At 58.8% G+C, this 57,671-nt stretch carries 51 protein-coding genes, 3 tRNA genes, 1 other RNA gene and 3 pseudogenes; 20 read left to right on the top strand and 38 right to left on the bottom strand.

What is annotated here, in order from left to right:
- Positions 1-668 precede the first annotated feature (668 nt).
- From ampE to PMI35_RS22020, 3 genes and pseudogenes are all read right to left on the bottom strand, one after another.
- Positions 669-1,505 carry a regulatory signaling modulator protein AmpE gene (ampE, locus tag PMI35_RS22010; protein WP_008057437.1) on the bottom strand — a complete coding sequence of 279 codons (837 nt, stop codon included), beginning with the start codon at positions 1,503-1,505 and terminating at the stop codon, positions 669-671.
- Positions 1,505-2,062, bottom strand: a complete 558-nt coding sequence (gene ampD, locus PMI35_RS22015; RefSeq protein WP_008057436.1) for a 1,6-anhydro-N-acetylmuramyl-L-alanine amidase AmpD — start codon at positions 2,060-2,062, stop codon at positions 1,505-1,507. The genes ampE and ampD overlap by 1 nt, the downstream gene beginning before the upstream one ends.
- Before the next feature lie 131 nt (positions 2,063-2,193).
- Positions 2,194-3,381 (bottom strand): annotated as a pseudogene (locus PMI35_RS22020) (DUF1631 family protein); the annotation flags it as partial.
- Positions 3,382-3,624: 243 nt separating this feature from the next.
- Here PMI35_RS22020 and nadC point away from each other — a divergent pair.
- Positions 3,625-4,473: a carboxylating nicotinate-nucleotide diphosphorylase gene (gene nadC, locus PMI35_RS22025; RefSeq protein WP_008057434.1), complete on the top strand. Its 849-nt coding sequence runs from the start codon at positions 3,625-3,627 to the stop codon at positions 4,471-4,473.
- A gap of 87 nt (positions 4,474-4,560) precedes the next feature.
- Here the strand turns inward: nadC and PMI35_RS22030 are convergent, their stop codons facing one another.
- From PMI35_RS22030 to rlmE, 17 genes are all read right to left on the bottom strand, one after another.
- Positions 4,561-4,866 (bottom strand): DUF6388 family protein, encoded by a 306-nt coding sequence (locus tag PMI35_RS22030; RefSeq protein ID WP_008057433.1) that lies wholly within the window; start codon positions 4,864-4,866, stop codon positions 4,561-4,563.
- Between the two features lie 134 nt (positions 4,867-5,000).
- Positions 5,001-5,076 (bottom strand) — tRNA-Thr (locus PMI35_RS0132440).
- A gap of 153 nt (positions 5,077-5,229) precedes the next feature.
- A complete protein-coding gene (gene pnp / locus PMI35_RS22035; RefSeq protein WP_008057432.1) occupies positions 5,230-7,335 on the bottom strand; it encodes a polyribonucleotide nucleotidyltransferase in 2,106 nt (701 codons plus the stop codon).
- Positions 7,336-7,543: 208 nt separating this feature from the next.
- Positions 7,544-7,813 (bottom strand): 30S ribosomal protein S15, encoded by a 270-nt coding sequence (gene rpsO, locus PMI35_RS0132435; RefSeq protein ID WP_011332409.1) that lies wholly within the window; start codon positions 7,811-7,813, stop codon positions 7,544-7,546.
- 115 nt (positions 7,814-7,928) lie between these two features.
- Positions 7,929-8,846, bottom strand: coding sequence for a tRNA pseudouridine(55) synthase TruB (gene truB, locus PMI35_RS22040; protein ID WP_008057431.1), 918 nt, complete (start codon positions 8,844-8,846; stop codon positions 7,929-7,931).
- Between the two features lie 3 nt (positions 8,847-8,849).
- Positions 8,850-9,251 (bottom strand): 30S ribosome-binding factor RbfA, encoded by a 402-nt coding sequence (rbfA, locus tag PMI35_RS22045; RefSeq protein ID WP_008057429.1) that lies wholly within the window; start codon positions 9,249-9,251, stop codon positions 8,850-8,852.
- A gap of 159 nt (positions 9,252-9,410) precedes the next feature.
- Positions 9,411-11,936, bottom strand: coding sequence for a translation initiation factor IF-2 (gene infB / locus PMI35_RS22050; RefSeq protein ID WP_008057427.1), 2,526 nt, complete (start codon positions 11,934-11,936; stop codon positions 9,411-9,413).
- Positions 11,937-11,963: 27 nt separating this feature from the next.
- On the bottom strand, positions 11,964-13,445 hold the full coding sequence (nusA, locus tag PMI35_RS22055; RefSeq protein WP_008057419.1) for a transcription termination factor NusA: 1,482 nt from the start codon (positions 13,443-13,445) through the stop codon (positions 11,964-11,966).
- Between the two features lie 59 nt (positions 13,446-13,504).
- A complete protein-coding gene (rimP, locus tag PMI35_RS22060; protein ID WP_007915250.1) occupies positions 13,505-13,963 on the bottom strand; it encodes a ribosome maturation factor RimP in 459 nt (152 codons plus the stop codon).
- 138 nt (positions 13,964-14,101) lie between these two features.
- A tRNA-Met gene (locus PMI35_RS22065) sits at positions 14,102-14,178 on the bottom strand.
- A gap of 97 nt (positions 14,179-14,275) precedes the next feature.
- Positions 14,276-14,361, bottom strand: a tRNA-Leu gene (locus PMI35_RS22070).
- Positions 14,362-14,383: 22 nt separating this feature from the next.
- Complete coding sequence (gene secG, locus PMI35_RS0132430) at positions 14,384-14,767, bottom strand: preprotein translocase subunit SecG (protein WP_017336473.1); 384 nt, start codon at positions 14,765-14,767, stop codon at positions 14,384-14,386.
- Between the two features lie 4 nt (positions 14,768-14,771).
- On the bottom strand, positions 14,772-15,527 hold the full coding sequence (gene tpiA, locus PMI35_RS22075; protein WP_008057415.1) for a triose-phosphate isomerase: 756 nt from the start codon (positions 15,525-15,527) through the stop codon (positions 14,772-14,774).
- A gap of 66 nt (positions 15,528-15,593) precedes the next feature.
- Positions 15,594-16,931 (bottom strand): phosphoglucosamine mutase, encoded by a 1,338-nt coding sequence (gene glmM, locus PMI35_RS22080; RefSeq protein WP_008057414.1) that lies wholly within the window; start codon positions 16,929-16,931, stop codon positions 15,594-15,596.
- Positions 16,932-16,946: 15 nt separating this feature from the next.
- Positions 16,947-17,798, bottom strand: coding sequence for a dihydropteroate synthase (folP, locus tag PMI35_RS22085; RefSeq protein ID WP_008057413.1), 852 nt, complete (start codon positions 17,796-17,798; stop codon positions 16,947-16,949).
- 8 nt (positions 17,799-17,806) lie between these two features.
- A complete protein-coding gene (gene ftsH / locus PMI35_RS22090) occupies positions 17,807-19,717 on the bottom strand; it encodes an ATP-dependent zinc metalloprotease FtsH (protein WP_032831476.1) in 1,911 nt (636 codons plus the stop codon).
- A 200-nt stretch (positions 19,718-19,917) separates the two neighbouring features.
- A complete protein-coding gene (gene rlmE / locus PMI35_RS22095) occupies positions 19,918-20,547 on the bottom strand; it encodes a 23S rRNA (uridine(2552)-2'-O)-methyltransferase RlmE (RefSeq protein ID WP_008057410.1) in 630 nt (209 codons plus the stop codon).
- A gap of 101 nt (positions 20,548-20,648) precedes the next feature.
- Between rlmE and PMI35_RS22100 the strand changes: the two genes are divergently transcribed.
- A complete protein-coding gene (locus tag PMI35_RS22100; protein WP_008057408.1) occupies positions 20,649-20,957 on the top strand; it encodes a YhbY family RNA-binding protein in 309 nt (102 codons plus the stop codon).
- A gap of 9 nt (positions 20,958-20,966) precedes the next feature.
- On the opposite strand, the gene PMI35_RS22105 is transcribed toward PMI35_RS22100, so the two are convergent.
- The 8 genes from PMI35_RS22105 to grpE all read right to left on the bottom strand — a co-directional run bounded on the left by PMI35_RS22105 (position 20,967) and on the right by grpE (position 31,454).
- The gene (locus PMI35_RS22105; RefSeq protein WP_008057405.1) at positions 20,967-21,371 is read right to left on the bottom strand and encodes a hypothetical protein; all 405 of its coding nucleotides are present in this window, start codon (positions 21,369-21,371) and stop codon (positions 20,967-20,969) included.
- A gap of 28 nt (positions 21,372-21,399) precedes the next feature.
- A complete protein-coding gene (gene greA, locus PMI35_RS22110) occupies positions 21,400-21,876 on the bottom strand; it encodes a transcription elongation factor GreA (protein WP_032831479.1) in 477 nt (158 codons plus the stop codon).
- A 2-nt stretch (positions 21,877-21,878) separates the two neighbouring features.
- A complete protein-coding gene (gene carB, locus PMI35_RS22115; protein WP_008057401.1) occupies positions 21,879-25,100 on the bottom strand; it encodes a carbamoyl-phosphate synthase large subunit in 3,222 nt (1,073 codons plus the stop codon).
- Between the two features lie 118 nt (positions 25,101-25,218).
- The gene (carA, locus tag PMI35_RS22120; RefSeq protein ID WP_008057400.1) at positions 25,219-26,355 is read right to left on the bottom strand and encodes a glutamine-hydrolyzing carbamoyl-phosphate synthase small subunit; all 1,137 of its coding nucleotides are present in this window, start codon (positions 26,353-26,355) and stop codon (positions 25,219-25,221) included.
- Between the two features lie 278 nt (positions 26,356-26,633).
- Complete coding sequence (dapB, locus tag PMI35_RS22125) at positions 26,634-27,437, bottom strand: 4-hydroxy-tetrahydrodipicolinate reductase (protein ID WP_008057399.1); 804 nt, start codon at positions 27,435-27,437, stop codon at positions 26,634-26,636.
- 10 nt (positions 27,438-27,447) lie between these two features.
- Complete coding sequence (gene dnaJ, locus PMI35_RS22130; protein ID WP_008057397.1) at positions 27,448-28,572, bottom strand: molecular chaperone DnaJ; 1,125 nt, start codon at positions 28,570-28,572, stop codon at positions 27,448-27,450.
- 296 nt (positions 28,573-28,868) lie between these two features.
- Positions 28,869-30,785, bottom strand: coding sequence for a molecular chaperone DnaK (dnaK, locus tag PMI35_RS22135; protein ID WP_008057394.1), 1,917 nt, complete (start codon positions 30,783-30,785; stop codon positions 28,869-28,871).
- Positions 30,786-30,887: 102 nt separating this feature from the next.
- Positions 30,888-31,454 (bottom strand): nucleotide exchange factor GrpE, encoded by a 567-nt coding sequence (grpE, locus tag PMI35_RS22140; protein WP_008057392.1) that lies wholly within the window; start codon positions 31,452-31,454, stop codon positions 30,888-30,890.
- 241 nt (positions 31,455-31,695) lie between these two features.
- On the opposite strand from grpE, the gene recN reads away from it, so the two are divergent.
- Positions 31,696-33,369: a DNA repair protein RecN gene (gene recN / locus PMI35_RS22145; protein WP_008057389.1), complete on the top strand. Its 1,674-nt coding sequence runs from the start codon at positions 31,696-31,698 to the stop codon at positions 33,367-33,369.
- A 75-nt stretch (positions 33,370-33,444) separates the two neighbouring features.
- On the opposite strand, the gene fur is transcribed toward recN, so the two are convergent.
- Positions 33,445-33,849, bottom strand: coding sequence for a ferric iron uptake transcriptional regulator (fur, locus tag PMI35_RS22150; RefSeq protein ID WP_003197684.1), 405 nt, complete (start codon positions 33,847-33,849; stop codon positions 33,445-33,447).
- Between the two features lie 97 nt (positions 33,850-33,946).
- Here fur and PMI35_RS22155 point away from each other — a divergent pair, with 97 nt between their 5' ends.
- Positions 33,947-34,474, top strand: a complete 528-nt coding sequence (locus PMI35_RS22155) for an outer membrane protein assembly factor BamE (RefSeq protein WP_008057387.1) — start codon at positions 33,947-33,949, stop codon at positions 34,472-34,474.
- A gap of 60 nt (positions 34,475-34,534) precedes the next feature.
- Here PMI35_RS22155 and PMI35_RS22160 read toward each other — a convergent pair whose 3' ends face one another.
- The 3 genes from PMI35_RS22160 to PMI35_RS22170 are packed head-to-tail and all read right to left on the bottom strand — an operon-like array spanning position 34,535 to position 36,687.
- Positions 34,535-34,849 carry an RnfH family protein gene (locus PMI35_RS22160; RefSeq protein ID WP_032831475.1) on the bottom strand — a complete coding sequence of 105 codons (315 nt, stop codon included), beginning with the start codon at positions 34,847-34,849 and terminating at the stop codon, positions 34,535-34,537.
- Complete coding sequence (locus tag PMI35_RS22165; protein ID WP_008057384.1) at positions 34,842-35,276, bottom strand: type II toxin-antitoxin system RatA family toxin; 435 nt, start codon at positions 35,274-35,276, stop codon at positions 34,842-34,844. Before PMI35_RS22165 ends, PMI35_RS22160 begins: the two co-directional genes overlap by 8 nt.
- A 7-nt stretch (positions 35,277-35,283) precedes the next feature.
- Positions 35,284-36,687 carry a sodium-dependent transporter gene (locus PMI35_RS22170; protein WP_008057383.1) on the bottom strand — a complete coding sequence of 468 codons (1,404 nt, stop codon included), beginning with the start codon at positions 36,685-36,687 and terminating at the stop codon, positions 35,284-35,286.
- Between the two features lie 118 nt (positions 36,688-36,805).
- On the opposite strand from PMI35_RS22170, the gene smpB reads away from it, so the two are divergent.
- Entirely contained in the window at positions 36,806-37,288 is a 483-nt protein-coding gene (gene smpB / locus PMI35_RS22175; RefSeq protein WP_008057382.1) for an SsrA-binding protein SmpB, read from the top strand.
- Positions 37,289-37,339: 51 nt separating this feature from the next.
- On the opposite strand, the gene PMI35_RS22180 is transcribed toward smpB, so the two are convergent.
- Positions 37,340-38,107, bottom strand: a complete 768-nt coding sequence (locus PMI35_RS22180; protein ID WP_008057381.1) for an FCD domain-containing protein — start codon at positions 38,105-38,107, stop codon at positions 37,340-37,342.
- Between the two features lie 264 nt (positions 38,108-38,371).
- On the opposite strand from PMI35_RS22180, the gene PMI35_RS22185 reads away from it, so the two are divergent.
- From PMI35_RS22185 to PMI35_RS22215, 8 genes are all read left to right on the top strand, one after another.
- Positions 38,372-40,066 carry a lactate permease LctP family transporter gene (locus PMI35_RS22185; RefSeq protein ID WP_008057380.1) on the top strand — a complete coding sequence of 565 codons (1,695 nt, stop codon included), beginning with the start codon at positions 38,372-38,374 and terminating at the stop codon, positions 40,064-40,066.
- A 144-nt stretch (positions 40,067-40,210) separates the two neighbouring features.
- Complete coding sequence (locus PMI35_RS22190) at positions 40,211-41,035, top strand: (Fe-S)-binding protein (protein WP_008057379.1); 825 nt, start codon at positions 40,211-40,213, stop codon at positions 41,033-41,035.
- The gene (locus PMI35_RS22195) at positions 41,032-42,486 is read left to right on the top strand and encodes a LutB/LldF family L-lactate oxidation iron-sulfur protein (protein WP_008057378.1); all 1,455 of its coding nucleotides are present in this window, start codon (positions 41,032-41,034) and stop codon (positions 42,484-42,486) included. Before PMI35_RS22190 ends, PMI35_RS22195 begins: the two co-directional genes overlap by 4 nt.
- A complete protein-coding gene (locus PMI35_RS22200) occupies positions 42,486-43,157 on the top strand; it encodes a LutC/YkgG family protein (protein WP_008057377.1) in 672 nt (223 codons plus the stop codon). Before PMI35_RS22195 ends, PMI35_RS22200 begins: the two co-directional genes overlap by 1 nt.
- The gene (locus PMI35_RS22205) at positions 43,154-45,964 is read left to right on the top strand and encodes an FAD-binding and (Fe-S)-binding domain-containing protein (protein ID WP_008057376.1); all 2,811 of its coding nucleotides are present in this window, start codon (positions 43,154-43,156) and stop codon (positions 45,962-45,964) included. The genes PMI35_RS22200 and PMI35_RS22205 overlap by 4 nt, the downstream gene beginning before the upstream one ends.
- Positions 45,965-46,151: 187 nt before the next feature.
- Positions 46,152-46,427 carry a hypothetical protein gene (locus PMI35_RS22210; RefSeq protein WP_008057375.1) on the top strand — a complete coding sequence of 92 codons (276 nt, stop codon included), beginning with the start codon at positions 46,152-46,154 and terminating at the stop codon, positions 46,425-46,427.
- A 96-nt stretch (positions 46,428-46,523) separates the two neighbouring features.
- Positions 46,524-46,920, top strand: a transfer-messenger RNA (tmRNA) gene (gene ssrA / locus PMI35_RS33420).
- 181 nt (positions 46,921-47,101) lie between these two features.
- Positions 47,102-47,572, top strand: coding sequence for an isochorismatase family protein (locus PMI35_RS22215; RefSeq protein ID WP_008057374.1), 471 nt, complete (start codon positions 47,102-47,104; stop codon positions 47,570-47,572).
- 30 nt (positions 47,573-47,602) lie between these two features.
- Here the strand turns inward: PMI35_RS22215 and PMI35_RS22220 are convergent, their stop codons facing one another.
- Positions 47,603-48,322 carry a hypothetical protein gene (locus tag PMI35_RS22220; RefSeq protein ID WP_008057373.1) on the bottom strand — a complete coding sequence of 240 codons (720 nt, stop codon included), beginning with the start codon at positions 48,320-48,322 and terminating at the stop codon, positions 47,603-47,605.
- 130 nt (positions 48,323-48,452) lie between these two features.
- Between PMI35_RS22220 and PMI35_RS22225 the strand changes: the two genes are divergently transcribed.
- A complete protein-coding gene (locus tag PMI35_RS22225; RefSeq protein WP_008057371.1) occupies positions 48,453-49,085 on the top strand; it encodes a hypothetical protein in 633 nt (210 codons plus the stop codon).
- A gap of 87 nt (positions 49,086-49,172) precedes the next feature.
- Positions 49,173-50,579 (top strand): DUF2252 domain-containing protein, encoded by a 1,407-nt coding sequence (locus PMI35_RS22230; protein ID WP_008057370.1) that lies wholly within the window; start codon positions 49,173-49,175, stop codon positions 50,577-50,579.
- Between the two features lie 207 nt (positions 50,580-50,786).
- Here the strand turns inward: PMI35_RS22230 and PMI35_RS22235 are convergent, their stop codons facing one another.
- Together PMI35_RS22235 and PMI35_RS22240 are read right to left on the bottom strand one after the other, a co-directional pair.
- Positions 50,787-51,632, bottom strand: coding sequence for a phosphatase PAP2 family protein (locus PMI35_RS22235; RefSeq protein WP_008057369.1), 846 nt, complete (start codon positions 51,630-51,632; stop codon positions 50,787-50,789).
- Positions 51,633-51,658: 26 nt separating this feature from the next.
- The gene (locus PMI35_RS22240) at positions 51,659-52,330 is read right to left on the bottom strand and encodes a histidine phosphatase family protein (protein ID WP_008057368.1); all 672 of its coding nucleotides are present in this window, start codon (positions 52,328-52,330) and stop codon (positions 51,659-51,661) included.
- A 253-nt stretch (positions 52,331-52,583) separates the two neighbouring features.
- On the opposite strand from PMI35_RS22240, the pseudogene PMI35_RS35845 reads away from it, so the two are divergent.
- Positions 52,584-53,645 (top strand): annotated as a pseudogene (locus PMI35_RS35845) (methyl-accepting chemotaxis protein); the annotation flags it as partial.
- Positions 53,640-54,503, top strand: coding sequence for a methyl-accepting chemotaxis protein (locus PMI35_RS35840; protein WP_443217050.1), 864 nt, complete (start codon positions 53,640-53,642; stop codon positions 54,501-54,503). The pseudogene PMI35_RS35845 and the gene PMI35_RS35840, both read left to right, overlap by 6 nt.
- 58 nt (positions 54,504-54,561) lie before the next feature.
- On the opposite strand, the gene PMI35_RS35235 is transcribed toward PMI35_RS35840, so the two are convergent.
- Both PMI35_RS35235 and PMI35_RS35835 read right to left on the bottom strand, forming a co-directional pair.
- Positions 54,562-55,134 (bottom strand): tyrosine-type recombinase/integrase, encoded by a 573-nt coding sequence (locus tag PMI35_RS35235; protein ID WP_238543157.1) that lies wholly within the window; start codon positions 55,132-55,134, stop codon positions 54,562-54,564.
- 6 nt (positions 55,135-55,140) lie between these two features.
- Positions 55,141-55,341: pseudogene (locus tag PMI35_RS35835) on the bottom strand (phage integrase); the annotation flags it as partial.
- Positions 55,342-55,431: 90 nt separating this feature from the next.
- Between PMI35_RS35835 and PMI35_RS33770 the strand changes: the two are divergent.
- The 3 genes from PMI35_RS33770 (at position 55,432) to PMI35_RS22250 (ending at position 57,095) form a co-directional block, all read left to right on the top strand.
- Positions 55,432-55,890 (top strand): DNA cytosine methyltransferase, encoded by a 459-nt coding sequence (locus PMI35_RS33770; protein ID WP_238543156.1) that lies wholly within the window; start codon positions 55,432-55,434, stop codon positions 55,888-55,890.
- Positions 55,891-56,266: 376 nt separating this feature from the next.
- Positions 56,267-56,578 (top strand): type II toxin-antitoxin system TacA family antitoxin, encoded by a 312-nt coding sequence (locus PMI35_RS33765; RefSeq protein WP_081504796.1) that lies wholly within the window; start codon positions 56,267-56,269, stop codon positions 56,576-56,578.
- Positions 56,550-57,095, top strand: a complete 546-nt coding sequence (locus PMI35_RS22250) for a GNAT family N-acetyltransferase (RefSeq protein ID WP_008057358.1) — start codon at positions 56,550-56,552, stop codon at positions 57,093-57,095. Before PMI35_RS33765 ends, PMI35_RS22250 begins: the two co-directional genes overlap by 29 nt.
- Positions 57,096-57,671 lie beyond the last annotated feature (576 nt).

Below are 57,671 nucleotides of genomic sequence, written 5' to 3'. Positions count from 1 at the left end.
GCTGATCATTTCATCGCGCTTGGCCTCGAACAGCACGATCTGCTCCGGATCGGTGGCCATCGCCGTCAACCCCTGCAAGCGTGCCAGGACACCTTGTTCAAGGGTACTAATCTGCGTCTCGACATTCCCCGCCTTGCCCGACTGGCCCAGGGCGACGTTGATCTGCACAAGATTGTTCAGGGTTTCCAGATCACGCCTTAACGCGAGGCTGCTGCCCAACAAGTCCAGGCTCTGCAGTTCGACCCGGGTGCCCTGGAACTCTCGATAGGAATCACGCACCAGGTAGAAGTTGGTTACCAGCATCGGCACCAGGAACAGTACGCTGATCAGACTGAACTTCATGCCAAAGCTCAGGCGGTTCATCAGCGCGACGGCGGGATAGAGCAAGCTCTTCACTGGAAGTCTCCCTTGGATTTCTTATTTTTATTGGCGAGCGCAGCGAGACAGCAGATAGCCAGTATTCGGCGCTAGCTCTGTATAGCGTAAATCAAGGGAGGGTTTTGTAACTTAAGGTTAACGGAATGCAGTGCCCGCGAAGAACGATAACGCCGAGCAGCAGAGACACCGCAGCGTCTGGTTCGCCGGCAAGCCTGGCTCCTACAAGTCGAAGAACGATTACGCGGTGCGACAGGTACACCGCAGCGTCTCGTTCGCCGGCAAGCCGGCACCTACGGCAAAACCGTCCACAACGCAAAACCCGCATACCAGAGCACTGCCGCCCGCAGCAGCAACTCCCAGATACGGTCGAGATTATGGATGCCTTCGGGCCCTACCACCGGGGCTGGAATTTCACCGGCTACCAGTCCGACCTTTTCGATCAATTGGGCAGCGCTGATGTTCCAGTTCAACAGCTCGTGCAACATCACCCGGCTGACCGCGACAAAGTTGCCGACCAGGGCAAAGCTCGCTGCCAACAGACGCACCGGCACCCAGTCGAATGCATGGCGCAGTTGTGCGGCGCGTTCGACCAGGGCCGCGTTTTGCCCATGTTCTTCGGCCAGGGCCAGCAATCGATAACTCAGCGCGGCGACCGGTCCCAGCAGGAAGTACCAGAAAATGATCGCGAAAAAGCTCTGGTAGGCCTCCCACAGCAAATGCCCTTCGACCCGCTCCAGCAGTTGCTCGGCATTGTCGGCGCAGATGTCCAGATCACGCTTGGCCACATGCGCCGCCGCTTGCAAATCTTCGCGGCGCCAGGCATCGCGAAAGGGCCCGAGAGCGCCCAGTAGATCGCCGCGCCCCAGGCTGTAGATCACCACCAGCAAATGCACCGGCAGCGCCAATAAACCGTAGGCTACAGGGTCGAGCACCACCAGCAGCAAGCCCAGCACTGCCACTGGGAACAACACCAGCACAGCCAGGACCAGCCACGGACGCTTCACCAGACGCGGGCTGAGTTCAAGCTTGTGCAGCTCCCGAACCCAGCCTGCATCGTGTTGAACCCGGTGGCGCAGGGCCGAAAATTTCTCGATCCACACTGCCAACAGCAACACCAGAAAACTCATTATCCTTCCTCTTGTGCCAAGGCTGCGCGATAGCGTGTCCAGTCGAACGCGGGTCCCGGATCGGTCTTGCGTCCAGGGGCGATGTCGCTGTGCCCACAGATGCGTTGCGTAGTGATGGCCGTAAAGGCCGATTGCAACTGCCGGGTCAGAGTCGTCAACGCTCGATATTGTGCATCGTCGAATGGCAGATCATCCGTGCCTTCGAGTTCGATGCCTATGGAAAAATCGTTACAGGTTTCCCGCCCTTCAAAACTCGAAACGCCCGCATGCCAGGCGCGCTCAAGGCAAGAGACAAACTGAGTGACGGTGCCGTCGCGCTCGATCAGAAAATGCGCAGACACCCGCAGGTCGGCGATCCCTTCAAAGTAGGGATGCTCGGTGACATCCAGGCGGTTCTGGAAAAATTCCTGCACCTTGCCCGTCTTGAACTGCGCTGGCGGCAGGCTGATGTTGTGGATCACCAACAAGGAAATTTCGCCCTCGGGGCGCGCATTGAAGTTGGGCGAGGGGCATAAATGCACGCCTTTGCACCAACCGCTCGCGGGGTCCAGCTGCATACAGGTTCCTTCAACGACGACTGTGTTGGCGCCCAGTATGCCGCGATAGCCCATCGGGAGCGATCACTTGACGCGATTGATGTGCTGCGGTTTGCCCATCATTGACGCCAGGGGCACGCTCCAACAAACAATTGAACGTGCAAGCGTTCCAGCTCGCTGAAAAACGCGCTGGTGGCAAACGGATCGAACGCTGAACTGCCCAGCCCCTCGCGCAATGATTTGAGCAACCCCGGAACCAGCGTCAACAAATGCTCACGAGCATCGGACGAGTCATGACGCTGGACGCTCCAGATCAATTGCTCCATGGTCTGCACATCAGCCTGCCACTGCGGTGACAGGTGGCCGTGCCTGAGGCAGGTCAGGAGCAACACGTTGCTCCAGGCGTCGCGCACGAATGCCGACACACTATGCGGCAAAGTCTTGCCCAGCAGTGCCTGGTTCAACGCCAGCTCGACATGCTGGCGGGCCAAAGCGGTCTGGGCGTGACCCTCTTCAGCATCACGAATCCGCTGCTCCAGCAGTTCGCTGCGACGGCGTTCGTCAGGGGGGAGCGCATCAGCTTGCGCACCTTCTGGCATGGCAAGCGCAGCAGCCGTCTTGTTATCCATCGTGTCGCTTGTCGGAGCGGGCTGCAGGCCAGGCAACACACCGGTGGCGATCAACAATTGGTTGGCCTGGGCGTAAAGCTGGCCAGCGCCACTGAGCATGTAGCGATCAAACAGCTTGAGGATGATCAGCTTCACCTTGATGTCCACGCCCAGGTGGCGCGCGGCGGCCAGGAAGCACTTGCAGAGCACGGTCGGCCCCAGGGGATTGCGCTGCTCGATCAGCGTCCTGCCCAACAACGTACTGAGCCGGGCGGTGAGTTGGTCAAGGGCGAAGCCTTCGCGGTAGAGCGTCTGGTTGACCATCGCCTGAACGGCCAGGTTGCGCTCGGGCCCGTCATCCAGCGGTGCCGTGCTGGCATCGGCCGACAATGAGCGAGGCAGGACTCTATAAGCGAGATCACATTGGCCGAGGTTGATAAACGCCTTGAACAATTGCTCAAAAAACAACCGTTCGATACTTTTGCGCTTCAAGCGCAAGTCGCGCATCGCTTCAAAGAAAAGGCTCTGCTCGGCATCATCGAGTGCCCGGTCGGCCATTTCGAAGAGGGTATCGTCGGCATTATCGAACAGCGCCTGCAAGCCCTGCCTGAGCTGTTGCGTAGCCTTGTCGCGAACCTGCAGCACAATGACAGGCAAGCGGGCGAGTGGCGGTTGCGTCCCCTGGTCGCTGGTGACCCTGCGCAAAGGCACTACATTCCCGTCGTTGTGCATCCAGCCTCCTGAAATCTTCAGCCGTCAAAGTCATGACGTCAAATCCAAGGCGAATTATCGGGTAAAGGGAGCCCTTGCGCCACCCCGGCACACCCTGCATGGGAAAAAGAGGCGGCGGCTGGATGAGGATCACACACGCAATCGACCAAATGCAGGCTTCAGAACACTGGGATCTGTGCTGACGCCTTGGGTTGCTCAGTACCATGGCCCTATAATCGAGGCACTTTGTTTGTGGAGTGCCTTATGCCGAATCTACGTCTCGCCGACTTGAACGCCGAAATCGAAGCCAACGTGCGCCGCGCGTTGCGCGAAGACATCGGCAGCGGCGACATCACCGCACAGCTGATCCCGGCCGAACGCCTGGCCAAAGCCACCATCATCACCCGCGACGCTGCTGTCATCTGTGGCACAGCGTGGGTGGATAACGTGTTTCGCCAGCTGGACCCACGAGTTGCGGTGCATTGGCAGGTCGCCGATGGCGAGCGGGTCAAGCCCAACCAGGTGTTGTTCCACCTCGAAGGGCCGGCCCGTTCGCTGCTGACGGGCGAACGTAGCGCGCTGAACTTCCTGCAAATGCTCTCCGGCGTCGCCACTCGCGCGCAGCAACTGGCAGACTTCGTTGCACAAACCCAGGTGAAACTGCTCGACACCCGCAAGACCCTGCCGGGGCTGCGCCTGGCACAGAAGTACGCCGTGACCTGCGGCGGTTGCCACAACCATCGCATCGGCCTGTATGACGCTTTCCTGATCAAGGAAAACCATATCGCCGCCAGCGGCGGCATTCCGCAGGCCATCGCCGCCGCACACAAGATTGCGCCGGGCAAGCCGGTGGAGATCGAAGTGGAAAGCCTGGATGAGCTCAAGGAAGCCCTGGAGGCAGGTGCCGACATCATCATGCTGGACGAACTGAGCCTGGATGACATGCGCGAAGCCGTACGCCTGAACAACGGCAAGGCAAAGCTGGAGGCCAGCGGCGGGATCAACGAAAGCACGTTGCTGCCGATTGCAGAAACCGGGGTGGATTACATTTCGATTGGTGCGATGACCAAGGATGTGAAGGCTGTCGATCTGTCGATGCGTTTGAGTCTCTGATAACGACTGTAGGAGCACGGCTTGCCGGCGATGGCGATCTGAAGGACGCAGTCGCCGGCAAGCCGGGCTCCTATAAGAGCGTTTTTATCAGACCACCAGATTGTTCATCTCGCAGTACTCCTCCCACTCGACACCCAGCACCTCGGCTGCTTCCCTGTGCAGTTCCAGGCGCTTGGCCTCGTACTCTTCCGGGGTCGAGGTGTACTTGAGCGTCAGCTCCCACGGCTGCAGGCCCTGGGCTTCTGCTTCATCCTCGAACGCCCACTGGATCTGGTCCTTCTGATCTTCGGGTGGCAAGTCCTTGATCTCTTCCAGCAAATGGGGCACGTCCAGCACGTACTTCTTGAGGGCTTCTTCGTGTCTGGCTTCTTGAGACAGTTCTTTAACGGTCATGGCGTTCTCGTTGATCTGGGGAATGGAAGATGGATCTGGATCATCAAGGATCTCTCTGACGCAAAAAAACCGCGTGACGCCCGGCTTTTCTGGCCTTCAGAACCATTCGGGATCATCTGAAAACAACGTATCGCTGGTGCCCGAGACAGGAATCGAACCTGCGACCTTCGCGTTACGAGTGCGCTGCTCTACCGACTGAGCTACACGGGCAGTGGGCTAAACCTAGCACTGACCATGGGGTCAGGCAACTTCGAACACCGTTAAAATCAAAAGATCACGGCCTGCAATCTTTTGACGGTTGTGCACACAAAAAAAATGCCCCGCCGTTTTCACGGCGGGGCATTGATCAGGCGCGAGGGGTGATTAAACGCCCGAGGCCTTGGCTGCTGCTACGTCCTTGATGGACAGCTTGATACGGCCGCGGTTGTCCACGTCCAGTACCAGCACTTCCACTTCCTGGCCTTCTTTCAGGATGTCGGTCACTTTCTCGACGCGAGCATCGCTCAGCATGGAGATGTGAACCAGACCGTCCTTGCCAGGCAGGATGTTGACGAATGCGCCGAAGTCGACGATGCGTTCAACTTTACCCACGTAGATCTTGCCGATTTCGGCTTCAGCGGTGATACCCAGAACGCGCTGACGTGCAGCTTCTGCAGCTTCCTTGGTTTCGCCGAAGATCTTGATCGAGCCGTCGTCTTCGATGTCGATCGAAGCCTTGGTCTCTTCACAGATCGCACGAATGGTCGCGCCGCCTTTACCGATGACATCACGGATTTTGTCGGTGTCGATCTTCATCGCGATCATGGTCGGAGCGTTGGCCGACAGTTCGGTACGCGACTGGCCAATGATCTGGTTCATCTGGCCGAGGATGTTCAGGCGCGCTTCCAGGGCTTGGCCCAGGGCGATCTCCATGATCTCTTCGGTGATGCCCTTGATCTTGATGTCCATCTGCAGCGCGGTCACACCTTTGGCGGTACCGGCTACCTTGAAGTCCATGTCGCCCAGGTGGTCTTCGTCACCCAGGATGTCGGTCAGGACGGCGAATTTCTCGCCTTCTTTAACCAGACCCATGGCGATACCGGCAACCGGCGCCTTCATCGGCACACCAGCGTCCATCAGGGCCAGGGAAGCGCCGCAGACCGAAGCCATAGAGCTCGAACCGTTGGATTCGGTGATTTCCGATACCACACGGATGGTGTACGGGAAGTCGGCAGCGGCAGGCAGCATGGCCGAAACCGAACGACGGGCCAGACGGCCGTGACCGATTTCACGACGACCGGCGCCACCCATGCGACCACACTCACCTACCGAGAACGGAGGGAAGTTGTAGTGCAGCATGAACGGGTCTTTCTTTTCGCCTTCCAGGGTATCGAGCAGCTGTGCATCACGGGCAGTACCCAGCGTTGCAACGACCAGAGCCTGGGTTTCGCCACGGGTGAACAGTGCCGAACCGTGGGTTTTTGGCAAAACACCGACTTCGATGTTCAGCGGACGTACAGTCTTGGTGTCGCGACCATCGATACGTGGCTTGCCGTTAACGATGTTTTCGCGAACAGTGCGGTATTCGATTTCGCCGAAAGCAGCTTTGACTTCGCTGGAAGAAGGCTGGCCTTCTTCGCCGGACAGCTTGGCAACGACCTGGTCCTTCAACTCGCCCAGGCGAGCGTAACGGTCGGCCTTGACGGTGATGGTGTAGGCCTGGGAGATCGCTTCGCCGAACTCGGCACGGATAGCGCCCAGCAGTTCGGTGGCTTCAGGCTGTGGAGCCCAGGTCCAGGTTGGCTTGGCAGCTTCAGCGGCCAGTTCTTTAACAGCGTTGATCACAACCTGGAACTCGTCGTGAGCAAACAGTACCGCGCCCAGCATCTGGTCTTCGGTCAGCTCTTTGGCTTCCGATTCAACCATCAGCACGGCGTCCGAAGTACCGGCAACGACCATGTCCAGGCTGGAAGCCGCTTGCTGCTCGTAAGTCGGGTTCAGCAGGTAGCCGGTGCTTTCGTGGAAGGCAACGCGGGCAGCGCCGATCGGGCCATCGAAAGGAATGCCGGAGATGGCCAGGGCAGCCGAGGTACCGATCATCGCAGCAATGTCCGGATCGGTCTTCTTGCTGGTGGACACGACGGTGCAGACAACCTGCACTTCGTTCATGAAGCCTTCAGGGAACAGCGGACGGATCGGACGGTCGATCAGTCGGGAAGTCAGGGTTTCTTTCTCGGAAGGACGGCCTTCGCGCTTGAAGAAACCGCCAGGGATCTTACCGGCAGCGTAAGTCTTTTCCTGGTAGTGAACGGACAGAGGGAAGAAACCCTTGCCTGGATCGGCTTGCTTGGCACCAACGACGGTCACCAATACGCTGACGTCGTCGTCAACGGTGACCAATACTGCGCCGGAGGCCTGACGGGCGATACGGCCAGTCTCGAGGGTGACGGTCGACTGACCGAACTGGAATTTTTTGATTACCGGGTTCACGGTGTCCTACCTTCTTTTGTGGCTCTTGGGGAAACTGGGTTCTTGCGAAATTCTTGGGCAACGCCGGGAATCGGCCCGACAGGTTGTCCTGGGTGTCTCACACAGGCAAAACGGGTATCCAGATAAAACTTGAGGCTGGGAGCCTGCCATGCGCCGGCGGAAACCCGCTGACGCACGACAGACAACCAACCTCTAGCGCAATCGCTTATTAGCGACGCAGACCCAGGCGAGCGATCAGAGCGCTGTAACGGCTCACGTCCTTGCCTTTCAGGTAGTCCAGCAGCTTACGACGCTGGTTAACCATGCGGATCAGACCACGACGGGAGTGGTGGTCTTTACCGTTGGCCTTGAAGTGACCTTGCAGTTTGTTGATGTTGGCGGTCAGCAGTGCAACTTGCACTTCTGGCGAACCAGTGTCACCAACAGCTTGCTGGTAGTCAGCTACGATTTGAGCTTTTTCTTGAACGTCGAGAGCCATGTGGCAATCCTTTTATCAGGAAACTGTTTCAAAAACAGTTTCAACAGGCCAGGGACAAATCCCTGTATCTAAAAATGAGTAGTGACCGTGCCTGCTGACAGCCACACTCGTCCGGTCATTCTGACCGAATCAGTCGACGCGGCGCGATGCGCCCGTCTTCGCTCACTTCACCGATACCGATGAAGCGACCATTGTGATCCTGTACCCGTACCATGCCGAACTTCGGGGCATCCGGGGCGCGTACCGGCTGGCCGTTGAGCCAGTAGAACGCGCTCGCTTCCGAAAACTGCAACAGTGGCCAATCCAGCAGGCCGCTGTCCGATGGCATCAGGAAGCGATCGACCGCTTCGTTGCCCCCTTCGGCATGTACCGCTTCCAGCTCTTCGAGGGTTACGGTCTGCGCCAGGGTGAAAGGCCCGGCCTGGGTACGTCGCAGTTCTGCAACGTAAGCGCCACAACCGAGTTGCTCACCGATATCCTCCACCAGGGTGCGAATATAGGTGCCTTTGGTGCAATCCACCGCAAGCCGCGCAGTATCTCCTTCGAAGGCCAGCAATTCCAAGCGCGTAATAGTAACAGAACGCGGTTCGCGCTCCACTACTTCACCTGCACGAGCCAGCTTGTACAGGGGTTGTCCATCACGCTTGAGAGCCGAGTACATCGGCGGTATCTGACTGATTTGCCCACGAAATTGCGGCAGCACAGCTTCGACATCGGCGCGACCAACGGTCACCGGGCGCTCCTGCAAAACCTCACCCTCGGCGTCCGCCGTTGTGGTGGTCTTGCCCAGTTGCGCCAGGGTTTCGTAACCCTTGTCGGAATCGAGCAGGTACTGCGAGAACTTGGTGGCCTCACCGAAGCACAGCGGCAATACGCCGGTGGCCAGCGGATCGAGACTGCCGGTGTGCCCGGCCTTCTCGGCGTTGAGCAACCAGCGGACCTTCTGCAGGGCGGCGTTTGAGGTGAACCCCAGCGGCTTGTCGAGCAGGATGATGCCGCTGACGTTACGACGGATACGTTTGACCTGAGCCACCGATTACTCCTTGGTGTCTTCGGCTTGTGCCGCAACCGAGTGCTGGTTGTCTTCAGCCACTGCGCGCTCGATCAAGGCCGACAGATGCGCACCGCGCACGACGCTTTCATCGTAGTGGAAGTGCAACTGCGGAACACTGCGCAGCTTCATCTCGCGGGCCAGCTGCATGCGCAGGAAACCGGCGGCGGAGTTGAGCACCTTGATGCTTTGCGCGATGTCTTCGTGGCTGTCCTGGCCCATCACGGTGATGAAAATCTTGGCGTGACCGACGTCACGGCTGACTTCCACAGCGGTAATGGTGACCAGGCCGACGCGCGGGTCTTTGACTTCACGACGGATCAGTTGTGCCAGCTCGCGCTGCATCTGATCGCCGATACGTTGGGTACGGCTGTATTCTTTTGCCATGTCTTGTTACCTGTTACTGCCCCACGGTGAAACCCGTGAGGTCTGAAAGCGGCAAACGCCCGGCCTGACAAAAGCCAGACCGGGCGTTGCGTTTAGAGTCCGGGCGATGCGCCGCGCAATTGCATGCGGCTGGCCATCACGGCTCTTGAAGTGCGCGAGTTAGAGGCTGCGAGCAACCTGGACCTTCTCGAAGACTTCGATCTTGTCACCGACCTTGACGTCGTTGTAGCTCTTCACGCCGATACCGCATTCCATGCCGGCACGCACTTCGGAAGCGTCATCCTTGAAGCGACGCAGGGATTCCAGCTCGCCTTCGAAGATAACGATGTCTTCACGCAGTACACGGATTGGACGGTTACGGTGAACAACACCTTCGATCACCATGCAACCGGCGATCGCGCCAAACTTCGGCGAACGGAACACGTCACGCACTTCGGCGATGCCCAGGATGTTCTCGCGAACGTCGCTGCCGAGCATACCGGTCAGGGCTTTCTTGACGTCTTCGATGATGTCGTAGATCACGTTGTAGTAACGCATATCCAGACCTTCCTGCTCGACGATCTTGCGAGCGCCGGCATCGGCACGCACGTTGAAGCCGAACAGTACAGCGTTGGAAGCCAGTGCCAGGTTGGCATCGGATTCGGTGATACCACCGACACCGCCACCGACCACACGCACTTGCACTTCGTCGTTGCCCAGGCCGTTCAGAGCACCGTTCAACGCTTCCAGCGAACCACGGACGTCGGATTTGAGGACGATGTTGAGCGTCTTCTTCTCTTCCTGACCCATGTTTTCGAAGATGTTTTCCAGCTTGCCGGCGTGAGCGCGAGCCAGTTTGACTTCGCGGAACTTGCCTTGACGGAACAGAGCCACTTCACGGGCTTTCTTCTCGTCGGCAACCACGCTCATCTCGTCGCCAGCGTCCGGGGTACCGTCCAGGCCGAGGATCTCGACAGGGATGGCCGGACCTGCTTCCTTGATTGGCTTGCCGTTCTCGTCGAGCATGGCACGTACACGGCCGTAGTTCGAACCGACCAGGACCATGTCGCCTTGGCGCAGGGTACCGTCTTGAACCAGGACGGTCGCAACCGGGCCACGGCCCTTGTCGAGGCGGGATTCAACCACAACGCCACGGCCAGGAGCCGATGGAGTAGCGGTCAATTCCAGAACTTCGGCTTGCAGCAGAACGGCTTCGAGCAGTTCGTCAACACCGGTACCCATCTTCGCGGAGACTGGTACGAATGGAGTGTCACCACCCCACTCTTCGGAGGTCACGCCGTGAACCGACAGTTCGCTACGGATGCGATCGAGATCGGCGCCCGGCTTGTCGATTTTGTTCACTGCAACCACCAGAGGAACGCCAGCAGCTTTAGCATGCTGAACGGCTTCGATGGTCTGTGGCATCACGCCGTCGTCCGCTGCAACTACCAGGATCACGATGTCGGTCGCCTTGGCACCACGGGCACGCATCGCGGTAAACGCGGCGTGACCAGGGGTGTCGAGGAACGTCACCATGCCACGGTCGGTTTCAACGTGGTACGCACCGATGTGCTGGGTGATACCACCGGCTTCGCCAGCAGCAACCTTGGCACGACGGATGTAGTCGAGCAGGGAAGTCTTACCGTGGTCAACGTGGCCCATTACGGTCACGACCGGCGCACGGGAAACAGCCTCGCCTTCAAACTTCAGGGACTCAGCCAGGGAATCTTCCAGGGCGGTGTCGCTGACCAGGGTCACTTTGTGGCCCAGCTCTTCGGCAACCAGCTGGGCAGTTTCCTGGTCCAGTACCTGGTTGATGGTCGCTGGAGTACCCAGTTTGAACATGAACTTGATGATTTCAGCAGCCTTGACCGACATCTGCTGGGCCAGATCGCCCACAGTGATGGTCTCGCCGATCTTCACTTCGCGCACGACAGGGCCGGTTGGGCTCTGGAAACCGTGGGCGTTGCGCTTCTTCAGCTTGGCCTTGCCGCGACCACCACGACGGAAGCCATCGCTTTCTTCGTCGGTAGTACGTGGGGCAACGCGTGGCGCAGGCGCCTTTTCCTTGACCGAAGCACGATGCGGAGCGTTTTTGCGCTCGCCATCGCCGCCACCGCGACGATTGTTGTCGTCGGCACGTGGCTTGTCCGGACGACGCTGCTCGTCGCGCTTGCGGGTATCGGCTGCAGGTGCCGGAGCGGCTGCCACGACCGGCGCGCTTTCGCGCACAGGCTCGGCCACCGCAGCTGGCGCTGCAACAGGTTGGGCTGGAGCGGTCGGCGCAGCAGCTGGCTGGCGACGCGCTTCTTCTTCGGCGCGACGCTTGGCTTCTTCTTCAGCCTTCTGACGTGCAGCATTTTCTACTGCGCGACGTTCATCCAGTTCACGCTTGCGCTCGGCTTCGATTTCTTCCGGGCTGCGCTGTACGAAGACTTTCTTCTTGCGTACTTCAACGCTGATGCTCTTGCTGCCAGCAACACGCAGGGTGCTGGTGGTTTTACGCTGCAGCGTAATCTTGCGTGGTTCTTCCACTTTCGCCTTGTGGCTGCTCTTCAAGTGAGTCAGCAACGATTGCTTCTCACTGTCAGTCACACTTTCTTCGGCGGCGGTGTGCGGCAGACCTGCCTCACGCATCTGCTGCAACAGGCGCTCTACCGGTGTTTTGACCTCATCGGCCAGTTGTTTCACCGTGACTTGCGTCATGCATTTCTCTCCTCAGGCCGCGCCTAATTACTCGAACCAGTGGGCTCGGGCGGCCATGATCAACTTGCCGGCACGATCATCGTCAATGCCGTCGATGTCGAGCAGGTCGTCAATAGACTGCTCGGCCAGGTCTTCGCGGGTAATTACGCCGCGCACCGCCAGTTCCATCGCCAAATCCTTGTCCATACCCTCAAGCGAGAGCAGGTCTTCGGCCGGATGGGCGTCTGCCAGCTTTTCCTCAGTAGCGATGGCTTTGGTCAACAAACGATCCTTGGCACGAGCGCGAAGCTCGTTGACGGTATCTTCGTCAAAGCCGTCGATGTTGAGCATTTCTTCCAGCGGTACGTAGGCAATCTCTTCCAGGCTGGTAAAGCCTTCATCGACCAGCACCTGTGCCAGATCTTCGTCGACTTCCAGCTCGTCGATGAAGTTGCGCAGGATGTCGCCGGTTTCTGCTTGCTGCTTAGCCTGGATGTCCGATTCGGTCATCACGTTCAGGGTCCAGCCAGTCAACTGGCTGGCCAGACGCACGTTCTGACCACCACGACCGATGGCCTGAGCCAGATTGTCTGCGCCAACGGCGATGTCCATTGCATGGGCATCTTCGTCAACGATAATTGCCGCAACCTCGGCCGGGGACATGGCGTTGATCACGAACTGAGCCGGGTTGTCGTCCCACAGGACGATGTCCACACGCTCACCGCCCAACTCGCCCGACACTGCCTGGACGCGCGAACCGCGCATACCGATGCAAGCACCCTGCGGGTCGATGCGTTTGTCCTTGGAGCGTACGGCGATCTTGGCGCGCGAACCCGGATCACGGGACGCAGCCATCACTTCGATCAGGCCTTCGGCAATTTCCGGCACTTCGATGCGGAACAACTCGATCAGCATTTCCGGCGCGGTACGCGACAGGATCAGCTGCGGGCCGCGGTTCTCGGTGCGGATTTCCTTGAGCAGCGCACGCAAGCGCACGCCAACCCGGAAAGTTTCGCGAGAAATGATGTCTTCACGGGCCAGCAACGCTTCGGCGTTGTTGCCCAGATCGACGATCACGTTGTCGCGGGTAACTTTTTTCACGGTGCCGGAGATGATTTCACCCAGGCGCTCGCGGTAAGCGTCGACAACCTGGGCGCGCTCGGCTTCGCGAACCTTCTGCACGATGACTTGCTTGGCAGTCTGTGCAGCGATACGGCCGAATTCGATGGACTCGATCTTCTCTTCGACGACATCGCCAACTTTGGCACCAGGATGCGTTTCAGCAACCTTGCTCGGCCAGGTTTCGATGGCCGGATCGTCCAGGTCGGCTTCTTCGACGACCGTCCAGCGACGAAAAGTCTCGTAGGCACCGGTGTGGCGGTTGATTTCCACACGCAGATCGACTTCGTCCTCGAAACGCTTTTTGGTAGCCGTGGCCAGAGCGAGCTCCAGCGCTTCAAAAATTACGTTAGCCGGTACGCCCTTTTCATTGGATACCGACTCAACAACCAGCAGTACTTCTTTGCTCATCGTACGCCTCGCCTTTCGCAAGCCATTGGATCCGCGGGATCCGCAGTATCTGGCACGCCTCAGTCAAAACTGGGAATAATGTTGGCCTTGTCGATCATATCGATCGGCAACAGGAACTCATGGTCATCTACCTGCACCACGACGTCCTGCTCTTCTACACCGCGCAGAAGGCCCTGAAAGTTGCGTCGTCCTTCAAAAGGCGAGCGCAGCTTGATCTTCACTTGTTCACCGGCAAATTTTGCAAACTGCTCAAGAGTGAACAGCGGGCGTTCCATGCCTGGCGAGGAAACTTCGAGGGTGTATTCAACGGAGATTGGATCTTCAACATCCAGCACACCGCTGATCTGACGGCTGACGATGGCACAATCGTCCACCAGCACACCGCCCTCTTTATCAATATAAACGCGCAACATCGAGTGACGACCCTGAGCCGAAAACTCGATACCCCAGCATTCATAGCCTAGGGCCACGACCACCGGGGCCAGCAAGGCCTGCAACTCTTCTAGCTTGCTCGACACCTGAACCCCCTCGTGCATGTATGTGCATGCTATGCAAAATAAAAAAATGGGCGAAGCGCCCATCCTTGAAACGCCGTCGAACAGCGGCGTTGGAAGTGTCCAGCTAACAAAAAGCCCCTGAAAAGGGGCTCCTTAAACTGGTTGCGGGGGCCGGATTTGAACCGACGACCTTCGGGTTATGAGCCCGACGAGCTACCAGACTGCTCCACCCCGCGACAAAGCTGGGGCGGAAGTATACGACCGAACCCCGACGGGGTCAATGTAACCTTCCACCTGCAAGAAAGCCCGCAACAGCGGGCTCTCCTGACTAATTGGTACCGAGAAGGGGACTCGAACCCCTACACCCTATGGGCACAACCACCTCAAGGTTGCGTGTCTACCAATTCCACCACCTCGGCAATACTACGTTTGAAACCCTTCTTACTTCTGCTCTTGAGCTGGAGGTACGTCAGTCGCTGGAGTAGCCGACTTTTGCTCTTGAAGCACCGGGACATCATCAGAAGCCGGTTGTTGCTTTGGAACTTCCAACACTGCCGGATTTGGCAAACCTACTTGAGTCAGCTGGTGAGCTTTCTCTTTAGCAAAGTAACCTAACCCTAAGCTGGTTATGAAGAAACCTGCGGCAAGTATAGCAGTAAACTTACTAAGAAAGGTAGAGGAACCTTGGCTTCCGAACACAGTATTTGAAGCACCTGCTCCGAAAGACGCGCCAGCGTCCGCACCCTTACCCTGCTGCAGCAAAACCAGAGCTACTACGCCCAATGCACCCAGCAGATGAAAAACGACTACGACTGTTTCCAGCATTTTTTCAGTTTCCCGCGGCGCGACAAATCGCACCGAACTCATCTGCATTCAGGGAAGCCCCACCAATGAGGCCCCCATCGATATCCGGCATGCCGAACAGTTCGACCGCATTGGCCGCCTTCACGCTGCCGCCGTATAGAAGCCGCACACCTTGTGCGACTTCAGAATTCTCTGCCGCCAACTGCGCGCGAATGGCTGCGTGCACATCCTGCGCCTGTTGCGGTGAAGCAGTCAGCCCGGTGCCAATGGCCCAGACCGGCTCGTAAGCGATTACTGCCTTTGCAAACACATCGACGCCCAACGCTTCGATGATGCTGCCCAGCTGCTGCGAAACGACCTCAAGGGTCTTCCCGGCTTCACGCTGCTCAAGGGTCTCCCCTATGCACAACACCGGAACCAGGCCACTTGCCTGAGCCGCTGCAAACTTGCGAACCAGCACTTCGTCCTGCTCGCCCATTAACTGGCGGCGTTCGGAGTGCCCGACAAGTACCAGGGAACAACCTGCATCCACCAACTGACTTGGCGAGACCTCACCGGTCAGTGCGCCTTGTCCGGCTTCCACCGCAGCGTTCTGCGCGCCGATCGAAACCGGCTTTCCTTTCAAGCCATCAACCACTTGGCTGATATGCAACAAAGGCGGGAATACCGCTACTTCAACACCGCTCGGCAAGGCCAAGTCACGTAGGCCGTTGATCAGCTCAGCGACGCTGGCGCGGGTACCGTGCATCTTCCAGTTACCAGCTACCATAGGGCGACGCATGCTGTACCTCGTCGGTCAAAGTGGGCGCAGATGTTACCCAACACAATCGAGGCTGGCAAGCCGAAATCAGGCAGAAACTTCAGTAACCAGTTTTGCCAGCTCTTCGGCGTAGGCGCGAACCTGCTTTTCGTCTTCGCCTTCGACCATTACACGCACCAGCGGCTCTGTCCCGGACTTGCGCAACAGCACGCGCCCGCGACCCGCCATGGCCTGGGTGACACGCTCGCTGGCTTCCTTGACCGATGCATGCTCGAGCGGGTTTGCACCGCCACCGAAACGCACATTGATCAACACCTGCGGACACTTGCGCAAGGCCTGACGCGCCTCCGCCAGGCCCTGTGAACGAGTCTGCAGCGCCATCAGTACCTGCAGCGCAGCGATAATCGCGTCACCGGTGGTGGTGTGATTGAAGCACACGATATGCCCCGAGTTCTCGCCACCCACCAGCCAGTTGCGCTCCAGCAGATCGGCGATCACATAACGGTCACCAACGTTGGCACGCACAAAGGGAATCGCCAGGTCCGCCAGGGCGAGCTCCAGCCCCAGGTTACTCATCAATGTACCGACCACACCGCCTTGCAGCTTGCCCTGCTCATGCAGATCGCGAGCAATGATGTACAGCAGCTCGTCGCCATCGACGATGGCACCGGTGTGATCAACCATCAGTACCCGATCGCCGTCACCGTCGAACGCGATACCCAGGTCCGCCTGCTCGGCCAACACAGCAGCCTGCAGCTGGCCCATGTGGGTCGAACCGCAGTTGTCGTTTATGTTCAGGCCATTGGGATGCGCGGACAGGACCACGACCTCGGCGCCCAGCTCGCGGAACACGCTCGGCGCCACCTTGTACGTGGCACCGTGGGCGCAGTCGATGACGATTTTCAGACCGGAGAAGCTGGTGCCGGTCGGCACGCTGCTCTTGCAGAATTCGATATAGCGACCAGAGGCGTCGTTGATTCGCGAGACCTTGCCGATCTTGCTCGACTCAACCACGGTCATGGGGGTGTCGAGCAGCTCTTCGATCATGTGCTCGATTTCATCGGGAAGCTTGGTGCCCTTCCCGGAGAAAAACTTGATGCCATTGTCGTCATGGGGATTGTGCGAAGCACTGATCACGATGCCGGCCTCAGCATGAAAGGTACGCGTCAGGTAGGCGATGGCCGGCGTCGGCATCGGGCCCAGGAGCATCACGTCGGCACCCGCCGACGTCAGCCCGGCCTCGAGTGCCGATTCGAACATGTACCCGGAAATCCGCGTGTCCTTGCCGACCAACACCTTGCACGCGCCCATCTTGCGGAACGCCATGCCGGCAGCCCAGCCCAGCTTAAGCATGAAGTCAGGGGTGATCGGATACACGCCGACCCGACCGCGAATGCCGTCGGTGCCAAAATATTTTTTAGTCATAAGTACTCCATATTCTTATTCGGCTGATTCCACTGCGGTGATCATTTTCACCACATCAACTGTTTCAGCTACGTCATGGACACGCAATATACGCGCGCCCTTGTGCGATGCCAGCGCCGCGAGGGCAAGGCCGCCATACAGGCGCTCCCCGACGGGCCGGTTCAACGCCTGGCCGATCATGCTCTTTCGCGACACCCCAACCAACAACGGGCGCCCCAAGGCATGCAAGGCCTCCATGTGCTTGAACAAGCTTAGATTGTGCTGCAGGTTTTTTGCGAAGCCAAAACCCGGATCGAGAATGATCCGGTCAGCCGTAATCCCCACCGCTGCGCATTGAGCCATGCGCTCGGCAAGAAAATCGCCCACCTCTTGGGTGACATCCTGGTAGTGCGGATTGTCCTGCATGTCACCCGGCTCACCGAGCATATGCATCAGGCAAACGGGCAAGCCGGTAGCCGCCGCTGCATCCAGCGCACCCTCGCGGCGCAACGAACGCACGTCGTTGATCAGGCCCGCCCCCAGTCGCGCCGCTTCGCGCATGACGGCGGGGGTGGAGGTATCAACCGAGATGATTACATCCAGCTCACGGTGGATCCGCTCGACGATCGGCGCCACGCGCTCGAGCTCTTCGAGCGGTGAAACCGCCCTGGCGCCCGGGCGCGTGGACTCGCCGCCGACATCGATCAATGTGGCGCCAGCCGCGACCATGGCTTGCGCATGGCGCAACGCCGCATCGAGCTGGCTGAATTTTCCACCATCGGAGAAAGAGTCGGGAGTGACATTGAGAATGCCCATGACATGCGTCTGGGCCAAATCAAGAACCCGGTTGCCGCAAGGCAACCGGGTCGAGGACTGAACAAAAGTCATTTCAAACCTTAAACGTCAGCAGCGGGACCGCCGATAGGTGTTTCCGGACGTTCACCCTGAACTGCTGGAGGCGTACCGGATGTACCGGTGCCACCAGACCAGTCGCGAGGCTCGCGAGGTGTGCGCCCAGCCATGATGTCGTCGATCTGCTCGGCATCGATGGTTTCATACTTCATCAGGGCATCGGCCATGGCGTCGAGCTTGTCACGGTTGTCCGTGAGGATCTGCTTGGCGGTGCCGTAGCACTGGTCGATGATGCTGCGCACCTCGGAGTCGATCAGCTTGGCTGTCTCACCGGAGAAACTTGCAGCCTGGCCACCGCCGCCGCGACCGAGGAACACTTCACCTTCCTCTTCAGCGTACATCAGCGGACCGAGTTTTTCGGAAAGACCCCACTTGGTCACCATGTTCCGTGCAATCTGGCTGGCACGCATGATGTCGTTGGACGCACCGGTGGTGACGCCATCGAAGCCCAGGGTCATTTCTTCAGCGATACGACCACCGTAGAGCGAGCAGATCTGGCTGATCAGCGCGCGCTTGGACAGGCTGTAGCGATCTTCTTCCGGGAGGAACATGGTCACGCCCAGCGCACGACCGCGCGGGATGATCGAGACCTTGTACACCGGATCATGCTCAGGCACGACGCGGCCGACAATGGCGTGGCCAGCTTCGTGATAAGCGGTGTTCTGCTTCTCTTTCTCGGACATGACCATGGATTTGCGCTCGGCGCCCATCATGATCTTGTCCTTGGCCAGTTCGAACTCTTTCATTTCGACGATGCGCTTGCCGGCACGGGCAGCGAACAATGACGCCTCGTTGACCAGGTTGGCCAGGTCGGCACCGGAGAAACCAGGCGTACCACGAGCGATCACCGCCGGGGCGACGTCGTCACCCATTGGCACTTTACGCATGTGGACCTTGAGAATCTGTTCGCGACCACGGATATCCGGCAGACCGACCACGACCTGACGGTCGAAACGGCCCGGACGCAGCAGCGCAGGGTCCAGTACGTCTGGACGGTTGGTCGCGGCGATCACGATGATACCGTCGTTCATTTCGAAACCGTCCATCTCCACCAGCAACTGGTTGAGAGTCTGCTCGCGTTCGTCGTGACCACCGCCCATGCCAGCACCACGGTGGCGACCGACGGCGTCGATTTCATCGATGAAGATGATGCATGGCGCGTGTTTCTTGGCCTGTTCGAACATATCGCGAACACGACTGGCACCGACACCGACGAACATCTCGACGAAATCGGAACCGGAAATGGTAAAGAAAGGCACTTTGGCTTCGCCGGCAATCGCCTTGGCCAGCAGGGTCTTACCGGTACCCGGAGGACCGACCATCAGCACACCGCGAGGAATGCGGCCACCCAGGCGCTGGAACTTGCCCGGATCACGCAGGAACTCGACCAGTTCACCGACTTCTTCCTTGGCTTCGTCGCAACCGGCAACGTCCGCCAGGGTGGTTTTCACCTGATCTTCGGAGAGCAGGCGCGCCTTGCTCTTGCCGAAGCTCATCGGCCCGCCCTTGCCACCGGCACCGCCCTGCATCTGCCGCATGAAGAACATGAACACGGCGATGATCACCAGGATCGGGAAGCTCGCGACCAGGAGCTGGGTCCAGATGCTTTGCTGTTCAGGCTGCTTGCCTTCGACCACGACATGGTTGTCCACGAGGTCGCCGATCAGGCCATTGTCCTGGATCGCCGGACGAATGGTCTTGAAGCTGTCGCCATCGTTGCGTTTGCCGGTAATCACGTAGCCATCAACCGCCACGCGCTCGACCTTGCCATCCTTGACCTGCTGGATGAAGTCGGAATAGTTGAGGGTCTGCGGCTCGTTAGGGCTGGAGAAGTTGTTCATCACTGTCACCAGGACAGCCGCGATGATCAACCACAGGATCAGATTCTTTGCCATATCGTTCAATTAACTACCCTCTGAAGCAAGCGCCGCTGTTGGCGCACGCTTCGCATGATATTCACCGGCCTAACTTACTACATTACCTACAACTCTGGCAGGCGCCGTCTGTAACCCTTTGTGAAACACTTCCTACACAATATTCGCAATTTCCCACAGGGCGAAATACGAAATTCCTATCGCCCCGCAAAAAACTCGCTTTATTCACTCCGACCGCGGTAGCCCCAAGCCAGCATGTATTGCTCGCGGGAACTGCCACGGGAGGAGTCCGGCTTGATCATCTGGACCTTGTCGAATTTCTGACGAGCGTCCTTCACGTAAGCATCAAAGCCTTCACCCTGAAACACCTTGATCACGAAATTACCGCCCGGCTTGAGTATCCGGGCCGCCAGATCAAGCGCCAGCTCGCAAAGAAACATGGCTTTGGGCATATCTACGGCAGGCGTACCACTCATATTGGGGGCCATATCGGAAATCACAAGGTCCACCGGCGAATTACCCACGGCGTCCAGGATCTGAGCGAGCACTTCGTCCTGGGTGAAGTCACCCTGGATGAAAGTCACGTCCGGAATGCTGTCCATTTCCAGGATGTCCGAGGCGATCAGGCGCCCCTGCCCACCGATCAGCCGGCTAGTGACCTGCGACCAGCCACCGGGCGCCGCCCCCAGGTCGACAACGGTCATACCCGGACGGATCAGCTTGTATTTCTCCTGGACCTCCAGAAGCTTGTAACTCGCACGCGAGCGGTAGCCATCCTTCTGCGCCTGCTTCACATAGGGATCATTGACATGTCTTTTCAGCCAACCAAGGCTTGTCTTGGAACGCGCCATTGGGCACCTCGATGATAAGGGTCGTGATTAGTTGGGCGGATCCACGAACCCTCGGGTAAAATGGCCGCCATTTTACAGAATCCAGACGAAAGGGTCAGATTATGCCGCTCACTCAAGAGCAGAAGAAACAGTACAAATCCATTGGCCACCATCTGAAACCAGTATTGATTGTGGCTGACAACGGTTTGACTGAAGGTGTGTTAGCCGAACTTGAACGCGCTTTGGCGGATCACGAGCTGATCAAGATCAAGCTCAACATCCTCGATCGCGAATCGCGCCTGGCAAACATTGCCGAGCTGTGCAAGGTTGGCAAAGCGGATCTGGTTCAGGTCATCGGCAAGATGGCACTGATTTACCGCAAGAACTTCAGCGTCAACAAGCAGCTGTCGAACGTCCATCGCTTCAAGTGATGACAAGGGTCAAGGGTGTGCTTCGCGCACCCTGCCACTCCATCCGGGCACCGGTTGCATGACCAGTACCAGCCCCGAAAATCCCAGGACCAGATAGCTGAACACCTGCCAGCGCTGAGCATTCGGCCAGCCGATACCCACGACGACAAACATCGCACAGGCGCACAACGCGATCAGCAGCACCTGCCCACGAAAATCCCGCCATAGACTGGCAAGGCCATTGGCCTGTACCAGCACCAAAGCCTGAAAGATCACGCAGACGGCGGCAAACCCCACCACCACAGTCTCGAACATGCCGGCGATCTCATCGATCAGCAACGGTGCCAGGCCAATTCGACCCAACACCGGCTGCAAACCGAGATGCACCAGCCACAGGCCGCCGACCCACAACATCTGGGCCAGCTGCCAGAGCATGGCGCCCGCATTCAGCGGGCGCCTCGCTTCAGATGTGACGGACTTCGACAATCTCGTACTCGATAACGCCACCAGGCGTTTTGACGACGACCACATCACCCTCTTCCTTGCCGATCAAGGCTCGAGCCAAAGGTGAGCCGACCGAAATCTTGCCGAGTTTGAAGTCAGCCTCATCCTCACCCACGATGTGGTAAGTGACGCTTTCATCAGTCTCGACATTGGCGATTTCGACGGTTGTGCCGAAGATAACCTTGCCAGTGTGAGGAATGGTCGTGACGTCGATGATGACCTGATTCTGAATCCGGCCTTCGATGTCACGAATCCGCGCCTCGACCATACCCTGCTGCTCTCGGGCAGCGTGGTATTCGGCGTTTTCCTTCAAGTCACCCAACTCGCGGGCCGTACCGATGTCTTGGCTGAGCTTCGGACGAACGACCTTGGTCAGGTGAGCATGTTCTTCTTCCAGGGCGCGAGCGCCCTGAACGGTCATCGGGTACTTCGTTATGCTCATGCCTTCAATCCTGCGTGTAGATCCTGCAAGCGGCGCACGGTCTTCTCGGGACCGAACTTCAGCGCTTCGCAGATCGCTTCGCCAGCAGCAATGGTGGTGGTGCAGTAGATCTTGTGCTGCAGGGCATTGCGACGAATGGAATAGGAGTCAGCGATCGACTGACGGCCTTCGGTGGTGTTGATGATCAGGGTGACTTCGTCATTCTTGATCATGTCGACTACGTGCGGACGCCCTTCGGTCACCTTGTTCACGCGGCGCACTTTCAGGCCTGCGGCTTCGATCAGCTTGGCAGTACCGGCAGTGGCAACCACTTCAAAGCCCAAGTTGATCAGATCACGGGCCACGCCTGCAACCAGTGGCTTGTCATCATCACGCACGCTGATGAACGCAGTACCGCCGGTCGGCAGCACTTCGCTGGCGCCCATCTGGGCCTTGGCGAATGCTTCACCGAAGGTGTCGCCCACGCCCATCACTTCACCCGTCGATTTCATCTCTGGGCCGAGGATCGGGTCAACGCCAGGGAATTTGGCGAACGGGAACACCGCCTCTTTCACGCTGTAGAAGTTCGGGATGATTTCCTTGGTGAAACCCAGCTCTTTCAGGGTTTTACCAGCCATTACTCGCGCTGCGATCATCGCCAGGGAAACACCGATGCACTTGGACACGAACGGTACGGTACGCGAGGCGCGCGGGTTGACTTCGATGACGTAGATGTCTTCGCCTTGCAGCGCCAACTGTACGTTCATCAGGCCGACCACGCCCAGTTCAAGGGCCATTTTCTTGACCTGTTCGCGCATCTCGTCCTGGATGTGCGCTGGCAGCGAGTACGGCGGCAGCGAGCACGCGGAGTCACCGGAGTGAACGCCGGCCTGCTCGATGTGCTGCATGATCGCGCCGATCACCACGTCTTTACCGTCGCAGACCGCATCCACGTCCATTTCGATGGCGCAGTTGAGGAAGTGGTCCAGCAGCACCGGGCTGTCGTTGGACACTTGAACCGCTTCACGCAGGTAGCGCTTGAGTTCTTCTTCTTCGTAGACGATTTCCATCGCACGACCGCCCAGTACATAGGACGGACGCACCACCAGCGGGTAACCGATTTTCGCGGCGGCACGAATCGCTTCGTCTTCGCTGCGCACGGTGGCGTTGGGCGGCTGACGCAGGTTCAGGCGCTGGACCATTTGCTGGAAGCGCTCGCGGTCTTCTGCACGGTCGATGGCGTCAGGGCTGGTGCCGATGATCGGCACGCCGGCGGCTTCCAGGGCACGAGCCAGCTTCAGCGGGGTCTGGCCACCGTACTGGACGATCACGCCTTTTGGCTTCTCTACGCGAACGATTTCCAGCACGTCTTCCAGGGTCACTGGCTCGAAGTACAGGCGATCGGAGGTGTCGTAGTCGGTGGAAACGGTTTCCGGGTTGCAGTTGACCATGATGGTCTCGTAACCGTCATCGCGCAGGGCCAGCGCCGCGTGTACGCAGCAGTAGTCGAACTCGATGCCCTGGCCGATACGGTTAGGACCGCCACCCAGGATCATGATCTTGTCGCGGCCCGACGGCGCGGCTTCGCACTCTTCTTCGTACGTCGAGTACAGGTATGCGGTATCGGTGGCGAACTCGGCGGCGCAGGTGTCGACGCGCTTGTAGACCGGGAAGATGTCCAACTTGTGACGGTGAGCACGCAGGCTCTTCTCGGTCACACCCAGCAGCTTGGCCAGGCGCATGTCGGAGAAGCCCTTGCGCTTGAGGCGGAACATCAGGTCGCGATCGATGCTGGTCAGCCCCAGGGTCTTGACCTTCTCTTCGTCCTTGATCAGATCTTCCATCTGCACCAGGAACCACGGATCGATCATGGTCATGCCGAAGATATCTTCAACGCTCATGCCGGCGCGCATCGCGTCCGCCACGTACCAGATACGCTCGGCGCCCGGCACGGTCAGCTCGCGCTTGAGGACGCTCATGCTTTCCGGATTGCTCAGGTCAACCTTCTCGTCCAGACCGCAAACGCCCACTTCCAGGCCGCGCAGGGCTTTCTGCAGGGATTCCTGGAAGGTACGGCCGATGGCCATGACTTCACCGACCGACTTCATCTGAGTAGTCAGGCGCGCGTCAGCCTTGGCGAATTTCTCGAAGGCGAAACGTGGCAGCTTGGTGACGACGTAGTCGATGGACGGCTCGAAGGACGCCGGGGTCTTGCCGCCGGTGATGTCGTTCGACAGTTCGTCCAGGGTGTAGCCCACAGCCAGTTTGGCCGCGACCTTGGCGATCGGGAAACCGGTGGCTTTCGAAGCCAGTGCCGAGGAACGGGATACTCGCGGGTTCATTTCGATCACGACCATGCGGCCGGTGTTCGGGCAGATGCCGAACTGCACGTTCGAACCGCCGGTTTCCACGCCGATCTCACGCAGTACCGCCAGGGAGGCGTTACGCAGGATCTGGTATTCCTTGTCGGTCAGGGTCTGAGCCGGCGCCACGGTGATCGAGTCACCGGTGTGCACGCCCATCGGGTCAAAGTTTTCGATGGAGCAGACGATGATGCAGTTGTCCTTTTTGTCACGGACAACTTCCATTTCATATTCTTTCCAGCCGATCAGCGATTCGTCGATCAGCAGCTCTTTGGTCGGCGACAAGTCCAGACCACGGGCGCAGATTTCTTCAAACTCTTCACGGTTGTACGCGATACCGCCGCCGGTGCCGCCCATGGTGAAGGACGGACGGATAATGCACGGGAAGCCCAGCTTCTCGAGGACCGCATTGGCCTCTTCCATGCTGTGGGCGATGCCGGAACGCGGGCACGCCAGGCCGATGGATTTCATCGCCTTGTCGAAGCGCGAACGGTCTTCAGCCTTGTCGATGGTGTCGGCGTTGGCACCGATCATTTCTACGCCGAACTTCTCCAGGACGCCTTCGCGCTCCAGGTCCAGGGCGCAGTTCAGCGCGGTCTGGCCACCCATGGTTGGCAGCAGTGCGTCTGGACGCTCTTTCTCGATGATCTTGGCAACGGTCTGCCACTTGATCGGCTCGATGTAGGTGGCGTCGGCCATGGCCGGGTCGGTCATGATGGTGGCCGGGTTGGAGTTCACCAGGATGACGCGGTAGCCCTCTTCGCGCAGGGCTTTGCAGGCCTGGGCGCCGGAGTAGTCGAATTCGCAGGCCTGGCCGATCACGATCGGGCCAGCGCCGAGAATCAGGATGCTTTTAATGTCTGTACGTTTTGGCATGGGTTTGTCACTCAAATCCGCAGGTCAGTCGGCAAGCCGTCTTGTTCAATCTGTGAAGACTTGAGGGGGTCGCCGATCTCGGGACCGCCCTCAAGCTTTGCAACATCAAGGCGAGCGATCAGCGTCGCTTGGCCATCTCGTTGATGAAGCGATCGAACAGAGGTGCTACGTCGTTCGGGCCAGGGCTGGCTTCAGGGTGACCCTGGAAGCTGAAGGCGCTCTTGTCGGTACGCTCGATACCTTGCAGGGTGCCGTCGAACAGCGATTTGTGAATCGCGCGAACGTTGGCAGGCAGGGTCGCTTCGTCTACCGCGAAACCGTGGTTCTGGCTGGTGATCATCACAACGCCAGAGTCCAGGTCCTGAACAGGGTGGTTGGCACCGTGGTGGCCGTGACCCATTTTCAGGGTCTTGGCGCCGGAGGCCAGGGCCAGCAGTTGGTGACCGAGGCAGATACCGAATACCGGGATTTCGGTTTCCAGCACGTCCTTGATCGCCTGGATCGCGTAGTCGCAAGGCTCCGGATCGCCAGGGCCGTTGGACAGGAACACGCCGTCCGGCTTCAGGGCCAGCGCTTCGGCGGCAGGCGTCTGTGCAGGCACCACGGTCACGCGGCAACCACGCTCGACCAGCATGCGCAGGATGTTCACCTTGACGCCGTAGTCGTAGGCGACCACATGGTATGGAAGCTCGGAGGCTTCGATGGTCGCGTGGCTGTCGGTTTTCAGATCCCAGACAGTCGAACGCCACTCGTATTTCTCAGTGGTGCTGACGACTTTTGCCAGGTCCATGCCCTTCAAGCCAGGGAAGCCCTGAGCAGCGGCGATGGCGGCTTCTTCGGAAATGTTGTCACCGGCCATGATGCAGCCGTTCTGCGCGCCTTTTTCACGCAGGATGCGCGTCAGGCGGCGGGTGTCGATACCAGCGATGGCCACAACGTTGTTGGCCTTCAGGTAGTCGGACAGGGACATCGTGTTACGCCAGTTGCTCGCCACCAGTGGCAGGTCACGGATGACCAGGCCAGCGGACCAGACGCGATTGGATTCGGCGTCTTCCGGCGTGGTGCCGGTGTTACCGATGTGCGGGTAAGTCAGGGTAACGATTTGTTGGGCGTAGGAAGGATCGGTAAGGATTTCCTGATAGCCGGTCATTGCGGTGTTGAACACCACCTCACCAACGGTTTGACCGTCGGCTCCAATGGCTTCGCCGCGAAAAATGCTGCCATCAGCAAGGGCGAGTATGGCTGGCTTAGTCAAGAAGACCTCCCGTAAATAAAGCCTGAAAGGGCGATCGCAGGTTGTAAAAAAGCGGAGTGACGTATGGACACGTCACCCCGCTTCTTCACTGAATTATTCTGCGCGCTTTTAGTGGACACACTAAAGCTGTAGCTTACAGAAAAAGGCATTTTTGGTCTACCGCCAATGAGCCTTAAAGGCTGGAGAATGCGACAGGACGTCGCTTGGCGGGGTAAAACCGGGCTCAACCGCTGCGCGCGAGCCCGATTTCGGGTGCATCTTAACGCAGGTCGAGCACGTTAACGCAGGTCGAGCACGTCTTGCATGTCGTAAAGACCGGCTTCACGTCCGTCGAGCCACAAAGCAGCACGTACCGCACCCTTGGCGAAGGTCATGCGACTGGAGGCCTTGTGAGTGATCTCGACACGCTCACCGTCAGCGGCGAACAGTACGGTGTGATCACCCACGATGTCACCAGCGCGTACCGTGGCAAAACCGATGGTCTCGCGCTCGCGAGCACCGGTCTGGCCCTCACGACCGTAAACCGCGACCTTCTTCAGGTCGCGACCCAGGGCATCGGCAATCACTTCACCCATGCGCACGGCCGTACCGGACGGCGCATCGACTTTATGCCGATGGTGAGCTTCGGTGATCTCGATATCGACATCGTCACCCAGCACGCGAGCGGCGGTGTCGAGCAGCTTCAGGCACAGGTTTACACCGACGCTGAAGTTGGCTGCGAAGACGATCGGGATATCCTTGCCCGCCTCTGCCAGCAACTGCTTCTCTTCAACACTGAAGCCGGTAGTGCCGATGATCATCGCCTTGTTGTGCTTGCGGCAGAAGGCGAGGTTTTTCAGGGTCACCGTCGGATGGGTGAAGTCGATCAGCACGTCGAATTCATCGACCACACGATCCAGATCCCCCGACAACGGCACGCCGATGCGACCGATAGCCGCCAGCTCACCGGCGTCCGCGCCGACCAGCGTACTGTCAGGACGATCCACTGCCGCCGTCAGGCCGGCACCCGGTGCCTGCTGCACGGCTTCGATCAGGGTCTTGCCCATGCGCCCGGCGGCGCCCATCACAGCTATACGTCGCATGCCTGTCTCCTTACAAATCGCCGAAGAAGCGCTTCACGCCTTCGAACCAGCCCGTGGTTTTCGGGGAATGACTGTTGTCGTCCGCCAGGGAGTTGCGGAACTCCTCCAGCATTTCACGCTGACGACGGCTCAGGTTGACCGGCGTCTCGACTGCCACCCGGCACATCAAGTCACCCGCACCGCCGCCACGCACAGGCGCAACGCCCTTACCACGCACGCGGAACTGCTTGCCGGTCTGAGTCCCCTCAGGGATCTTCAGCTTGACCCGGCCATCAAGGGTCGGAATCTCCAGCTCGCCACCCAGCGCCGCATCGACGAAGCTGATTGGCACTTCACAGAACAGATGCTTGCCGTCACGCTGGAAGATCGAGTGCTCGCGCACGTTGATCACCACGTACAGATCGCCGGTCGGCCCGCCCTGGGCACCCGCCTCGCCCTCGCCCGACAGGCGAATGCGGTCACCGGTATCGACACCGGCCGGCACTTTGACCGACAGGGTCTTGTACTCTTCGACACGACCTTCGCCATGGCAAGAGTCGCAAGGGTCGGAAATGATCTTGCCCTGGCCATGGCAACGCGGGCAAGTTTGCTGCACCGAGAAGAAGCCTTGTTGCATGCGCACCTGGCCAATACCGCCGCAGGTCGGGCAGGTCACCGGCGAGGAGCCTTTCTTGGCACCCGAGCCGTCGCACGGCTTGCAGTTGACCAATGTCGGAACGCGGATATTCACGCTGGTGCCGCGCACCGCTTCTTCCAGGTTCAGTTCCAGGGTGTAGCGCAAGTCGCTGCCACGCTGGGCGCCGCCACGGGAACCACCGCGACCGCCACCGAAGAAGTCGCTGAAGACATCACCAAAGATGTCCGAGAAGTTCTGACCGCCGAAACCGGCACCGCCGCCACCCATGCTCGGGTCGACACCGGCATGGCCATACTGGTCGTACGCCGCACGCTTGCTGGAGTCGGAGAGCACTTCGTAGGCCTCGTTGGCCTCCTTGAACATCTCTTCCGATGCCTTGTCATCAGGATTACGGTCCGGGTGGTGTTTCATCGCCAGGCGACGGTAGGCCTTTTTCAGGTCTGCCTCGCTTGAGCCTCGTTCAACACCCAATACTTCGTAATAGTCACGCTTTGCCATAAGTCTCTGCACTCTTGAGGACGTTCGACAAACCTCTCCTGAGCCTCGTCAAACTCGTTGAGCCCCAATACAGGCCCGGACCCAACTCACGTCAATTCAACGATCCTGGTCTTTGTTTCGATGTGGCACTTTCGGCTCGGAAAGCAGGAGCATTCCCGACCATGCCGCAACACGCGAACGCTGTCGCATGCTGTAAAAATTCGCTAACTCCAGACACGCCAACGCGGGAGCAAGCTCCCGCGCGGCGACATCCTACCAGTCACCGCCGCAAGGCAGTCAACCGGCCGACCAACAACTTACTTGTGGTCTTTTACTTCTTCGAACTCAGCGTCGACAACGTCGTCAGCCTTTTCCGCCTTGTCGTCGTGCGGTGCCGCGCCTTCAGCAGGCTGAGCCTGTTCGGCGTACATCTTCTGCGCCACTGGAGCAGAGACCTTCGACAGCTCTTCAACCTTGGCTTCGATAGCAGCCTTGTCGTCGCCTTTTACAGCGGCCTCCAGGGCAACCACGGCAGCTTCGATCGCAGTCTTCTCTTCAGCGCTTACCTTGTCGCCAGCGTCAGCGACCATTTTGCGCGTCGAGTGAACCAGTGCATCGCCTTGGTTGCGGGCAGCGGCCAGCTCTTCGAACTTGCGGTCTTCCTCGGCGTTGGCCTCGGCATCACGCACCATGCGCTCGATCTCTTCGTCGGACAGACCGGAGTTGGCCTTGATCACGATCGACTGAGTCTTGCCGGTGGCCTTGTCCTTGGCGCCTACGTGCAGGATGCCGTTGGCGTCGATGTCGAAAGTCACTTCGATTTGTGGCACGCCACGTGGTGCTGGTGGAATCTCGGCCAGGTCGAACTTGCCCAGGGACTTGTTCTGTGCAGCCTGCTTACGCTCACCTTGCAGCACGTGAATGGTCACGGCGCCCTGGTTGTCATCGGCAGTCGAGAACACTTGCGATTTCTTGGTAGGAATCGTGGTGTTTTTCTCGATCAGCGCGGTCATCACGCCACCCATGGTTTCGATACCCAGGGTCAGCGGGCTGACGTCCAGCAGCAGAACGTCTTTCACGTCACCGGCCAGAACGGCACCCTGGATCGCAGCACCTACGGCAACGGCTTCGTCCGGGTTCACGTCCTTGCGAGGCTCTTTACCGAAGAACTCGGTCACCAGCTTCTGAACCAGCGGCATACGGGTCTGACCGCCAACCAGGATCACGTCATTGATCTTGGCGACATCGATACCGGCATCTTTCATGGCGATGCGGCAAGGCTCGATGGTGCGTTGAACCAGGTCTTCCACCAGCGCTTCCAGCTTGGCGCGGGAGATTTTCACGTTCAGGTGCTTAGGACCGGTGGCGTCTGCAGTGATGTACGGCAGGTTCACGTCGGTCGACTGAGCGGACGACAGCTCGATCTTGGCTTTTTCAGCGGCTTCTTTCAGGCGCTGCATCGCCAGCGGATCACCCTTGAGGTTCATGCCGCTTTCTTTCTTGAACTCGTCGACGAGGTAGTCGATCAGACGAATGTCGAAGTCCTCACCACCCAGGAAGGTGTCGCCGTTGGTGGCCAACACTTCGAACTGGTGCTCGCCATCGACTTCGGCGATTTCGATCACGGAAACGTCGAAAGTACCACCACCCAGGTCATAAACGATCACGGTGTGGTCGCCCTTGGCCTTGTCCATGCCGTATGCCAGAGCGGCCGCGGTTGGTTCGTTGATGATACGTTTTACGTCCAGGCCCGCGATGCGGCCGGCGTCCTTGGTCGCTTGACGCTGGCTGTCGTTGAAGTAGGCCGGAACGGTGATCACCGCTTCAGTCACAGGCTCGCCGAGGTAGTCTTCGGCGGTCTTCTTCATTTTCTTCAGGATTTCAGCCGAGATTTGTGGCGGTGCCATTTTCTGGCCGTTCACTTCAACCCAGGCGTCATTGTTGTCAGCCTTGACGATCTTGTAAGGGACCATCTGGATGTCTTTCTGTACCACTTCTTCATCGAAGCGACGACCGATCAGACGCTTTACCGCGTACAGGGTGTTGTGCGGGTTGGTCACCGCCTGACGCTTGGCCGACTGGCCAACCAGGATTTCACCGTCGTTGGCGTAAGCGATGATCGACGGCGTGGTGCGCGCGCCTTCGGCGTTTTCAATAACTTTGGCGGTGCCGTTTTCCAGCACGGAGACGCAGGAGTTGGTAGTCCCCAGGTCGATACCGATAATTTTGCCCATGTTCACTCTCCCGAAACTTTGGATTTGGTTGCCGCAGCAGTGGTGGCTAACTGCGGTAGCACTTAAACGCTTGACTTCTAAATGGGGGCCTTGCGGCTAATTTCAAGCCTGCTCGTCAATCGAAGGCGAAACAGCTGCCGGCGCCTTGCTGACCACGACCATTGCCGGGCGCAGCAGGCGACCATTGAGCTCATAGCCCTTCTGGAACACCTTGAGCACGCTGTTGGGCTCGACGTCAGCGCTTTCCTGCATGGCCATCGCCTGATGCTTGACCGCATTGAACGGTTCGCCGTGCGGATCGATCGTTTCCAGCTGATAACGCTTCAGGGTGTCCTGGAACATTTTCAGGGTCAGCTCGATACCTTCGCGCATTGGACGGATGTTTTCGTCTTCCGCGCTGGACAACTCCAGGCCTCGCTCCAGGCTGTCGATGATCGGCAGCAGGTCGCCGGCGAATTTTTCCAGGGCGAACTTGTGAGCCTTTTCTACATCCTGCTCGGCGCGACGGCGGACGTTCTGCAGATCGGCGGCTACACGCAAAGCCTGATCCTGCGCACCTGCCAGCTGCTCTTCGAGCACTTGTACACGAGCCACCAGGTCATCACCCGAAGCCTGGGGAGCCTGATCGGCGTCTAGATTTTGCGTATCCACTGTCTGTTCGTCAGCCATAGAATTCTCCTTTCAATATCGTCCGCGAGCCTGACTCGCGCTTCTGCCCAGGTATATGGGGCCGCAAAATCCGGCTTCAAGGGGCAACCAAACATTAACCCTACAAAAAACAGCTGCATTGTCATGCCCCTCAGTACTAAGGATTTCGTCGGATCAAGCAAATCGAGCTAACGAGGGGCATTGTCAGCCGCAAATAAAACACTGTATAAATAACCAGACCTAAAGCCTGGGAGCGGCCTTTATGCTGGTGCACCTGTCCGTACATAACTACGCCATCGTTGAACATCTCGACCTGGAACTCGATCGAGGCATGAGCGTGATCACAGGGGAAACCGGCGCCGGCAAGTCGATCATGCTCGACGCCCTGGGCCTGACCCTTGGCGATCGGGCCGACAGTGGCGTGGTCCGCCCCGGGGCGGACAAGGCCGACATCCTGGCCACCTTCGACCTGGCCGATATTCCGGAAGCCGGTGCCTGGCTGGCCGAACGCGACCTCGAGAACGAAGGCCCGTGCATCCTGCGCCGGGTCATCACCGCCGAAGGTCGCTCGCGCGGCTACATCAACGGCACGCCCTGCCCGCTGGGCGACCTCAAGGCGCTGGGCGAACTGTTGATCGACATCCACAGCCAGCACGAACACCAGTCCCTGCTCAAGACCGATACCCATCGCCGCCTGCTCGACGAATACGCTGGCGCCACGGACCTTGCCCGCCAGGTACAGCTTGCTGCCCAGCGCTGGCGCCAGACCCACCAGGAGCTTGAGCGACTGTCCAACTCCGGCGATGAGCAGCGCGCTCGCCATCAGTTGCTCAGCTATCAGCTTGAAGAGCTGGAAAACCTTGGCCTTGGCGACAACGAGCTGGAACAGTTGGAGCAGGAACACAAGAACCTGACAAACGCGGAAACCTTGCTGGGTATCTGTCAGCAAGTGGTCGAACAATGCAGCGAGAGTGATTCCGGAAATGTCCTGAACGCCCTGACTGCAAGCCTTAATCGCCTGTCGAGCGTGAACAACTCGATTGGCGCGCTCGGTGAAGCCAGCAGCTTGCTGACCAGCGCGCAGATCCAGGTTGAAGAAGCCGTGGGTGAGCTGAACCGCTTCCTGGATAACTTCGACGCAGACCCGGCGCGCCTTCAATACCTGGAAGAACGCCTCGATGCGATCTACACCATGGCGCGCAAGCACCGCATCCAGCCGACCGAGGTCGCCGAGATGCAGCAGCGGTTACTGGATGAAATCGAAACCCTGAACGCCAACGATGAATCCATCGAGCGACTGAGTGATGAGCTGGCGTCTTATGCCCGTCATTATCAGGAGAAGGCTCGAGAGTTGAGCGACCTGCGCCACCAAGCCTCCAGCAGCCTGGCCAGCGCGGTGGAACAGGAGATCCAGCGCCTGGGCATGCCCGGCGGGCGCTTTGCCATCGAACTGCGACCGAACAGCAGCAAAGAATTGCTTCCGAACGGACTCGAACAGGTAGAACTGCTGGTCAGCGCCAACCCGGGGCAGCCATTAAAGGCATTGGCGAAGGTGGCATCGGGCGGTGAACTGTCGCGTATCAGCCTGGCGATCCAGGTGATCACCGCGCAAACGTCCCGCGTCCCGACCCTGGTGTTCGACGAAGTAGACGTAGGCATCGGTGGCCCCACCGCCGAAATCGTTGGCCAGTTGCTGCGCCGGCTTGGCGAACGCGGGCAGGTCCTGACGGTCACGCACCTACCACAAGTGGCCGCACAAGGGCATCAGCACCTGTTCGTGCACAAGGTACGCGGCGAAGATGCCACTCGCACGGCCGTCTCCAAATTGAGCAAGAACGATCGCGTAGAAGAAGTAGCGCGGATGCTGGGCGGGATCGATCTCACCAAGGAATCCCTGGCCCACGCGAAAAAAATGGTCGTTACCGCAAAAATCTAGCCACGACAGAAAGCACGAAGGCGACCCTGGGGTCGCCTTCGTTCGTTTCGCGAACCCTGGGTTCGCGCGACATGCTTACTTTTTCTTGCGCACGTACAACACAAGATTGTGATCAACCATCTCGAAGCCATACTTGTCGACGATGGCTTTCTGCAGGCGCTCGATTTCTTCGTCGAAGAATTCGATCACTTCGCTGGTTTCGACGTTGACCATATGGTCGTGATGCTTGCCATCGTCCAGTTCGAAGACCGCATGGCCTCCGTCGAAGTTGTGCCGCACCACAAGTCCAGCTGCCTCGAACTGGGTCAGTACACGGTAAACCGTGGCCAGACCGACGTCCTCGCCAGCCTCCATCAATGCCTTATAGACATCCTCGGCACTCATGTGGCGCTGCTCGGCAGAGTCGAGCATTTGCAGAATCTTGACCCGTGGCAGGGTCACTTTGAGGCCGGCTTTGCGTAGTTCGCTATTTTCAACCATGGTCAGCTTTCTCGCGATGCTGCTTCGCAGCTTCTCTTAATGCGGGTATGATCGGCGTTTACGTTGTCCCAGCCAAGATAGTGGAAGTCGCCCACCGATGCAAAACACCAAGCTCTTGCTAACCAGTTTCACCTTTGTGGGACTGCTCGCACTCGCCGGTTGTTCATTCCCCGGGGTTTACAAAATCGACATCCAGCAGGGCAATGTCGTCACGCAGGACATGATAGACCAGTTACGCCCGGGAATGACCCGTAAGCAAGTAAGGTTTATCATGGGCAACCCCCTGCTGACTGATACGTTCCATGCCGATCGCTGGGATTATCTGTATAGCCTGCAACCGGGTGGCGGTGAACGCCAACAGGAACGCATTAGCGTTATCTTCAACCCAAATGACCAGCTTGTCAGCCTGTCTGGCGATTTCATGCCCGGCGTGAGCCGCGATGAGGCCATTCTGGGCAAGGACACTGGCACCACCGTCACCGCGCCGGCAGAGCAGGTCGAGCAGCCGAAGCCGGAAAAACCGGTCAAGCCTGGCTCATTGCTCGATCAGATCCAAAAGGAAGTGGACGGTGTCGAAACTGTGCCAGTCCCGACTCCAGAACCCCTGGACACCTCGCCGCAATAATTTGCGACGTAAAAAAACCCGGCATGGCCGGGTTTTTTAATGCCTGGCTTTTTTCCGGGCTCACTGATTCCGCGCTTTGGCCTCGGCGGCCTTTGCCGCACGCAGTCGACGCACCTCTTTCGGATCCGCCAACAATGGCCGGTAAATCTCGATGCGATCGCCCGGTTCAACCAGACGACTTTCGGGATCGACGACCACCTTGCCGAAGATCCCCACCGGACACTGTGACAGGTCCAGCTCCGGAAAAACCTGACCCATTCCAGACTTCAGCAACGCCGCGCGAACAGTGATTCCAGCCGGCACTCTCACCATCAGGAGTTCCTGACGATCAACGGCGGCATAGACCACCTCGATCTCTATCATTGTCTCAACCATGCATTTGCTTGGCGCGCTGGCAGAACGCGTCCACCAGCGTATTGGCCGCCTGATTGAACAACGGCCCCAAGGTCGCGCGAATGATCGGGCCGGCGTAATCGAACGACAGGTCCAGGCTGATCTTGCAGGCCTTCTCACCCAACGGCTTGAACACCCACACGCCATGCAACTGAGTGAACGGCCCCTCTTCGAGGTTCATTTCGATCGACTGACCGGGCACCAAGGTGTTGCGCGTCACGAAATGCTGGCTGAGCCCACCCTTGGCCACGCCAACGCTCGCACGCATATGATCGTCAGAGCTTTCCAGGACTTCAGCCGATGAGCACCAAGGCAGGAATTCCGGATAACGCGCCACGTCGTTGACCAGGTCATACAGCGCCTGCGCGGGGTACGGCAGCAAGGCCGAACGTGAAATGTGTGTCGTCATGTCGGCATCACTTCCAGAGCTGGGCGGCAAACACTATGAGAATGCCGATAGGCGCCACATAGCGCATCAAGAACAAGGACAGGGTGAACAACGCAGGATTACGGATCGACAATTCGTCGCGCACCGCTTCCCGGCCCATCACCCAGCCTGCAAACACCACGAAACACAAACCACCGAGTGGCAACATGATTCGCGAGGTGAAGAAATCGATCACACCAAAGAAGTCCAGACCGCCCGCTGCACCCCATTGATAGAGGTGAAACAGCCCGTCTTCGTTCACGAAAAACTTGGCCTGCTTCCAGATATTGAAGGAAAACACAGTGCCCAGCCCGACAAACCAGCAGCTGAAAGCCAGCCAGAAGGTGACCCAGGCTCGACTGATTTTCGAGCGCTCGACCAGGTAAGCCACCATGGGTTCGAGCAAGGAAATGGCCGAACTCCAGGCTGCAATCGCGACCAACACGAAGAACACTACGCCCATCAACTGGCCAAACGCTACGTTACCGAAGGCAAATGGCAGGCTGACAAACATCAGGCCAGGACCTTCGCTCGGGTTCAGACCGCCGGCAAACACAATCGGAAACAATGCCAGACCCGCCACCAGGGACACAAAGGTATCCAGCAGCGCAACACCAACGATGGTTCCTGAAATCGACGAATGCTTGGGCATGTAGGCGCCGTAGATCATGATCGAACCGACCCCGACGCTCAACGAAAAGAAGGCGTGCCCCATGGCCGGCAGCAAGCCGTCGAGGACTTTTTCCGGATGGAAGTCGAACATGAAATGTACGCCTTCCATGAAATGCCCGGTGGTCATGCTGTAGCCCAGCAGGACAAGCACCATCACGAACAGCAACGGCATCATGATGCGCAGGCTGCGCTCAAGCCCCGCGACCACGCCCTTGGCGATCACCACGGCAGACAGAAGCATGAAAATCGTGTGCCAAAGTGTCAGGCGCCATGGATCGGCGATCACCTTGCCAAAGTACGCACCCACCTGATCGGGCGTCGCTCCCTGGAAGTCGCCGCGCCCCATGTCGATGATGTAATCCAGCGACCAGCCGCCGACCACACTGTAGAAAGACAGGATCAGCAGCGCCGTGATCATCCCGGCAAAAGCCCCCCAAGACCATTTGCCCGAATACCCAGCTTCCAGCGCCAGCACCTTCAAGGCATTGGCCGGGCTTTGCCGGGCACGCCGGCCGATCAGGGTTTCGGCGAGCATGACCGGCACACCGATCAACGCGATACAGGCCAGGAACATCAGCACGAAGGCGCCGCCGCCGTAGACGCCAACCATGTAGGGGAATTTCCAGATACTACCCAGGCCCACGGCCGAACCGGTCGCGGCGAGTATGAAGACCCAGCGGCTAGCCCAACTGCCGTGGACAGAAACCTTGTCTGTCGACATCGATATTACGACCAAGCGTTCAAAAAAGAGGCCGCATTGTCCGGGATTCAATCAACCTGCTCAAGCATGTAGCAATCCCGTAGCCGACTCGCGCGCAACTCCCTATAATGCCGCCCCTATGGCTAAACAGAAGAAACACCCAACAGGGACCATCGCGCAAAATAAAAAGGCGCGACACGATTACTTCATCGAGCATCGGTTCGAGGCTGGTCTGGTCCTGGCCGGCTGGGAAGTAAAAAGTCTGCGGGCAAGCAAGTTGCAACTGGTTGACAGTTACGTACTGCTCAAGGATGGCGAAGCCTGGCTGCTTGGCAGCCACATCACGCCCCTGACGACTGCCAGCACCCACGTCATCGCCGATCCGGTGCGCACGCGAAAGTTGCTGCTCAACCGGCGGGAGCTGGAAAAGCTCGCCGCTGCCGTGCAGCAAAAAGGCTACGCCTGCGTGTGCCTGTCCTGGTACTGGAGCAAGCACATGGTCAAGTGCGAAATTGCCCTGGGCAAGGGCAAGAAGGAATACGACAAGCGTGATACCGAGCGCGAACGCGACGCCGGCCGCGAGTTGCAGCGCGCGGTGCGCAACAAGGGCAAGGAAGATTAAATTCTTGCCCTGATCGTTCCCACGCTCTGCGTGGGAACGATCACCAACTGACTACATCCCTTTGCGCCGCTCCGCCCGAGCCACGCGCTGCACTTCCTGACGCACCTCCTCCAGCACTTCCTGCACATACAGGATGTGGCGACTGGAGACTTCTCGCGCCTGTTCCGCACGGCCTTCGACAATCGCCTGATACAACTCCCGGTGCTGCGTAATCAGCATGTCGCGGGTCTCGGTGCGCTGCTTGTACATGCCGCCGATGTTCGTGACCACGTTGCGCTTGAGCAGGTCGAACAACCCACGAATGGTGTGCAGCAGCACCGCGTTATGACTGGCTTCGGCGATCGCCAGATGGAAATTTGCATCCGCCGCACCCTCTTCCGCCCGACTGACTTCATCGTGACGCGAATAACAGTCCAGCAATTGATTGAACGCCGCGGTCAATCGCTCACGGTCAACGTCGGTGGCGCGTAATGCGGCGTAATAGGCGCAGGACGCTTCCAACGTGTGGCGAAACTCCAACAGGTCGCGCTGCGCTTCGGGATTGTTTTCCAGCAGATGCAACAGTGGATCGCTGAACGTCGTGCCCAGGGACTCCACCACGTAATTGCCGCCACCCTGACGACTGACCAGCAGCCCCCTGGCGGTCAGTTTCTGAATAGCTTCCCGCAACGAAGGACGAGAAACGCCAAATTGTTCGGCCAGCGTGCGTTCCGCCGGCAAGCGCTCACCCGCTTTCAGCGTGCCCTCGAGAATCATGCCCTCGAGCTGCTCGACAATATCGTCAGACAAACGGCGCTGCCGAATCTGATCAAACCCCATAACTCGATTTCTCCACCATCCCGACGGTGCGCCGGGGCTCTATTCTGGCCTATCCATACGACGCAGGCACCTGCCACACGACCATTACCCGGACAGGCCAGATCCTCTGCAAAACCCTGCCTACGACAAAAGTTTTAGGACGGCAAATTGACACACCACCTACAAGGCTTTTACCCTAGCCAACAGCGATTGTAAATTGGTATTACCAATTAACCAAGAACGCTGATCAGTGCATTGACCAACAACAATTAGGGGCCACCCCATATGCAAACCTGGCAACAGCTCTACAGCCCGCTCGGCAGCCTCGGCCTGTCCGCACTCGCAGCCGTCATTCCTATCGTGTTCTTCTTCCTGGCCCTGGCCGTGTTCCGCCTCAAAGGACACGTGGCCGGCAGCATCACCCTGGCCTTGTCGATCCTGGTGGCAATCCTTGCGTTCAAGATGCCGGTCGACATGGCGTTCGCCGCCGCCGGATATGGCTTTGCCTATGGCCTGTGGCCGATCGCCTGGATCATCGTGGCGGCGGTATTCCTCTACAAATTGACGGTCAAGAGTGGCCAGTTCGAAGTGATCCGCAGCTCGGTGCTGTCCATCACCGACGACCAGCGTCTGCAAGTGTTGCTGATCGGTTTCTGCTTCGGCGCGTTCCTCGAAGGCGCGGCCGGTTTCGGCGCACCGGTGGCGATTACCGCCGCGCTGCTGGTAGGGCTGGGCTTTAACCCGCTGTACGCCGCAGGCCTGTGCCTGATCGCGAACACCGCGCCGGTCGCCTTCGGTGCCCTGGGTATTCCGATCATCGTCGCCGGGCAAGTGACCGGCATCGACGCCTTCAAGATCGGCGCCATGACCGGTCGCCAACTGCCGCTGCTGTCGCTGTTCGTGCCGTTCTGGCTGGTGTTCATGATGGATGGCCTGCGCGGCGTGCGGGAAACCTGGCCTGCTGCACTGGTCGCCGGCTTGAGCTTCGCCGTGACCCAGTACTTCACCTCCAACTTCATCGGCCCGGAACTGCCAGACATCACGTCGGCCCTCGCCAGCCTGATTTCCCTGACCCTGTTCCTGAAGGTCTGGCAGCCAAAACGCGCCGCCGGCCAACACATCGTCGGCGCCGTCTCGGCTTCCGTGGTCAGCGCCAGCGTGGGTGGTTTCGGCCAGAAGCGCACCACCGTGGCTTCGCCTTACAGCCTCGGGGAGATTTTCAAGGCTTGGTCGCCGTTCCTGATCCTGACCGTGCTGGTGACCATCTGGACACTCAAGCCGTTCAAGGCGATGTTTGCCGCTGGCGGCTCGATGTACAGCTTCGTGTTCAACTTCGCCATCCCGCATCTGGATCAGATGGTGATCAAGGTGGCACCGATCGTGGCCGCGCCGACTGCCCTCCCGGCGGTGTTCAAGCTTGACCCGATTTCCGCCACCGGCACCGCGATTTTCTTCTCGGCGCTGATCTCGATGCTGGTCCTGAAGATCAACTTCCAAACTGGTCTTACCACTTTGAAAGAGACCTTCTACGAGCTGCGCTGGCCGATCCTGTCCATCGGCATGGTGCTGGCCTTCGCGTTCGTCACCAACTACTCGGGCATGTCGTCGACCATGGCCCTGGTCCTGGCCGGCACAGGTGCGGCGTTTCCGTTCTTCTCGCCATTCCTCGGCTGGCTGGGCGTGTTCCTGACCGGTTCCGATACTTCGTCCAACGCGCTGTTCAGTTCGTTGCAGGCGACAACCGCCCACCAGATCGGCGTCAACGACACCTTGCTGGTGGCGGCGAACACCAGTGGCGGCGTGACCGGCAAGATGATCTCGCCACAATCGATCGCCGTGGCCTGCGCGGCAACTGGCCTGGTGGGCAAGGAATCGGACCTGTTCCGCTTCACCCTCAAGCACAGCCTGTTCTTTGCAACGATTGTCGGCCTGATCACTTTGGCCCAGGCCTACTGGTTCACCGGCATGCTGGTGCACTAAGCACTACAAGCGACATGGAAAAACCGACGCCGGGCCACGCCCCGGCGTCAGCTGTTCACTACCCGGTCTGTAAGGCTGCTGAAAGAATCTCTCTTTATATTCAGCAGCCTCGACGGATGGCTAACCCGCCGAGAGAAACGCCTCATGAGCGAGCTTTTTTACAACGCTGTGCCGAATGCGACCCGTGTCGCCCCGCCACTGCCCGAGCCTCGGCAATACCCCAGCGAGAAACCGCAACGGGTGTACCTGTTCGGGACCTGCGTAGTGGATCTGTTCTACCCGCAAGCCGGAATGGACGCGATCCACCTGCTGGAGCGCGAAGGCATTCGTGTCGAGTACCCGCAAGGGCAAAGCTGCTGCGGTCAACCGGCCTATACCTCGGGCTACACCGAGCAGGCCAGGACCGTCGCGCGCTCGCAACTGGCGCTGTTCTCCGGTGATTATCCGGTGGTGGTGCCTTCGGGTTCCTGCGCGGGCATGTTGCGCGAACACTATGCCGACTTGTTCAAGGATGAGCCGGACACGTTGCAACAAGTCCAGGCCCTGGCGGCCAGGACCTATGAGCTGGCCGAGTTTCTGCTGTTTGTCTGCAAGGTGCAGTTCAAGGACAGCGGCACGCCGGTGAAGGTAGCGTTGCACACGTCGTGTTCGGCACGCCGTGAAATGAACACCCACCTGCACGGCCGCGAGCTGTTGTCGCAACTGGGCAACGTGGAACGGGTGGAGCACAGTCACGAAAGCGAATGCTGTGGCTTCGGTGGGACTTTCAGCGTCCGTATGCCAGACATTTCCGGTGCGATGGTGGCTGACAAGACCCGCTCATTGAAGGAATCCGGCGCGCACCAGGTACTCAGTGCCGACTGCGGTTGCCTGATGAATATCAATGGCTCGCTGGAGAAACAGAAGGAAGCGCTGCGCGGTCAACACCTGGCCAGCTTTCTCTGGCAGCGTACCGGGGGTGCCCAATGAGTGCCGCCGAGATTATTCCTACGGTCGCCGTAGAAGAAGACTTCCGCACCCGGGCTCACGAAGCCTTGGGTGATTCGCAATTGCGAGGCAACTTTCGCAAGGCGATGGATTCACTGATGACCAAACGGGCATCGGCTTTCAGCGATGCCCATGAAAGAGAACATCTGCGAGCGCTGGGCAATGCTGTCCGCGCCCGTGCGTTATCGAAGTTGCCCGAGTTGCTCGAGCAACTTGAACAGAACCTGACCCGCAACGGTGTGACAGTGCACTGGGCGGAAACGGTGGACGAAGCCAATGGCATCGTCCTCTCGATCATCCGCGCTCACGAGGGGCGGCAAGTGATCAAGGGTAAATCGATGGTCAGCGAAGAGATGGAGATGAACCATGTCCTCGCTGAACAGGGCATTGAATGCCTGGAATCGGACATGGGCGAGTACATCGTCCAGCTCGACCACGAGAAGCCTTCACATATAATCATGCCGGCGATCCACAAGAATGCCGGTCAGGTCGCGTCCTTGTTCCACGACAAACTGGGTGTGGAATACACCAAGGACGTTGACCAACTCATTCAGATCGGTCGCAGGGTCCTGCGGCAGAAATTCTTCGAAGCGGACATCGGCGTCTCCGGCGTCAACTTCGCCGTGGCCGAAACCGGCACCCTGCTGCTGGTGGAAAACGAAGGCAACGGCCGCATGACGACCACTGTGCCACCGGTGCACATCGCTGTCACCGGCATCGAGAAAGTCGTGGAGAACCTGCGCGACGTGGTGCCGCTGCTGTCGTTGCTGACCCGCTCGGCCTTGGGCATCCCGATCACCACCTACGTCAACATGATCTCCGGCCCGCGCAAGGAGCATGAGCTCGACGGCCCCCAGGAAGTGCATCTGGTTCTGCTCGATAATGGTCGCAGCCAGGCGTTTGCCGACAGCGAATTGCGCCAGACCCTGAACTGCATCCGCTGCGGCGCCTGCATGAATCATTGCCCGGTCTACACCCGAATCGGCGGTCATGCCTACGGCGAGGTCTACCCTGGCCCTATCGGCAAAATCATCACCCCGCACATGGTTGGCCTGGCAAAAGTCCCGGACCACCCGAGCGCCTCTTCGTTGTGCGGTGCCTGCGGTGAAGTGTGCCCGGTAAAAATCCCGATCCCGGCTTTGCTGCGCCGTTTGCGCGAAGAGAACGTCAAGGCGCCGGACAGCCCGGATAAAGTGATGCGTGGCCAGGGTAGCAAGTACTCGCGCAAGGAACGGTTCATCTGGAACGCCTGGGCCAGACTCAACAGTTCACCGACGCTGTATCGCCTGTTCGGCTTGGCCGCTACCCGCCTGCGCGCCCTTACACCGAGCAATGTCGGCCCCTGGACGCAAAACCACAGTGCGCCGAAACCCGCCGCCCGCTCACTGCATGACATGGCCCGCGAGCATCTGGCCAAACAGGGAGATCGTTGATGAGCGCCAAGCAAAATATCCTCGCCAAGCTGCGCAAAAGCCTGACAGGCACCACCCCGGTGGCTGACAACTTCGACGTCGAGCTGGTGACGAAGCCCTACACCTACGCGCCAGATCAACGCATCCCGCAACTGCGCAAACTGATGGAAGCCGTGCACACGGAAATCCACCTGACTTGCGGTGAACACTGGCCGGCCTTGCTGGCAACACTGCTGCAAGATCGCCAGTTGCCCAGCCTGTTGATCGCCCCGACTACGCCGCACGGGCAACGTGTCACGCAGCACTGGGCGAAAAATCCCGGCCTGCCGGCGCTCAAGGCCTACGACCGCCCGGTTGAAGAATGGAAAGCAGAACTGTTCAACGACACACCGGCGAGCCTGACCACCACCCTTGGCGCCATCGCCGCCACGGGCAGCCTGATCATCTGGCCGACACGGGAAGAACCGCGTCTCATGAGCCTGGCGCCGCCGGTGCATTTCGCCCTGCTCAAGGCCAGTGAAATCCGCGATAACTTCTATCAGGTACAACAGGAATTCGAATGGGCCCAGGGCATGCCGACCAATGCCTTGCTGGTTTCCGGCCCGTCGAAAACCGCTGACATCGAACAAGTCCTGGCCTACGGCGCCCACGGCCCGAAAGACCTGGTGGTGTTGATCCTGGAGGACCAATGAGTCTACCGGCCGCTTTCCTGCGCGATGCGCAGCAACTGATTCCCCGGGAACGGCGTTTCGACGATCCGCTGTCGACGCTGGCCTTCGGCACCGATGCCAGTTTCTATCGCCTGATTCCGCAACTGGTGATTCGCGTCGAGTCCGAAGATGAAGTGGTGGCGCTGCTGCAACTGGCGCAGCGCGATCAGGTTCCCGTGACCTTCCGCGCCGCCGGCACCAGCCTGTCCGGGCAAGCCATCAGCGATTCGGTGCTGATCGTGCTGGGGGATAACTGGAACGGTCGCGAGATCCGTGGCCAGGGCACACAAATCCGCCTGCAACCGGGGGTGATCGGCGCGCAGGCCAACGCCTGGCTGGCACCGTTCGGGCGCAAGATCGGCCCGGACCCAGCGTCGATCAACGCCTGTAAAATCGGCGGCATCGTCGCCAACAATGCCAGCGGCATGTGCTGCGGCACGGCGCAAAACACCTACCACACCCTGGCGGGCATCCGTCTGGTGCTGGCCGACGGCAGCCGTCTCGATACCGAAGACGCCGCCAGTGTCGCGGCGTTTCGGGCCAGTCATGGCGACCTGCTGGAGCGTCTTGCAACCCTGGGCCGCGAGACCCGCGCCAATGCCGAACTGGCCGCGAAAATTCGCCACAAGTATCGACTGAAAAACACCACGGGCCTGTCACTCAACGCCCTGGTGGATTACGACGAGCCTGTGGATATCTTGAGCCACTTGCTGGTGGGCTCCGAAGGCACTCTGGGCTTCATCAGCGCGGTGACCTACGACACGGTGATCGATCACCCGAACAAGGCCTCGGCACTGATCGTATTCCCGGACGTGGAAACCTGCTGCAACGCCGTCACCGTGCTCAAAAGCCAACCGGTGTCAGCGGTAGAACTGCTGGACCGCCGCAGCCTGCGCTCGGTGCAGAACAAGCCCGGCATGCCCGCTTTCGTACAACACCTGTCGAACAATGCCTGCGCCCTGCTGATCGAATCCCGCGCGGCATCCACCTCTTTGTTGCACGAACAACTGGCGCAGATCATGGCGTCACTGTCCGCGTTCCCGGTAGAGAAACAAGTCGATTTCACCGAAGTCCCGCTGGAAAACGCCCGGCTCTGGGCGATCCGCAAGGACACCTTCCCCGCCGTCGGCGCGGTGCGTAAAACCGGAACCACGGTGATCATCGAGGACGTGACCTTCCCGGTGGAACAACTGGCCATCGGTGTGAACCGGCTGATCGAGCTGTTCGACAAACATCACTACGACGAAGCGATCCTTTTCGGGCATGCACTGGAAGGCAATCTCCACTTCGTCTTCACCCAAGGCTTCAACAACCCGCAAGAAGTCGCACGCTACCAGGCGTTCATGGACGACGTGGCGCAACTGGTGGCGGTCGAGTTCGGCGGCTCGCTCAAGGCCGAGCACGGCACCGGGCGCAACATGGCACCCTTCGTCGAACTGGAATGGGGCAGCGACGCCTACCAGTTGATGTGGCAGCTCAAGCGCCTGCTCGACCCCAACGGCATTCTCAATCCGGACGTGGTGCTCAGCGAAGACCCACAGATCCACCTCAAGCACCTGAAACCGCTGCCGGCCGCCGACGAGATTGTGGATAAGTGCATCGAATGCGGCTTCTGCGAACCGGTCTGCCCTTCCAAAGGCCTGACCTTGAGCCCGCGCCAGCGCATCGTGATCTGGCGAGACATCCAGGCGAAGAAACGCGCCGGGATCGATACCCGTGAACTCGAGGCGGCCTATGAGTACCAGGGCATCGATACCTGTGCCGCCACGGGTCTTTGTGCGCAACGTTGCCCTGTAGGAATCAACACCGGCGAGCTGGTGAAAAAGCTTCGTGGGCTGCACGCCACCCATAGGAAAACAGCCACCTGGCTTGAAGGCAATTTCGCCACGGCGCTGCAAGGTGCTCGTTTCACCCTGCACGTGGCCAACGGTGCGCGGATGTTGCTGGGTGCGCCGCGCCTGGCAAAGTTATCGGCAACTCTGACCCGCTTGTCCAAAGGCCAGGTCCCGCAATGGACCAACGCCATGCCGCAGCCGGAAAAAGCCATTCGCTTCAGCCCATCGGTGACCGACGAACGACCGCGCGTGGTGTACCTGGCAGCCTGCGTTTCACGGGCCATGGGCCCGGCGGCGGGCGACAAGGAACAAATGTCGCTGTACGACAAAACCCGCGGCCTTCTGGAAAAAGCCGGTTATCAGGTGGTCTTCCCCGACAACCTGGACAACCTCTGCTGCGGCCAGCCGTTCGCTTCCAAGGGTTATGCCGAACAAGCCGAACACAAGCGCCAGGAGTTGATCGGCGCCCTGCTCCACGCCAGCCGTGGCGGGCTCGACCCGATCTATTGCGACACCAGCCCCTGCACGTTGCGCCTGACCCAGGACCTGGGCGATGTGCGCCTGGACCTGTACGACCCGGTACGTTTCATTCGCACACACTTGATGGATCGACTGGACTTCACCCCGCAGGAAGCGCCCATCGCGGTGCATGTCACCTGCAGCACCCAGCACCTGGGCGAAAGCCAGGCGCTTATCGATCTGGCGCGCAAATGCAGCAAAAATGTGGTCATCCCCGAGGGCATTCACTGCTGCGGGTTTGCCGGTGACAAGGGCTTCACCACCCCCGAGCTGAACGCACATTCCCTGCGCACCTTGAAGGATGCGGTGCAGTATTGCAGCGAAGGCATTTCCACCAGCCGCACCTGTGAGATCGGCTTGAGCCAGCATGGCGGGATCGATTATCACGGGCTGGTCTACCTGGTAGACCGCGTGACGCAAGCACGCCCGGCTTGAGGATGACGCAATGAAAAGGGGTGTTTTCGCCCCTTTTTGCATTCTTACCCACTTCCAGCAAAAGAAAACCGAATTCCTGCGCGCAGCTATAGTCATTTAGCTAAGCCCTGTGAAAAGGCTTATAACCCCCTCGGCCAGCAGCCCCATCGACCGGCAGCACCGAGCCCTCATGCGCAAGGAGATACCCATGAAGCACTCTGCAATGGCTGGATTGTTTATCACTGCGGCACTGCTGGCATCGCCTGTATTCGCGGCAGACAAGGATCTTTGTGACGCACAAGTTCAAAAACTGGACGACGCAATCACCACCGCACCCGCCGTATCCGAGAACTCCATGGATAACGCGAAAACCGCGCTGGCCGATGCGAAAAAGGCTCAGGCATCCGGTAACGACAAGGACTGCATCGAGATCTCCGGTCAGATGCTAGAGAAAATTCAGCAGCGCAGCCCTACCAAAAAGTGAACACAGGCAAGGCCAACCTTCGGGTTGGCCTTCCGCGCCTCATTGGCGTACACTGTACTGGCTTGTTGCTCAACGAGGTTTTCGGGCAATGAGTTCGGGGCCGTTTAGGATTCGACGCCGGTTGCGAAACTTTAGGTGCATGCCGAGTTGGTAACAGAACTCGTAAATCCACTGTTGCAACTACTTATAGTTGCCAATGACGATAACTACGGCCAGGAATTCGCTCTCGCTGCGTAAGCAGCCTTAGCCCTGAGCTTCTGGTACCTTCGGGTCCAGCAATCACCAGGGGATGTCTGTAAACCCAAAGTGATTGTCATATAGAACAGAATCGCCGTGCAGTACGTTGTGGACGAAGCGGCTAAAACTTACACAACTCGCCCAAAGCACCCTGCCCGTCGGGTCGCTGAGGGTTAACTTAATAGACACGGCTACGCATGTAGTACCGACAGCGGAGTACTGGCGGACGGGGGTTCAAATCCCCCCGGCTCCACCAAATACGAAGCAAGACAAAACCCGCCCAGCGCGGGTTTTGTTGCATCTGGAGTTCGATAATTTAAAGCTCACGCGCTCTCTCTAGGAGCGGGCTTGCCCGCGAAGGGGCCAGCCAGACCACCGCAAAACACCCGCGGCCACATCAGCTACCGTCGCAACGCCCCCCCCCCTCGGAGAAGCCCATGCGCCAAGCCCTCCTGATCATCGACGTGCAACCCAGCTTCACCCCACCCCAATGGCTCATCGACGGCATCCGCCCATTGCTCGGCACCCTGCCAAGCGTCGCCACCGTCGAACGCCACGATGAATCCAGAACGCCCTTCCAGAAACAACTCGGCTGGCACCCTGCTCCAGACGACGACAGCCTGATCGAGGCCGACCGCATCTTCATCAAGCACGGCTACGCACCGTCGCCGGAAACCATCGAGTATTTGCTAAGCCTGAAAGTGGAGCGGGTACTGGTGTGCGGCCTGCAAACCGAAACCTGCTGCCTGGCGGCCGGGTTCGCGCTATTCGATGCGGGGTTGCAACCGACGCTGATCACGGATCTGACGGTGGGGTCATCGCTGGATCGCACGGGAGCATTGGGGGTGAGGCTTTGGGAGCATCATTTCAAGCACACGGTGACGTTGGACACTATGCAACAAGATTAGGGATCACGCCCAAATCCCGCGCTCTACCCCTCAACTCAAACGAAACTCGCTCAAGTCAATCGACACCATCACCCTCTCCCGCACCGGATGCCGATCCTCGCCCCGCAGGTAGGCTCTACGCCGGGAAGGAAAACGAAAGCCCTGGGCTTCAACGTACTCGCTCACGTACTGGGCAGCTGCAAAGCCGCCGGCCACGTCGACGTGATAGTCGTGTCGACGCAACAGGCCGTCGTCACCGAAGTAAAAATCCTGCAACCGGCTGTGGCTGGCGATGTGTTCCGGGAACTCGACCCGCAGACCGCGCCACGCCTCGGGGCCTTCCTGCCAAGGAGTGATTTCAGTGACGCTGAACCCCGGCATCGCCATGAAAAACGGCGTCGTCAGATAGGTCCACATGGCGTATCCGCTGAAGTACGCGCGGTGCAACGGGTCCCAGGGGGTATCCATGACATGCCCGGCGAATGATTCTCGTGGGTTCGCTCGCTCGCGCACGATTTCGCCATCGGTGGTTTCGATGGCGATGTAGTCGCCGCGGAATACCGTGCGCCAGTGCGGGTTGCCGAACGGCGTCACGCTGGCGCTTTGCTGGTGCAGGCTGACGGTCATCTCACGGGACATCGTGTCTTGCACCACGCCCTTGATTGCCCATAATTCCCCGCCCGTGACGATGGTGGCGTTGAGCGTGGTGAACCTGTTCCAGCGCTCCAGGCCGCCATGGGCGTCGAGTACTTTTTTCAGCAAATCGTTCATGGGGTCTGCCCCCCCTTTCAATGCTGGCCAGAATCAAAGAATAGGCCACTGGACGGTCGTGAGCGGTGCGAACTGGCAAGCGCAACTATGCTCATCCCTCCACTGAAGCGAGGCATTCAGGACGCAGAACATGAACATCCGGATTCTGGCCCTGCTGACGGCGATGGTCGCCCTGCCGGCACAGGCCGCCAGCGCAGTCGCCCCTAAGGTCGAGCATGTCTCTTTCAACAACGGCGTTGATACCTATGCCGGTAATGGCACGCAGCCTTTCGACCAGACGCTCGAACTGCAGGGAATTACTTTTCATGTGACGCAAGCGTCAGTCGATGGCAGCCGGGTAATGCGCATCGATCCCCAAGGGCTGGAAATAGATAATTCAGCCATGACTCATCCCTTGGCCAGCGACATCTCCAGGGCAGAAGTTGCAGACATTGATCGGGACGGCTCACCGGAAATCTACGTGTTCGTCAGGTCACCAGGGCTCGGATTGCCCGGCGAACTTGTTGCCTACTCCGCCAACCGGAAAAAATCCCTCAGCGCGATCTATCTGCCTCCGGTCAGCGAAGATCCGAAGATCGCCGAGGGGTACCGGGGCGAGGACGAGTTTGCCGTGGTGGAAAACACATTGGTGCAGCGGTTTGTGCTGTATGACAGCGCGGACGCCTCGGCGGGTCGGACCGGGAAGATGCGCGAGATCCAATACCGGTTGATGCCTGGGGAGGCGGGGTGGATCTTGCGCCGGCAGAAGGTGACGGAGTATTGAGGATGATGGGTGTAACACCGGCTTCGCCCCCAAACCCCTTCTACACTCAATCGCACACCTTCTCCCGCCCCCACCGAAAGAGTCCACATGACTGCACTCAAAGATCGCCTCAAGCAAGGCAAGGAAGCCCGCAAGAAGTGTCCGCGCAATCAGCAAGCTTCAATGGGCAAAGCCAGGCGCGATCCTGTTCCGCTGATCAAGGCGTCGAGTGAGGGTCGCATCCGATCGCTGGTCGAATTGCGGTATGGGCGCATGCTGGAATCGCCTTTCAGCTTCTTTCGCGGCAATGCGTTGCTGCAGGCGCACGACCTGGCGGGGACCCCGGGCATGGGGTTGGTTGCGCCGATCTGTGGCGACTGTCACCTGATGAATTTTGGCGGCTTTGCCACCCCCGAGCGCAATCTGCTGTTCAGCGTCAACGATTTCGACGAGGTGCATCCCGGTCCCTGGGAATGGGACTTGAAACGGCTGGTGGCCAGTTTCCTGGTGGCCACCCGTGACTTGCGCCATGGCAGCTCGGTGGAAGATACGGTCTGCCACCAACTGGTGGACGCTTATCAGCAAACGATGCTCGAATGCGCCGAACAAAGCGCGATGGACACCTGGTATGAGTCCATCACTTATGACGACTTACGTGCACAGGCGAGCAAAAAAAACCTGGAGCATGTGCAACGGGCAATGGAGAAAGCCGAACGTCGTACCCATGCGCAGCTGCTGCCGAAAATCAGCGAGCGCGACAAACAGGGCCGCCTGATCATTCGCGACGACCTGCCGGAAATTTTCCACCTGCACAACCACACCACCTTGCTGGATGCCGACGATGACTGGCTGCGCCTTTCGGACTGGCGACCGCTGTATGACACCTTCCTGCGCGACTACCGAGGCACGCTGCAAACCGACCGTCGCGAGCTGCTGTCGCGCTTTGAGGTGCAGGACATGGCGTTCAAGGTGGCGGGTGTCGGCAGCGTCGGTAAGCGTTGCCTGGTGGCGCTGCTGACCGACGAGCAGGAATTCCCGTTGTTCCTGCAATTCAAGGAAGCACGACGCTCAGTGCTCGCCGGCTTCGTGAAGACCAAGTCACGGGCCCGGCATGAGGGGCAGCGCGTGGTTGACGGCCAACGCCTGATGCAATCAGCCAGCGATTTGTTCCTTGGTTGGACCACCGGCCCCAGCGGGCGTCACTTCCATGTGCGGCAGTTGCGCGATATGAAGATCTCGGCCGAACTCGAGACCTTCGACGGGGAAGCGTTCGCAGCCTACGCACGGATTTGTGGCCGCGCCCTGGCCCGCGCGCACGCCAAGTCTTCAGGACACGCCGCGTACATCAGCGGCTACATCGGCAAGAGCCAGGCACTGGCCGATGCCCTCTATCAGTATGCCCAAGGCTACGCCAAACAGAACGAGCGCGACTTCGAACACTTCCAGCAAGCGTGTCGCAAGGGAAAATTGCACGCGCGCTCGGAAGCGGATTTTGCAGCGGATCATCTGCCTTAGGCGCGGTGGAGTGCGCCTCGGGAACGACATGAACTTTTCTTCACCCCGCGTTCAGGCCACTCGCTGTACATTTGTCTCGCTCATTCAAGAAACTACGGTTTGCCCGCCCTCCCGCGGGCTTTTTTTTGTCTGGCGAAAAGTCCTGCCCCGGGACAGACCCCTGGGCAAAATCCCTGGCGGAGCTGGCTGTGAACCGGGCACTGGATACTATTGATCCGCAGGAGCAAGTCCGACAGGTTGAGCCACCAATGCCGGTTTTTCAGCCTTGCGCAGCACCGGCATCTCCAACCGCGCTCGCCCATAAAACGCCAGCGCCGTCAGCAAACAGGCCAGCCACACGAAGATCCCGGCCCAGAAGGTGTGGGACATGTAGTGCCAGCCCTGCACCACCCGCGTCGTGCCATACACGAACCCCAGGGCCAGCGAGCCGTACATGAGCGCCTTGGAATAGCGCCAGCGATAACGGCGTGCAACAAAATACAACGCGAGCATGGTGAAACCGCCGGAGGCATGCCCGCCTGGCCAGCAGCGCCCATCACCCGCGACCTTCAACAGGTCGAAATTCTCGTACCACTCCTTGTGCTCGATCTTCCCGCCGTACTGGGTCGTCTCGACCGGGCAATACACGCTGGTATGGCCCTTGAGGTAATGAATCACGCCGGTGCTGATGGAGAACGCAAACACCACGTAGAGGAAATCCCGACGATGCCTGGTGGCAAAACGCAGTACCGGCGCGACTTTGATCTTCTCCAGGAAGGCGATGATTTTCGCGTGTTTTTCGACCTTCAAACGCGGCCAGAGAAACGACAGCAAGGCACCGATGATGGCGATTTCGCCGGTCCAGTTCGGAATGATCCGCGCCCATTTATGGGTGATTTTTTCGAACAGGTGCACATGGTCCAGCGGGAACGTCTGCGTCACCGGGTCAAAAAAAAGATCGTTGAAGGCGATGTCGATCCGGGTCAGGTCGAACATCAGGAACACCACGACCGCGCAGGCCAGTGGGATACCGAAGTTCAGCCAGTAAAAACGGGAACGGGAAGCCGTCTGCATGGTGCGTCCTGATTCAGAGAGTGAATTCATTCGGTGGTCACCGATTGCCAGTCCGAGGCTTCGATGAAACCGAGGATGCGTGGCGCTTGCTGCGCTTGGGCGGTGACGAAAAGCGCGGAGCCATAGCCAAGGGTCGAAGTCGGCAACTTGAGATCCTTTTGCAATTGCGCCATGCATTCGCTGTGCGTCACCAGGATCAGGTTGCGCCCGGCAACCTTGTGCACCAGGGCGTCGCGCAACATCGTGCCTTTGCAGTTGATCAGCCAGTCGTCGCCGGTGCCGACCTTGTTGAACATGTAGCTGCTCGTCTGTGCCGTACGCACCATCGGGCTGTTGTAGATGTCGGCGCGACCCAGCCCCAGCTGCTCGAACCGTGCACCGACGGCCACCGCAACGCTGCGCGAGCGATCGGTAATGCCGTCGTTGCCACTCAGGCAGGGCGCGCTGGAGTGATCGCAACGCTCGACATGGCGCACCAGCACGATCATGTCGCCCTTGGCCCAACCCGCCAACAGCGCCCGCGCGCCCTGCACATTGCCATGGGCCAGGTCCGGCACGGCGGCGGGCCGTAACAGCAATACCGTCAAGGGGATCGCCAGCAGCGTCGAGGCCAGCACCACGAACACATTGCGATAACGGGCAAAACGGCCCAGGTCGATCGAGCGGTTTATTCCGAACAGACTCAGTCTCAGTTCCACATCAAGCCGCCTCGCAGCCCTTCATTAGATGCCGTGAGGGTAGGGAGGTGGGCGTCGGCTACCAGTGAAACCGATGTGAAAAAAAGCTTAAGTCTGCGGCAAAAAACTTGTTACAGGGTTCGTCCGACAAAAACCTTTCAGCTCTCGCGATTGCTGCCGATACAAACCTGCAACCCACCCTTGCTGGCGCCTAAAAACAACAATCTTCCAGCCAACCGACGATCAAGAAACACACGTTCCTGGAGGAATTTTGATGAATAGCTGGTTCGGCAACATCAGCGTGAACATGAAACTGGGCTTGGGCTTCGGCCTGGTCCTGGCCCTGACCTGCATCCTCGCCCTGACCGGCTGGACCAGCCTGGGCAGTCTGATCGACCGCAGCAACTGGATGAGCGACATCACCCAGCTCAACGCCGGCCTGACCAAGCTGCGCGTGGTGCGCCTGCAGTACATGCTGACCAACGGCGACGAAGCCACCGCGCAGAATGTCCAGACCACGCTGCAGGCCTTTTCCGATCAGCAACAAGCCTTGCTGGCCAAGTTCAAGAGCCCGGAAAACCTCAAGCTGCTCAAAGAGCAAGGCACCGTCATCGACGCCTACAAGACGTCCCTGGCCAAGATGCGTGGCGCCTACCGCACCGGCAACAGCGCCCGCGACGTCATGGGCGCCAACGCCGAAACGGCCAGCACGCTGATCGACGATCTGAACAGCCGCGTGCAACAACTGCCACCGAGCGATCATCGCTTCGAACAGTTCCAGGCCATCACCGCCGCCAAGCAAGCGTTCTTGCTGGCCCGCTACGAAGTGCGTGGCTACACCGCGACCACCAATGCCGAAACCGAGCAAAAAGCCGTCGCCCAACTGGACGCCGCCATAGCCAGCCTGAAACAGCTCAATGTCCACCTCACCGACATCCAGCCCGACGCCCTGCGTCAACTGGAGACCGCGTTGGGCAACTACCGCAGCGCCTTGCAGGCCTACAAAGCCGCGAACAGCGATGCCGTGCAGGCGCGCAAGGAAATGACCGACCAGGGCGCGGCCATCGTGAGCCTGAGCGAGCAGCTGTATCAGATCCAGCTCGACCGTCGTGACGCCGAAAGCGCCCAGGCGCGTACCCTGCAACTGATCAGCACCCTGCTGGCATTATTGGTGGGCATTATTGCCGCCGTCCTCATTACCCGGCAGATCACCGGTCCCTTGCGCGAGACCCTGGCCGTGGTCGATCGCATCGCCAGCGGCGACCTGTCCCAGGACGTCCAGGTGACACGCCGCGATGAGCTGGGTGTATTGCAACAAGGCATTGCGCGCATGGGCGTGACCCTGCGCGACCTGATCAGCGGTATCCGCGACGGCGTCACCCAGATCGCCAGCGCGGCCGAAGAACTGTCGGCCGTGACCGAGCAGACCAGTGCCGGGGTCAACAGCCAGAAAGTCGAGACTGACCAGGTCGCCACCGCCATGCACGAGATGACCGCCACTGTGCAGGAAGTCGCGCGCAATGCCGAACAAGCCTCCCAGGCCGCCGCCGCGGCGGATGGTGAAGCACGTGAAGGCGACAAGGTGGTCGGTGAAGCCATCACCCAGATCGAACGCCTGGCCACCGAGGTGGCGCGCTCCACCGAAGCCATGGGCCTGCTGCAACAGGAAAGCGACAAGATCGGCAGCGTCATGGACGTGATCAAGGCCGTAGCCGAACAGACCAACCTGCTGGCACTCAACGCTGCCATTGAAGCGGCACGCGCCGGGGAAGCCGGCCGCGGTTTTGCCGTGGTGGCCGACGAAGTGCGGGGCCTGGCCCAACGCACACAGAAATCCACCGAGGAAATCGAAGGCCTGGTGGCCGCCCTGCAAAACGGCACCCAGCAAGTGGCGACTGTGATGAACAACAGCCGCACCCTGACCGACAGCAGCGTGGCCCTGACCCGCAAGGCCGGCGCCTCACTGGAAAACATCACCCGCACGGTGTCCAACATCCAGTCGATGAACCAGCAAATCGCGGCCGCTGCCGAACAGCAAAGCGCGGTGGCCGAAGAGATCAGCCGCAGCATCATCAACGTGCGTGATGTATCGGAACAGACCGCTGCGGCCAGCGATGAGACCGCTAAATCCAGTGTTGAACTGGCGCGGTTGGGGAATCAGTTGCAGATGATGGTGAGTCACTTCAGGGTGTAGACAGCAACGTCGATTGAATCACGTTGAAGCCCTTATAAATAAAGGGCTTCAGCGATTCTCACACAACCGGCTGCTGGTTTTCTTCAGGCTTCACGACCACAAAATGTCCACACTCTTCAGCGATAGGGTTCAGATAAACGACTTCGGCAAGGTGCCCAGGGCTGAAATGAGCGTAACGCATCGTCATTTCCAGGGATGCATGGCCTAACACTCGCTGTAGAGTCAGGATATCGCCACCGTTCATCATGTAATGGGTCGCGAACGTATGGCGCAGAACATGGGTCATCTGCCCCTTCGGCAACTTCAACTCCAACTCGGCAATTGCCCGGGCAAAAAATTTCCACGTCGTTTTGTAGTCAGACTTGAACGGCAGGGCTCCATTCAAACGCTCCTCAAGCCCAGGCAATATAGGCACAGTTCGATTTTTGGCTGACTTCGTGCGTGCGAAACATATACATCCATCACGAACCTGGCTGGGGGTAAGACCTGCCGCTTCCGCCCGCCGGGCACCTGTGGCCAAACAAACCCGAGCAACAACCACCACGTCCGACAGGCAATGATCGAGTTTGGCCAGCAATGGAAAAATCTGTTCGGTAGCGAGATACGCCATCTCAGTCTGGTCAAACTTCAAGCCCCTTACATTGGAAAGCGGGTTACCTCCGGACCACTCCCCTAGACGTTCAAGCTCGTTGAATACGAAACTTAAATACCTCAGTTCATGATTGGCCGTATTCGCGGAAATCGGCCGTGTGGTCCCATCTTTTTTCGGTGGAAGGCCAAATGATTGAGAGCATTGGAGGTCGTTGGGACAGGTGAATTGCTCTCCCTTTGACCGCAAATTGCGTCGTATACCATTCTTGGTTGAGCGCTGCCAATTTCGCTGGCAGCTACAGGTAGCAACGAATCCGTGAGGACGGTTGCTCCAATCATGGGGATTGATACCCGCGGGCTGCGCGGCGCACGCAGCGGCCTGTTCTGGGAAGTCATACGAATCCTCAAAGAAATTCAACCTCGCTGGGTGGTCCTTGAGAACGTCGTTAACCTGCTCGCTGTCAACGATAGCCGTGACTTTGAAACAGTCATCCGGGCCCTTGCGGACTGCGGGTATGTGGGATTCTGGCGAGTTCTTAATGCTCAATATTTCGGAGTCCCCCAGCAACGTCGCCGAGTACTCCTGGTCGCAGGTTATCGACGAATGCCCCCCTTCGAGTTCCTGGCTGACGCCGCGCCAGTGGACGCAATACCTCCAGCGTCTCGCTCGATCCAGTGGCCACGCCCTGCGGATGCCTGGGCTGCCAATAATCTATTGGCAAACAAAGCCGGATCTCATATCACTATGGGCTCTACCAATTCGTCGCTCACCTGCACGGATGGATCAGATGGCTGAACGGCGGCGAGCGTCTGAAGATGATGGGTTTTGCCTGGGACTGGATGCGGCCAACCTTGCGGAGGCTTTCGCTGCCTGAAACGCCATTGTTACGCAGGTGGCGGAGTGGGTTGGGCGGAAGTTGATCGACACGATCTGAATCGCGCGCCGTACGGACGATACCCGTACGGCGCTTGACAAGCCACCTTGCGTACGGGTACCATCCGTACAGATAGCAAGAAACTAAGATCAAACGAACGCACGAGAAATAGATTCCACATCAATGAGAGGGGTATGCATGGCGATCAAAAGGCCCAACCGGGCCATAAATAGAAAGTGAGAATCAACTAAAATTAAAAGGAAATAAACCTGCAAGAAAACCAACGGTGCTAACCAAATGACTACTTTAGAAGAAACACTTAAATCTACGAAAAGCGCACGACTTGAAATTAAAACAACTGACTTCGCCAAGGAACTTATAAAAAGAGCCGCAACACTTCAAGGATTAGACATGACGTCTTTTATAATTGCATCAGCCTTTGAAAAAGCAGAAGCAGTTATAGAAAGCCACAAAAGAATTGAAGCTTCAGAACGAGCATTTGCTCGTATACAAAAGATCCTCCTAGAGGATGAAACCGCTGCGCCTTCAGAAGCGCTGCTTAGACTAATGAGAGGGAAACATGAAAACCGAAGAGACGCCAACATGTGAAATTGACCGCAACCTGCTTGTCAATTGCGACAAATACAAGTACCTCAAAACATTTAGTTGCGGGGTTAGCGTAATCGATTCGTACTATAAGAGCAGCCTCAAGCGTGCTCTGAAACACGAGAACGTCAGTGCCATTGGTGCCATCAACCCTGCTTTGGAAGTCGTAGGGTTCTGCACACTGACCGTGTCTGATATCGAAAGGGCACTGGCTCAGAACGGCATTGATGACACCAATCTGCCTTTGCGTATCCCCGTTATACGGTTGGTGATGATCGGGGTTGACGGGAAGTATCAGGGTTGGGGCATAGGCCAAAAACTCCTGATGGAAGCGTTCAAGCAAGCGGCTCGGGTTCACCAGGAAATCCCGATCAAGGGGATCTACTTGGATGCTGCCCCCAATGCCGTCTTATTTTATGAGGAGCTTGGGTTTAAGATCATTGACGAGTCTGATGCGAAGCAAAGCACGCCAATGCTGATCGGAATCAAAGTGATCCTGAAGGCTATTGCAGCCTCGTAGCATCAACACATGATTCGCCTGCACAGATAAGCGCAGGCTTGCCTATGTCGCTATCAATGTAACTCTGTCGGCCAGAATTCCATTGATAGCGAAGCCAAGCAATATCTTCTGTGTGACCTTTCATATCGAGAGGTCACTCAGTCTTATCTGGATTCCATGCGCAATGCAGAGTCCGGGACTGCTCCACTTCACCGATCTCTTTATAAGCACAAGTTATGGGCAATTTCCAAGATGTGAAGTGATCAAAGATCGAACCTACGCATTATCATCAGACTTCCATCGAAAAAACGTTCCACAGCTCACGGGCAGTTTCAATAGCGGTGAGCCTCTGTACACTGCAAACTCTCCGCTGGCACCCGTTCTTTCTAGCCAAGCGCCGATCAACCGATAGGTTTCGTCGTAGCGAGCCATGGCCTCACTGACCGAATCAACGCGCATTTCGTAGCGCCAATTCACTTCGAAGGATAGTAAGCGCTCCATGAACCCCACATTCAAAGTCACCACTTGATCCCAGACGCGGTGCCCCATATTTCTCTACCTGTGGCACATAAATAGCTCACCTACCATTTTGCTGGC

The organism is Pseudomonas sp. GM78 (assembly GCF_000282475.1).
Taxonomy (GTDB): domain Bacteria; phylum Pseudomonadota; class Gammaproteobacteria; order Pseudomonadales; family Pseudomonadaceae; genus Aquipseudomonas.
This window is presented reverse-complemented; position numbering and strand designations above follow the sequence as displayed.

Coding starts and splice junctions, on each gene's coding strand:
- ampE (WP_008057437.1), bottom strand. CDS start 1,505: ATGAGTTTTCTGGTGTTGCTGTTGGCAGTGTGGATCGAGAAATTTTCG.
- ampD (WP_008057436.1), bottom strand. CDS start 2,062: ATGCAGCTGGACCCCGCGAGCGGTTGGTGCAAAGGCGTGCATTTATGC.
- nadC (WP_008057434.1), top strand. CDS start 3,625: ATGCCGAATCTACGTCTCGCCGACTTGAACGCCGAAATCGAAGCCAAC.
- PMI35_RS22030 (WP_008057433.1), bottom strand. CDS start 4,866: ATGACCGTTAAAGAACTGTCTCAAGAAGCCAGACACGAAGAAGCCCTC.
- rpsO (WP_011332409.1), bottom strand. CDS start 7,813: ATGGCTCTCGACGTTCAAGAAAAAGCTCAAATCGTAGCTGACTACCAG.
- rbfA (WP_008057429.1), bottom strand. CDS start 9,251: ATGGCAAAAGAATACAGCCGTACCCAACGTATCGGCGATCAGATGCAG.
- infB (WP_008057427.1), bottom strand. CDS start 11,936: ATGACGCAAGTCACGGTGAAACAACTGGCCGATGAGGTCAAAACACCG.
- nusA (WP_008057419.1), bottom strand. CDS start 13,445: ATGAGCAAAGAAGTACTGCTGGTTGTTGAGTCGGTATCCAATGAAAAG.
- secG (WP_017336473.1), bottom strand. CDS start 14,767: ATGCTGGAAACAGTCGTAGTCGTTTTTCATCTGCTGGGTGCATTGGGC.
- tpiA (WP_008057415.1), bottom strand. CDS start 15,527: ATGCGTCGCCCTATGGTAGCTGGTAACTGGAAGATGCACGGTACCCGC.
- glmM (WP_008057414.1), bottom strand. CDS start 16,931: ATGACTAAAAAATATTTTGGCACCGACGGCATTCGCGGTCGGGTCGGC.
- folP (WP_008057413.1), bottom strand. CDS start 17,798: ATGACTTTTGTTCAGTCCTCGACCCGGTTGCCTTGCGGCAACCGGGTT.
- ftsH (WP_032831476.1), bottom strand. CDS start 19,717: ATGGCAAAGAATCTGATCCTGTGGTTGATCATCGCGGCTGTCCTGGTG.
- rlmE (WP_008057410.1), bottom strand. CDS start 20,547: ATGGCGCGTTCCAAGACAAGCCTTGGTTGGCTGAAAAGACATGTCAAT.
- PMI35_RS22100 (WP_008057408.1), top strand. CDS start 20,649: ATGCCGCTCACTCAAGAGCAGAAGAAACAGTACAAATCCATTGGCCAC.
- PMI35_RS22105 (WP_008057405.1), bottom strand. CDS start 21,371: ATGCTCTGGCAGCTGGCCCAGATGTTGTGGGTCGGCGGCCTGTGGCTG.
- carB (WP_008057401.1), bottom strand. CDS start 25,100: ATGCCAAAACGTACAGACATTAAAAGCATCCTGATTCTCGGCGCTGGC.
- dapB (WP_008057399.1), bottom strand. CDS start 27,437: ATGCGACGTATAGCTGTGATGGGCGCCGCCGGGCGCATGGGCAAGACC.
- dnaJ (WP_008057397.1), bottom strand. CDS start 28,572: ATGGCAAAGCGTGACTATTACGAAGTATTGGGTGTTGAACGAGGCTCA.
- dnaK (WP_008057394.1), bottom strand. CDS start 30,785: ATGGGCAAAATTATCGGTATCGACCTGGGGACTACCAACTCCTGCGTC.
- grpE (WP_008057392.1), bottom strand. CDS start 31,454: ATGGCTGACGAACAGACAGTGGATACGCAAAATCTAGACGCCGATCAG.
- recN (WP_008057389.1), top strand. CDS start 31,696: ATGCTGGTGCACCTGTCCGTACATAACTACGCCATCGTTGAACATCTC.
- fur (WP_003197684.1), bottom strand. CDS start 33,849: ATGGTTGAAAATAGCGAACTACGCAAAGCCGGCCTCAAAGTGACCCTG.
- PMI35_RS22155 (WP_008057387.1), top strand. CDS start 33,947: ATGCAAAACACCAAGCTCTTGCTAACCAGTTTCACCTTTGTGGGACTG.
- PMI35_RS22160 (WP_032831475.1), bottom strand. CDS start 34,849: ATGGTTGAGACAATGATAGAGATCGAGGTGGTCTATGCCGCCGTTGAT.
- PMI35_RS22165 (WP_008057384.1), bottom strand. CDS start 35,276: ATGACGACACACATTTCACGTTCGGCCTTGCTGCCGTACCCCGCGCAG.
- PMI35_RS22170 (WP_008057383.1), bottom strand. CDS start 36,687: ATGTCGACAGACAAGGTTTCTGTCCACGGCAGTTGGGCTAGCCGCTGG.
- smpB (WP_008057382.1), top strand. CDS start 36,806: ATGGCTAAACAGAAGAAACACCCAACAGGGACCATCGCGCAAAATAAA.
- PMI35_RS22180 (WP_008057381.1), bottom strand. CDS start 38,107: ATGGGGTTTGATCAGATTCGGCAGCGCCGTTTGTCTGACGATATTGTC.
- PMI35_RS22185 (WP_008057380.1), top strand. CDS start 38,372: ATGCAAACCTGGCAACAGCTCTACAGCCCGCTCGGCAGCCTCGGCCTG.
- PMI35_RS22190 (WP_008057379.1), top strand. CDS start 40,211: ATGAGCGAGCTTTTTTACAACGCTGTGCCGAATGCGACCCGTGTCGCC.
- PMI35_RS22195 (WP_008057378.1), top strand. CDS start 41,032: ATGAGTGCCGCCGAGATTATTCCTACGGTCGCCGTAGAAGAAGACTTC.
- PMI35_RS22200 (WP_008057377.1), top strand. CDS start 42,486: ATGAGCGCCAAGCAAAATATCCTCGCCAAGCTGCGCAAAAGCCTGACA.
- PMI35_RS22205 (WP_008057376.1), top strand. CDS start 43,154: ATGAGTCTACCGGCCGCTTTCCTGCGCGATGCGCAGCAACTGATTCCC.
- PMI35_RS22210 (WP_008057375.1), top strand. CDS start 46,152: ATGAAGCACTCTGCAATGGCTGGATTGTTTATCACTGCGGCACTGCTG.
- PMI35_RS22215 (WP_008057374.1), top strand. CDS start 47,102: ATGCGCCAAGCCCTCCTGATCATCGACGTGCAACCCAGCTTCACCCCA.
- PMI35_RS22220 (WP_008057373.1), bottom strand. CDS start 48,322: ATGAACGATTTGCTGAAAAAAGTACTCGACGCCCATGGCGGCCTGGAG.
- PMI35_RS22225 (WP_008057371.1), top strand. CDS start 48,453: ATGAACATCCGGATTCTGGCCCTGCTGACGGCGATGGTCGCCCTGCCG.
- PMI35_RS22230 (WP_008057370.1), top strand. CDS start 49,173: ATGACTGCACTCAAAGATCGCCTCAAGCAAGGCAAGGAAGCCCGCAAG.
- PMI35_RS22235 (WP_008057369.1), bottom strand. CDS start 51,632: ATGCAGACGGCTTCCCGTTCCCGTTTTTACTGGCTGAACTTCGGTATC.
- PMI35_RS35840 (WP_443217050.1), top strand. CDS start 53,640: ATGGGCGTGACCCTGCGCGACCTGATCAGCGGTATCCGCGACGGCGTC.
- PMI35_RS33770 (WP_238543156.1), top strand. CDS start 55,432: ATGGGGATTGATACCCGCGGGCTGCGCGGCGCACGCAGCGGCCTGTTC.
- PMI35_RS33765 (WP_081504796.1), top strand. CDS start 56,267: ATGACTACTTTAGAAGAAACACTTAAATCTACGAAAAGCGCACGACTT.
- PMI35_RS22250 (WP_008057358.1), top strand. CDS start 56,550: ATGAAAACCGAAGAGACGCCAACATGTGAAATTGACCGCAACCTGCTT.